The sequence below is a fragment of the Methanocaldococcus villosus KIN24-T80 genome (assembly GCF_000371805.1).
Lineage (GTDB): Archaea > AGJL01 > Methanococci > Methanococcales > Methanocaldococcaceae > Methanocaldococcus > Methanocaldococcus villosus.
In genome coordinates this window covers 172,187-229,857 of the sequence record NZ_AQUK01000001.1, presented here as the reverse complement: position 1 = coordinate 229,857, position 57,671 = coordinate 172,187, and the positions used below count along the sequence as shown (strand labels likewise).

The following is a 57,671-nucleotide window of genomic DNA, read 5'->3' as shown; positions in this document are numbered from 1 at the left end:
GTTTTGGCTTTAAGGGAGGCCTTTGGGTCTGGTGCTATGACAAACTCAATTGAAGATATTGAAGATGCTAACTGTATATTTATAATTGGCTCTAACACTTTTGAACAACATCCTTTAATAGCAAGAAGAATAGTTAAGGCAAAAGAAAAAGGTGCTAAAATAATTGTAGTTGATCCAAGAAAAACAATAACTGCTAAAAATGCTGATTTGTTTTTACAAATAAATCCTGGAACTAATGTAGCCTTAATAAATGCAATGATGCATGTGATTATAAAAGAGGGGTTAATTGATGAGGAATTTATAAAAAATAGAACAAAAGGATTTGAAGGGTTAAAAAAAGTTGTGGAAAAATACCCTCCTGAATATGTTTCAAAAATCTGTGGAGTTCCTCCTGAGTTGATCATAGAGGCAGCAAAAATGTATGGAAGTGCTGATAGGGCATCAATAATTTACTGTATGGGGGTTACCCAATTTACATCAGGTGTAGATGGAGTAAAGGCATTATGTAATTTAGCAATGATAACTGGAAATGTAGGGAAAAGAGGAACTGGAGTTAATCCCCTTAGAGGGCAGAATAATGTTCAAGGAGCCTGTGATATGGGTGCTTTACCTGATGTATTTCCTGGTTATCAAAAAATAAATCTTGCTTACAAAAAATTTGAAGAATTTTGGGGTGTTGAATTAAATAATGAAATTGGGCTAACAATTCCTGAAATGATTGAAAAATCAGGAAAAGAGATAAAATGTCTTTACATAATGGGAGAAAATCCTATGGTATCAGATCCAAATGTCAAACATGTTGAACATGCTTTGAAATCATTAGATTTCTTAATAGTTCAAGACATATTTTTAACTGAAACTGCAGAACTTGCTGATGTGGTTCTTCCAGCAGCATGTTGGGCAGAGAAAGACGGAACATTTACAAACACTGAAAGGAGAGTGCAAAGAATAAGAAAGGCAGTAAATCCACCAGGAGAGGCAATGGAAGATTGGAGAATAATAAAAAAACTTGCAGAGAAGATGGGATATAAATTTAATTATAACTCTCCAAGGGAAATATTTGAAGAGATTAGGAAAGTAACTCCCCAATATGCAGGGATAACATATGACAGACTAGGAATTGATGGAATACAGTGGCCATGCAAAGATGAAAAAGACCCAGGAACTCCAATTTTATATACTGATAAATTTTTAACTTCAGATGGTTTAGGAGTGATACATCCAGTAGAATATAAAGACCCAATGGAGTTACCAGATAGAGAATATCCATTTATTTTAACAACTGGAAGGATAATATTTCATTATCACACAGGAACAATGACAAGAAGGAGTGAGCATATAATAAGAGAAATTAATGAAGGATATATAGAGATGAATTTAGAAGATGCTAAAAGATTGGGAATTAAAAACAATGAGTTAGTAAAGGTATCATCAAGAAGAGGGGAAGTTATTGTAAAAGTGAGGATTTCTAAGGATATTAAAGAAGGGGTTTTATTTATGCCATTTCACTTTGCAGAAACTAAAGCTAATATATTGACAAACAATATCTTAGATCTAAAAAGTAAGATTCCTGAACTTAAGTTATGTGCTGTTAGAGTTGAAAAAATATTATGAAATTTTGGTGAAATTTTGAGTAAATATGTATTAGCTAAAGCTACAAATGAAGAAATTTTGAAAAGGGCAGAATGTGGTGGAGCAGTTACAGCACTGTTTAAATATCTTTTAGATAAAAAGCTTGTTGATGGTGTTTTAACATTAAAAAAAGGGGAAGACATTTACGATGGAATTCCAGTGTTCATAACAAACTCAGAAGAGTTAATTGAAACTGCTGGTTCTTTACACTGCACTTCAACAAATTTTGGAAAGATAATAAAAAATTATTTTTTAGATAAGAAAATTGCAGTTTCAGTAAAACCTTGTGATGCCATGGCTATAAGAGAGTTAGCAAAGTTAAATCAAATAAATTTAGATAATATTTATATGATAGGCTTAAACTGTGGGGGAACTATAAATCCAATTAAAGCAATGAAAATGATAAAGTTGTTTTATAAAGTTGATCCAAAAGATGTTGTGAAAGAAGAGATTGATAAAGGGAAGTTTATCATTAAATTGAAAAATGGAAAATATAAAGCTATTAAAATAGATAAATTGGAGGAAAAAGGTTTTGGAAGAAGAAAAAATTGTCAAAGGTGTGAGTTAAAAATTCCAAGAAATGCTGATTTAGCATGTGGAAATTGGGGGGCAGAGAAGGGCTGGACTTTTATAGAGATTTGTTCAGAGAAAGGTAGAAATCTTGTTGAAAATGCTGAAAAAGATGGTTATATAAAAATTAAAGAACCATCTAAGAAAAACATTGAGATTAGGAAAAAGATAGAGGAGAATATGATTAAATTAGCTAAAATTTTTCAAAAGAGACATTTTGAAGAAAGCTATATAAGTATTGAAGAATGGCAAAAATATTGGAATAGATGTATTAAATGTTATGGATGTAGAGATGCTTGCCCAATATGTATTTGTAATAATTGTAAGTTAGAGTTTATTTCAGAAAATGGTAAAATTCCTCCAGACCCTGCAATATTTCATGGAATTAGATTATCGTGTGTATCAAAAAATTGTATAAACTGTGGACAGTGTGAAGATGTATGCCCAATGGAAATTCCTCTTGCATATATAACCCATAGAGTATATTTAAAGATTAAAAAAGCTCTTTATTTAGGATAAATTTTAGAACTTTTGGTATATTATAGATTAATTCATTAATTTGTGTATTTGGTTTTACATTAGAAATTTCCCCCAATATTCTATTTATTTTACATCCCAAAACACAGGCGTCTTTTGTTTTGTATCCACAATTTATTAAAGAGGAAATAATTCCTGTTAGAGTATCTCCTGTACCTCCAATGCATTCCATTGCCTCTATTTTTGGAGAATCTATTATTTCAGCAATATTTCCATCCTCAACTATATAATCTTTTTCTCCCTTAACAACCATATATTTTGGCATTTTTGATTTTCCATAAGCTCTTCTGATTAGTTCAGGTACTTCTTTATTATCTACTTCAGATATAAAACCTCTCACATAGGCAGGATGGGATGCCTTTTCATCTGCTAAAAATGCTAACTCACCAACATCAGGTAAAAATAAATGAAATTTATCCCCTATGTTTGCTGCTTTTGCTGCATACATTCCTCCAGCATCAGCAATAATCTTTGGAGAAAAATCAATTTCTTTTATATAAGATATTTTTGGTTTTATGTAATGTATTATAAGTAAATCATCATCAACTTCTTTCAATGCATCATAAATCTTTAAACTCCCATCCCCTTTTCCAATATCTCCAGCAGTTATAACATGAATATTATTCTCATCAAAATATTCTAATGTTTTTAAAACTGCTCCTATCAATGCACAAGTTCCCATAGATATTGGAAATTCTTTGTTATTTATAATTATTTTATTTCCTTTTAGTATTGGCTTCCCTTTTATTAACTCTAGTCCTTCTATTGGAATAGTCCCTGCTATAATCATACTATCAACCTTGATATAGTTTTATTATATATAATTTAAATATTTTTATATCTTATAAGTAATTTTGTAATACAAAAATTTTAATTATTCATATTTAATAATATAAAGGGGTATTATGGAAGATGTAAAAGAATGTATTAAAAAATATTGGGATATACGAAGTGAAAGCTATGACAATTCACCAGGACATTCCGGTTTGCCTGAGGTTTGGAGAAGTGTTTTATATGATATATTTGGAGATAAAAAGCTAAGAATCTTGGATGTAGGAACTGGAACTGGATTTTTAGCTATTCTGTTAGCTGAGTTAGGATATGAGGTTGTTGGCATTGATTTATCGGAGAGAATGTTGGAGAAAGCAAAAAACAAAGCTAATAAGAAAGGTTTAGATATTGAATTTATGATTGCTGATGCTGAAAATTTACCTTTTAATGATGAAGAGTTTGATGCAGTAATTAATAGGCATTTATTATGGACACTGCCAAATCCACATAGAGCAATAAATGAATGGAGTAGGGTTGTAAGAAAAGGAGGAAAAGTTGTTGTTATTGATGGTAGATGGAAAGAGGAAACTCTTGAGGAAAAGATTAGAAAAGCTATTGGGCAGGTAGCAATAATAATATATGAGAGAAGAAATCCTTGGAAAAATATGGATATTTATGAAAAGAAAGGAATCAATAAAAAACTCCCATTTTATGGAGGTTCAAACCCAGAAGATGTTATAAACCTATTTAAAAGAGCAAATTTGTCAAATATCTCTGTAAGAGATCTTAAATGGATTAGAGAGAAGCTAAATAAAAATGTCCCTCTTCTATATAGAATAGCTTGGAAAAATAAATCATATTTTCTTGTTGAAGGATATAAAATTTAAATCTTAATTTTAATTTAAATTCTAACCTAATATCTAATCAAAATTTATTTTTTAAATTTATCAATTCTTTTGCCTTTTCAAATGCCTTATTTAAAGTATAGGCACATAATGTATACCCCAAACTTTTTGGAGTCTCATCCTCTTTAATATCCTTAATATTTTTTCCCTTTAATTTTAATGCCAAATATGGCACATCTGGACATCCGCCGCCAGAGATATTTACAATATTCCCTTCTTTATCAATTGTTATCTTCATATTTCCACATCTTACCATAATAAATCCATCAATTTCTTTAATTTTTATTAATTCAAGAGGTTTTAAGGAATAATCATTTAAAGGGATGAATTTTAATGGATTAATATTATTTTTTTCTAATTCTCTCTTAATTCCCAATTCATCTACCAAATCATACTCTAATGCTAAATCACAACCTTCTCTTATCTCATAAGGAGGAGCCACCACTCTAACATTATAATTCTTTAAAATACTTTCTGCTTTCATTGCATCTTTAACACTTTTAAAAATTATCAATCCCCTACCTTCAAATTCTTTTTCTTCATTACCTTTCTTTCTAAGTAATTTTTTTATTTTCTTTAAGATCATAAATTTCCCCAAAAGATTATAACAGTATTGCCTTAACGATAGGAACTACAACGGTGTGGAACAATACTGCTCCAACAGCAAGTCCTAATATGTATGCAATCGCCGTCTTATTCCCCTCTGCTGCCATAACATAGTTTCTCAATGGACAACCCCCTTGGATAACTGAGAAAAATCCAACTCCAAATCCACCAATAATAGCAACTATTAAATGTCCAACTAAACTTCCTGCTTTACCTAATGGGTCTCCTGGGATTGGGGTAAAGCCTTTTACAGCAATCCATGGGAAGAATGGAATTTTACTCATAGCACTAAATATTATATAACCTAATAATGCTCCACCAAAAAACCCAAAGAGACCTTTAATTAACCATGTATCTCTTATTAAATAAAAGTCTCTCATCCCTCCAATAAAACACATTCTTGCTCTTTGAAATAAATAACCTAAAAGGATTCCAAATATGAATGTTCCAATTGCATGCAAGTATTCCATCTATCACCACCTTAAACATTTCTTTTTAAATAGACTTCACTTGCCACAATTACACCAGTAAACATTGCTATTAAACTTATCAATGCAATAACATCTCCATAGGCTGTTCTTATTGTTTCCCTCAATGGACATCCACCCATCAACAACGCAAATATCACAACCAAAACTCCCAAAACAAAACCAACTATTGGATTGTGTGTTTGTTTTATCTTAAACTCCTTATGAACATTAGCTGCGATAAATGCTCCAATAAAAATACCAACAACAGTTAAAACTGGAAAAACCTTTGAAACTGGAGCCATTGGTAAAGTTGTACCAAAAATTGCATTTACAATCCAATTGACCAAATCTCTTGTGTGGCAGGCGATACAAATCCCATACGCTGGTGGTGGAGATACCTTAAAAAACGCCTGCAACAGCGCAGCGGAGAAACCTCCTATAAGACCAGCAACTAATGGAGAAATTCTCATACGCCCTCACCTATTAGAATTTTTAATAGCATTTTTGTCTAAATCATTTTATTTTTCTTCAAAAAATGATATATATAGTTTGTTGTTTAAGAAGTTTAATCAATATAAAGTTATTAAAAAAATTAATAACAATTAGAAAATTAAAAAAGAAAAATAAAAACAAATAATAACATAACAAAAAGAAAAAAGAAAAAAACCTAAAAATTTAAATCATTTCAATAAATGCCTCTAATCTTGTTTTTAATTGCTCTTTATCACTTTCAGAGTAATCTGTCTCAATCCTAATAACTGGAATGCCTTCTTTTTTAAGTTCTTCCTCAACTCTTGTCCCCTCTACATTGAAAGTGTGGCAATACTGCAATGTGTAGTAAACAACCCCGTCAGCATTCAACTCTTTAACCAATCTTTTGATGTTCTCTATCCTCTCATCGTTGTGGAACATGCATGCGCATGGGATTTTTAAGTATCTCTCTGCTATACCCTCAATAGTTGGTTCTTCAACTAAATTCTCAAAGAATCTTGTTCCAGTACAACTTTCCTCACCAACAACAACCCCACCAACTTCCTCAATTAACTCAACAATTTTTGTGTTTCCAGCAACCATTGGGCAACCACTTATTAATATCCTTTTACCTTCATAACCTTCTCCTTTTTTGACTCTCTCTTCTAACTCTTTAACTAACTCCTCCAAAATTTCTATTGTATCATCAATATCCAACAAATAAGCAAATTGGAACAATTTTAAAGCATCAAGACCTTTTATTGGTGTTGGTTTGTTTGCTCTTAACTCATATAATTTGTAGAAAAGTTTTCTCATTTTGTTTACTTTTTCAACACTCTCTTTTAATTTTTCTTCATCAATTTTATTACCTGTTTCCTTTTCAACTAACTCTTTTAATTTTTTAACCTCTTCAACCCATAATTCCTTTGCTTTTTCTGTTTTCATGTATGGAAGGAGCATAACATGCATTTTAACCATTCTTTCCAATAACTCAAACATCTTTTTCTTACCGTCGCATGTTGTTTCCCCAATAATCACATCTGCTGCCTCAAAGTATGGGCATGATTTTGCCTTTTTAAATCCATAAGATGATTTTATCAATGGACAGAGATTTCTTGGTAAATCCTCCTCTGCAATTGGAACTGTGTCATTTTTACCTCCACACAAGCCAACTGGAATAGCATCAGCTGCCAATATTAATTCAATTGGAACAAATGCACAGAACATACCAAACACTTTCTTTCCTTCTTCTTTTTGTTTGTAGAGTTGTTCTTTCCTATTTGCAAATTTTTCCATGAGTTTTTTTATTGCATTTAGCTCCATCATATCACCTTAGTTATTAGATTTTTTAATAACATATCTTCAAAAATCATCAAATTTCTTTAAAATGTAAGTGTATAAAAACATTTTTATTTAAAATTTTAATAATAATTAGGTGATTAGAGTTTTTAATAGTATCGAATACAAAAAAGAAAATTCTACATCAACAATCTTTCTAATTCTTTTAAAAATTTGTTGTATTCATTCATATTTACTGGAAAATCAATTTTCTTCAAATCTATATGCTCATTCTCTAACATTTTTAAAAATTCCTCCATTAAAATACCTCTTCCATCTATTAATCCTTCTTTTGTTACAGTTTTAAAAATCCCACATGTCGGAGACCCTTCTATTCCAATTAAAATAAATTTAAATCCTTCTTTACTATATTCTCTCAAATATTTGATTGTTGATTTTAAAATTTCCCTACAAAGCTCCCTATATTCCTCAGTATCATATTCCTCCTTTGTTTTTCCTACCCTATCTATCCCCAAATATAGCATTTCTGGGCATGGGAGTTGAATTATAGCATAATTTTTCTTTAAAAGCAATTCAACAACATCATTAAACGCCCCTTCTGCCCTCTCTAAGCCGTTAACAACACTATTTTGATTTAATATGCAGTGAGCTACAATTGCAATTTTCTTTCCTTTCATCTTCCCACCAAGATTCTAAAAGATTAAAGATTTTAAAAGCCCTTCAATATAGCACCAACACAGCAAACAATTTGCGGTTCTTTTGGAATTAAGATACTTTTATTTAACTTTTTCTTTAAAATTTCTGCTAAAACCCTATTCTTTGCAACTCCTCCACTGAAAACAATATTACTTATCCCTAATTTATTTACCATTGGGACAATTCTATTGCATATGCTCTCATAAACCCCCATTAAAATATCTTCTTTTGGTGTTTTTTTAGCTAATAAGGAGATAATTTCACTCTCTGCAAAGACAGCACACATGGATGAGATTTTAGCAACATTATTTGATCTATATTTATTTATGTCATCCTCAATCTTCAAAATCTCTATACATTTCTCCAAAAACTTCCCAGTTCCTGCTGCACATTTATCAGATAGGATAAAATCTACAACATTTCCATTTTTATCTATCTTTATAACCTTGCTATCTTGCCCACCAATATCAACAACTCCATCAGCTTCCCTGAAAAAATAATTTGCTCCTCTTCCTAATGCAATAACTTCTGGAACAATTTTGTCTGCAAAAGTTATTTTGTGTCTTCCATAACCAGTAGCAACTACTTTATTGATATTATATTCTTTCTCAAACTCATTAACCATCTTTAAAATATCCTCCTCCTCAACAACAACTCCTATATTTTCTATTTTATAATCAACTATTTTTTTATTATCCATTAGAACCATTTTTGTTGTTGTTGAGCCAACATCTATACCTAGAATCATTATTTCACCAAATAGTATTATTACAACAGATATTATTAAATTTTTCTATTAGGATTTTAGAAATCTTAATATCTCAAATAAATATAAAATTAATTAATAATAAAAATATTTTTCAAAGTTTACAAGGATTGAAATTATGAAAAAAGTAGTTGTAGGAGGAACATTTGATGTTCTACATAAAGGCCATAAAGAACTTTTAAAGTTTGCTTCTAAACTGGGAAAATTGATTATTGGGATAACTTCTGATGATTTTGCTAAAAAATATAAAAAACATGAAATAAATAGTTTAGACATTAGATTAAGAAATTTGAAGAAATTCTTAGATGAGATTAAAGCAGATTATGAAATTAAAATAATTAATGATCCTTTTGGAGATGCTATTTATAATGACTATGATATTATAGTTGTTACTGAAGAAACACTAAATAATGCAAAAAAAATTAATGAAATTAGAGAAAAAAATGGTTTAAAGCCATTGAAAATTATAGTGTTTGATTATGTTTTAGCTGAAAATGGAAAACCTATATCAACAACAAGAATTAGAAAAGGGGAAATTGACACAGAAGGGAGAAGATTATGGAAACAGTATTAATTATTATCTCTTTAGTTTTAATAGGATATATTTTAAAATTTTTTAATATTCTGAAAGAGAGTGATAGAAGGATTTTAAATAATATTGTTATCTACATTGCTATGCCATCAACTATTTTTCTATCCATTTTAAAAAACTTATCTAAGTCAGAAGTTATTATTTTTTTAAAATTACCTATAGCCTTATTTTTTTCTTTTTTAATGTGTGGAATTATTTCATATTTTTTAGGAAAATTTTTAAACTTGGATAATAAAAAGCTTGGTAGTCTAATTCTTATTTCTATGCTAGGAAATACTGGATTTTTAGGATATCCAGTTGTATTAAACTTATTTGGAGATGAAGGGTTAGTAAGAGCTATTTTTTGTGATCTTGGTTCTGTTTTTATAACAATGCTTGTAGGAAGCTATGTAGGGGTAAAATTTGGAAAAGGTGGGAGGAATGTTATAAGAGAAGTTTTAACCTTTCCCCCATTGATAACAGCCATATTTTCTATAATATTGGTTTTATTCAATTTTAAGCTTACTTATTTGCCAAATTTCCTATTAAAGACAATAAATTATCTATCCTCAACAACTGTGCCACTAATTATGTTATCTCTTGGAATATCCCTCTCCCCAAATGCTATGAGATTTGGAATATTTTTTGGTATTTTAGCTTCAATATTTAGATTTCTTATAGCCCCTGCATTCTCATTGTCAATTTCTGAGTTATTAAATATAAAAGGGTTGGAAAGAGATGTTCTATTAGTGGAAAGTTCTATGCCTTCAGCAATGATGAGTTTAGTTTTAGGTAGTTTATATGATTTGGATGTTAAGATAATATCTTCAGCTATTTTTATAACTACAGTTTTATCATTATTCATAATAGCTTTGTGGGAGTTGATATTATGAAATATCTTGTTCTTATCGTTGATATGGATGATGATTTAGGTAGAAAGGCAGGAATAAAGACACCTATTTTAGGTAGAGAGGATAATATAAAGGCTTTAATAAAATTAGGTATTGCTGATCCTGGGGATAGTGATGTTAATGCTATTTTAGGAGGAATAAAGATTTATGATGAATTAAAAGCTGAAAATAAAGATGTAGAGATAGCTACTATATCTGGATATAAAGATGTTGAGTCAGAAAAATGTGCTTTAAAAGTGAAGGAGCAGTTAGATTTTTTGATCTATATGTACAATCCTAATTTTATCTATTTAATTTCTGATGGTAAAGAGGATGAGGTTATAGTTAAATACTTAGAGGGCAAGGATATTTTTATTTGGAAAAAGAGAATTGTTGTAAAGCAGAGTGAAACTTTAGAATCAACATATTATTTAATTCAAGAATTTATAAAAAAGACTATGGAAGAGTATATACCATTAATATTAACTTTTGTAGGATTTTCACTATTATTATATGCTATTTTTGCTGATATTGGTTGGAGATTGGTTATTGGTTTGATAGGGTTGTATATTTTATCAGAAGGTCTTGGAGTTAAAAATATAATATTTAAAAAAATTAAAGAAGGTAAAGAACTATCATTTGGAAGGGTATTTCCCATCTCTATTATTATAGTTATATTTATATTAACTATAGGGGGTGTATATACAGTTAGCAATTTACATGCAACAGCAATAAATGGATATGTAGGAGAATTCTTATTAAACTACTCTAATATATTACTCTTTTCTCTTATAGTCTTATTAGTAGGAAAATTTATTGACACTATTATTCATACAAATGAAGACATACTTGAGATATTAAAAAAATACTTCTTCTACTTAATATGTATATTTATAGTTAGAGAACTTCTACTTTCTGGTGGAGAATTTTTAATGAGAAAATTGGATTTTACAGGATTTGCTATTAGAATAATCATTTACATTTTAGTTATAATGATATTGTCAATAATACTATTTGTGAAGGTTGAAGAATGATATCAATAGTTGGATATAAAGATAAAGTAGTAGAATTAAAATTGGATGATGATTTTAAAGATTATAAAATAGTTTGGATAGATTGTTACAATCCTAAAGATGATGAGTTATACAAATTATCTAAAAAAGTAAATATTCCAATTAATGATTTAAAAGTAGGGTTAGATGAGCAAGAGTTTCCAAGATTGGAAGAAGAGGAAGATTATTATTTAATTATTTATAAAGCTCCACTATATGAGGAAGATATTATAACAACATCTTTAGGGATATTTATTAAAGGTAATATTATATTAACAATGCACACAGATAAGATAAAGGCCATTGGGAGATTATTTAATATTGTTATTACAAAAAAGCCAAAAATTATATTTGAAAAGGGTATAGGTTTTTTATTATACAATATTTTAAATGAAATTACAAGAGGGTATTCAAGAATTATATTAGGGTTAGAAGATGAATTGGAAAAATTAGAAGATTATTTAACAACAGGGTATAATAGGGAAATGATTGAAGAGATCTTAAGTTTAAGAAAAACATTGGTTTATTTCCACAAATCTTTAATGGCTAATAGAGATGTACTTATACAGTTGAAAAGAAGATTACTGCCAATAACTACAAAAGAGGATAGGGAGAATTTTGAGGATCTCTATTATGACACTTTGCAGCTGATAGATACATTATCAACATATAGAGAGGTTTTAACTTCTATGATGGACATATCCCTATCATTAGAAAATATGAAGATGAATCAAATAATGAAAATTTTAACAATGGTAACAACTATATTTGCCATTCCTATGTGGATAACTGGGATATATGGAATGAACTTTGAATATCTCCCTTTATCAGACAATCCCTATGGTTTTTGGTTGGTATTAACACTTATGATAATGCTAATAATGTTATTTACATACATATTTAAAAGAGCAGGGTGGATTTGAATGATAATATGGCCTGCATATATAGATAAAAATAAAACTAGAAAAGAAGGAAGAAGAGTTCCAAAAAATTTAGCTATTGAAAATCCTAACTTAAAAGATATTGAAAAAGCTTTAAAAAAATTAGGTCTTGAGGGAAAGATAATAAGAGATAAAAGATATCCTAGACAACATTGGGAAGTTTGTGGATGTATTGAGTTAGATTATAAAGGAAATAAATTAAAGCTATTAAAAGAAATATGTAAAATAATTAAAAATTATTGAGGCTTTTCCATTAATCTCTTCTTACTTAAAACCCTACCATCTCTTGCATGAGGTTTTCTACTAACAGCATCATTAGCTTTTTCTAGTTCTCTAGCTTCATCTATTAACTTAGCAGCATACCTTAACATCTCATGTGCAGATGCCACTATTGGTATATATTTTTCAGCTTCTTTTACCATAAAACAGCCTTTAACATCTATATCTCCAACTTTTTCAGCAATAACAAAAGCTGCCATTGCTTTAGCTTTAGCATATGGATTTGTGAATTCCATAGCTTCAACAGCCTTCTCTTCATCAATAATTAATTTTGGTAATTCTGGTTCTTTGCCTTCTTTTATTTCAGATATAACCTTATCAATAGCCATTTGAACAGCTCTTAAAGCCCCTGTCCCTGCCAAAACTTTTATTATATCAGAGTTGAAGAATCCTACTTCTGTTGGATCTAAAAATTCTCTCCTTGCTCCAATCATTGAATCACATTTCACTATTATATAACCTAAACCAGCTTCAGCTATTTTATCTTTAATCTTTATTCCTGGGGCATCTCCAATAATTATGGATGGTATTTTACACTCTTTTAACAACTCAATAGCCTTTTTAGGTCCTGGGGCTGAAGGATTTGGGCCAATATATATAATTAAATTTGGATTTTCTTCAATAGCTTTTTTTGTTACTTCTTCAACAGATTCTGGATCCATCTTAGGTCCACTACCAAACACTCTGATGATTATATCTTCTCTATCTGCCCTCTCATCTAATGATAAATCAATCATTGGAGACATCCCTATATTTCCACATTTTATTATAGCTATTTTTATCATTGTACATCACCAAAATAATATTATTAGCTTTTAGTGTATTTAATGTTTATTATTATTTTTTCACATAAGATGGAAAATAAAGTTTAAAAAGTTTTAATAATAATTATTTTAGAAATAATTTTTAAGGGTGAGATGATGAAGTTTTTTTTAGATACTGCAAATATAAATGAGATAAAGAAATATGCAGAGCTTGGATTGATAGATGGTGTTACTACAAATCCTACACTTGTAGCAAAGGAAAAAAGAGAGTTTAAAGAATTAATAAAAGAGATATGTTCTATTGTAGATGGGCCTGTTAGTGCTGAGGTTATATCAACTGATGCTGAAGGTATGATAAAAGAAGCAGAAGAGCTGAGCAAGATAGCTGACAATATTGTTGTAAAGATCCCAATGACAAGAGATGGTTTAAAGGCTGTTAAGGTTTTGTCAGAGGAGGGAATAGATACTAATGTAACATTAGTCTTTTCTCCATTACAAGCTTTATTAGCAGCAAAAGCAGGAGCTACTTATGTATCTCCATTTATTGGTAGATTAGATGATATTGGACATGTAGGAATGGGTTTAGTTGAAGATGTGGTTTTAATATTTAATAACTATGGAATAGAAACAGAAGTTATAGTTTCTTCTATAAGACATCCATGGCATGTATTGGAAGCTGCTAAAATTGGAGCAGATATAGCCACAATACCTCCATCAGTTATGGAAAAGCTATTTAATCATCCACTAACAGACATAGGTTTAGAAAGATTCTTAAAAGACTGGGAGGAATATAAGAGAGTTATTAAAGGTGATTAAATGGAAAAATTAATAATGCTTCCTGGGCCTACCAAGATACCTTCAGAAGTTTTATTAGCTATGGCAAAACCAATTATTGGTCATAGAACAAAAGATTTTGGTGAGTTATTAGAAGACACTATAGAGAAGTTAAAAAAAGTGTTTATTACTGACAATGACACCTTTATAGTAACTGGTTCTGGAACAGCAGCAATGGATATGGCTATATCTAATGTTATTAATAAAGGAGATAAAGTTTTAACAATTATTACTGGTGTTTTTGGGGAAAGATTTGCTAAGATAGTGGAAACATATGGAGGAGAAGTTGTAAAGTTAGAAGTAGAATATGGAGATATGGCAGATGCTAAAGTAGTTAAAGAAATTCTAGATGAGAATGAGGATATAAAAGCTGTTACTGTTGTTCATAATGAAACATCTACTGGAGCAAGAAATGATATTGAAGCTATTGGTAAAGTTGTGAAAGATTATGATGCTATATATATAGTTGATACAATATCATCCTTAGGAGGGGATTATGTTAATGTAGATAAATTTAATATTGATATTTGTGTAACAGGTTCTCAAAAATGTTTAGCTGCCCCTCCGGGATTAGCTGCAATTACAGTTAGTGAAAAAGCATGGGAAGTTATTGAGAAAAATACACCAAAAAACTTTTACTTAAATCTTAAAGAATATAAAAACTATTATTATGAAAAAAAGCAAACACCTTATACCCCAGCAGTTAATTTAGTTTTTGCACTAAATAAAGCATTAGAATTATTGTTAGAAGAGGGTTTAGAGAATAGAGTAAGAAGACATGAGAATTTAGCTAAGATAGTAAGAAAAGGATTAGAGAACTTAAATATTGAACTATTTGCTAAAGAGAGAGCAAGATCAATAACAGTAACATCTGCTAAATATCCTGAGGGTATAGATGATAAGGAGTTTAGGGGTATATTAGATAAGAAATACAATATTGTTATAGCTGGTGGACAAAGACATTTATCAGGGAAGATATTCAGAATTGGACACATGGGTGTTTGTGAAGAGAAAGATGTTTATGCTACTCTCTCATGTATTGAATTGACATTAAAAGAGCTTGGTTATCTCTGATTTTTATTATATTCTTTTACAATTTCAATTAACAACTCTCCCAACTCTTTATTAAACTTTGTTTGGATTTTACTAAAATGTTCTAATGATATTGCTAATCCCTTTAATCCTTTAATATCATGTACAATCTTCTCTTGTTCTTGGGTTATAGAATCTAATTTATTACTTATATTAATGATTTTATCAATATCGTTTCCTAACATTTCAGATCCTGATCTTATCTTGTCTATTACATCAAGAACTTCTTTAAGATTTTCTAAATTTGATAAAACTTGATTATTGAATTTTTTTATCTTTTTAGCAAGTTCCATAGTCTTATTAGACATTCTTCTAACTTCATCAGCTACTACAGCAAAACCTTTTCCATATTCTTTGGCTCTTTCAGCCTCAATTGTAGCATTTAAAGCTAGTAAGTTAGTGAATTTAGCCACTTCTTCAATTGAGTTAGTTATATCAGAAATGTATCTCAAATTTTCAACAAGTTGATTAAATTCTGATGCAAACTTTTCCATCTTTTTAAAAAAAGGTAAAAAATCATCCCTAAAAGTTTCAAGATCTTTAACAATTTCTGACAATTTCTCTATATTTGTCATTATTTCAGCATTGTTTTCTAAGAATTTTCCACTAATTTCTTCTGCTAATTCATTTATTATTTTTGAATTCTCTTTACTACCTGCTTCTAATCTAACAGCATCTGAAAGAATACTTGATGATTTTTTTATTATCTCATCATTCATAAAATCACCAAGATATTATTTCATAACTTCAACACCACATTTTAAGCTATCTAAAAATCTAAAAAACTTTGGAACATCTTTTTTCTGGATTATTCCCCCATGTTGTGGTAAAATAGCCTCAATATCTAAGCCTCTAACTCTATTTAACCAATTCTTTATAGCTAAACTTGTAGGCATTAATCTCTCATGTATGGGTCTCATAGCTTCTATATGCTTTTCAATATCTTCAACAACTAAGATGGGTTTTTCTGGTAGAGCTATCCCTATATCTCCAGTAAATAGAAACTTACTTCTCCTATCATATATTGAAAAATGACCTGGACTGTGTAGAAAATGGGCAGGAATGAATTCTAAGGTTGTTGATCCAAATTTTAAAGTTTCTCCTTCATCAGGTAAGGGATATGCTACAGTATCAACATCTTCAAATCCGAAGTGTGGTAAAAATCTTATCCAAAGCCATGATGTAACAAGCTTTGCATTTGTTATTGATCTCCATAAAGGAACACTTCCTGCAACATCAGGATCTTGATGACACATATAAATATAATCAATATTCTTTGGATTTATATATTTTGATATATTTGACAATACTTTTGGGAAGATATTATATCCTCCAGGATCTACTAAGAATCCTCTACCTTTATTAACAATTAAATAACTTATAACATCCACATCTCCTTTTCCAGAGCCTAAAGTTCCAAGATATATAACCTTATGTTCTTTATCTCTATACAATATATGATCTTTTTTAGGATCTAATCCAGGTTTTATAAAATATTCTCCATCCATAATTTATCCCCCAAAACCTCTAATTCCCCATTGTTTAATACATATATTTTAAAACCTTTTTTTACTTTTCTATTTTCAATATAATCTTTAAGTTTTTTATTTATTAATTCTATTATTTGTAAGGTGTTATATTTCACTTTAATATTCTTTTTATCAGCTTCACTAAAAACAATATTGGGGATATTTATAACATCAGTTCCTTCTTTGATATCTATCTCTACTGGAGCTAAAATCATTCTATATATCTTTATTGTATTATATGCCTTCCTTATATTCTCCTTAGCTCTCTTTTCTATCATACTCACATTAGCCCTACTAGTACCTAGCATTTTAGCTATCTCCTCTTGAGTGTATCCTTTATATCTAAGTTTTAAAACTTTAATTTGAGTCTCTGTTAGAAATGATTCCATTTTATCACCATTATCATAAAAATTTTAATATTATAACTAAATATTTTATAAAGGTGATTCATATGGAGATTGGAGATGTTGTAAGAATAGAGACAGATAAAGGGGTTTTTGAAGGACTTTTATTACCTTCAATAGATGAGAATGTTATAACTCTTAAGTTAAAAAATGGATATAATATAGGAATATTAAAAGAGAATATAAAGAATGTGAGAGTAATTAAAAAAGGAGAAAAACCAAAATATGAGCTTCCACCATTAAATATAGAGAAGAAACATAAAAAAACAGTGTCTATTTTATCTACAGGAGGTACAGTTGCTTCAAAGGTTGATTACTCAACTGGAGCTGTTCATCCCTCTTTTACAGCTGATGATTTAATAAGAGCTGTTCCTGAAATAGCTGATATAGCAAATATAGAAGGGAGAGCTATTTTAAATATATTAAGCGAAAATATGAAGCCAAAATATTGGATTAAAATTGCTGAAGAAATAAAAAAAGAGGCAAAAAGGGCTGATGGAATTGTTATAACTCATGGAACAGATACAATGAATTATACTGCAGCAGCTCTATCATTTATGGTCAATGCTGATTTTCCTATTATCTTAACTGGTGCCCAAAGAAGTAGTGATAGGCCATCATCTGATGCATATTTAAACTTACTATCTTCTGTTATTGCAGCAAAAGAAAATATAAAAGGAGTTTTTGTTGTTATGCATGAAACTTCTGATGATAAATACTGCCTATTACATAGGGGAGTTAAGGTTAGAAAGTGTCACAGTTCAAGAAGAGATGCATTTTTATCAATAAATAGCCTTCCTATTGCTAAGATAGATCCATTTAGTAAGAATATTATATACTTACAAGAGGTTGAAAGATCAGAAGGTAGTAAAAAAGTAGAAATTAATACTAAATTAGAAGAAAAAGTAGCATTAATAAAGGTTTATCCAGGAATGGATGGAGAGATTATAAGATATTATGTAGATAAGGGTTATAAAGGAATTGTTTTAGAAGGTACAGGATTAGGGCATGCTCCTGAATATGTGTTTGATGACATAAAATATGCTATTGATAATGATGTTGTTGTAATCATGACTACTCAAACAATAAATGGTAGAGTGAATATGAATGTTTATTCCAATGGTAGAAAGCTTTTAAACTTAGGTGTTATTGGATGTGAAGATATGTTACCAGAAGTAGCATATGTCAAATTAATGTATTTATTAGCAAATTATAGCTTAGAAGATGTAAAAAAACTAATAAATAAAAATATGGTTGGAGAAATAAATTATAGAAGTGACTTTAAAGCTTATGGTGGGAATTATGGATTATAATGAGATAGGATTAAAAGTAGGGTTAGAGATCCATCAGCAGTTAAACACAGAAAGAAAATTGTTCTGTCACTGTCCTACAGAATTAACAAATGAGGTTAAAGGTGAAGTGGAAAGGATATTGAGAGCAACATTAAGTGAACTTGGAGAGATAGATAGAGCAGCATTATTGGAGATGAGAAAGGGTAAGAAGTTTATTTATCAATATAACAACTCTTCTTGTCTTGTTGAGTTAGATGAAGAACCTCCACACATGCCATCTGAAGAAGCTTTAAAGATAGCCTTACAAATAGCTATGTTATTAAACATGAAAACAGTTGATGTTGCTTATGTTATGAGAAAGATTGTTATAGATGGGTCTAATCCTTCTGGATTTCAAAGAACAATATTCTTAGCCTATGATGGATATGTAGAAACTGAAGATGGGAAAGTTAGAATAGAAAGTTTGTGTTTGGAAGAAGATGCAGCAAGAAAGGTTGAAGAGAGAGGAGATAAAGTAGTTTATAACTTAGACAGGTTAGGAATTCCTTTAGTTGAAATATCAACAGCTCCAGATATAAATTCTCCTAAGATGGCTAGAGAAACTGCTAAAAGAATTGGAGAGATTTTAAGAATGTGTAAGGTTAAAAGAGGTATTGGAACAATAAGGCAGGATATTAATATTTCTATAAAGGATGGAGCAAGAGTAGAGATAAAAGGAGTTTCAGAACTTTATCTAATAGAGAAAGTTGTAGAATATGAAGTTTTAAGACAGTTGAATTTGTTAAAGATAAGGGATGAGTTAAAAGAAAGAAATGCTGAAGTTATAGAAGAGATTTATGATGTAACTGATATATTTAAAAACTGTAATTCTAAGATTATAAAAAGAGCTTTAAAAGATGGAAAAGTTAAAGCTATTGTTTTAAAGAAATTTGGAGGTTTAGTTGGAAAAGAGATACAGCCAGGTAGAAGACTTGGAACAGAATTTGCAGATAGGGCTAAGGTTATAGCAGGAGTTTCTGGAATAATACATACAGATGAATTACCAAAATATGGAATAACTGAAGAAGATGTTAAAAGATTAAGGGAGTTTTTAAAAGTTGATGAAGATGATGCTATTGTATTGGTAGCTGATAAGGAAGAGAAAGCTAATAAAGCCTTACAAGCTGTAATTGAGAGGGCTAAAGAAGCTTTAATAGGAGTTCCAGAAGAGACCAGAAAAGCTAATGAAGATGGAACAACTTCTTATTTAAGACCACTACCTGGAAAGGCTAGAATGTATCCTGAAACTGATATACCACCAATATTTATAAAAGATATTGAAGTTGAACGGCCAGAGTTACCTGAAGAGAAGATAGAGAGATTTAAGAGAGAATATATGTTAAGTGATGAGCTTGCTAAAAAAATGGTGTTTTCTTATTATGTTGATTTATTTGAGGAACTATGTAAAAGATTCAAAAATATTAAACCTACTTTGATAGCAAAAACCTTAGAAGAGAGTTTAAAAGAAATTAAAAGAGAAGGATATAATATTGAAAATATTAAAAAACAACATTTATATTCTCTATTTGATGCTCTTTCTAGTGGTAAGTTAGCTAAAGAGGGTATAATTGAAGTTTTAAAAGGATTTTGTGAAATGCCTGATAAAGATATAGATGAAATCTTAGAGATTAAAGGATTGAAAGGATTGAGTAGAGAAGAGGTGGAAAAGATAGTAGAAGAGATTATTAATGAAAATATCAATATTATTAAAGAGAAAAAAGATAAAGCTCTTGGGTATTTAATGGGAAGATGTATGGCAAAATTAAGAGGAAAAGCTGATGGAAAAATGGTGAATGAGATATTAAAAGAAAAAATAAGGAATATTTTATGAATAATATTTACCATTTACATATGAATCTGAAATAATTATATTAGTATGTTTTCCTTTATTACTTATCTCTAAATGTTCAATATATGAGTTTTTAATAACCAAACTTGACTTACTAATCATATTTTCAATTTCTAAATATTTAATATTTGAACTTTCTATGATCAGAGATGAATTACCATTTATTCTATTAAAGTATGATCTATTTATATTACAATTCTTAATTAAAACTTCACTGTTTCCAACACCAGCTTTACTATTACTATTTAATAAATTTATTTTTATCCCATTTATTTCAAAGTATGCATTACCATTCTCTTCATACACTAACTTCTCAATCTCTTTTATGTTTCCTAACCAAAGTTCTCCATTACCAACTACTGATGATGATGCTGTATAAACATTACCTAATAGGTTTAATTTTATAATATCTTTACCTTTTATCAATCTTGGTATGCTATCTGAATAGCTTGCATTTTTAATAATGTCTTTAGTTAATATAGCTTTACCATTACCTACAATTCTTAACTCAAAATAATCAATATTAATATTAGATGAGATCTCCTCTGTGGTACCTTGGTTCTCATTATTTATATTTCTATTCTCTATTATTGAATTTATTATAATTACTTTACCATAATTATGCTTTATATTTAATTTTTTAATATGGGAGTTTTTGATTATTAAACATCCTCCACTATTTATAATATTTACATTTAATTCATCAATATTAGAGTTTGTAATGTTTAAGATTCCGTTTATAGCGTTATTAACATTTAAATTATTAACATATGATCTTTCAATATTAACCAGTCCTTTACTATTTATATTGTCAATGATAGATTTATATATATGAGAGTTTATAATATTTAGTTTATAATTTATACTGTTGAAATTTGCTGATATTATGGTGATGTCCTTAATTATTGCTAATAAATTATCGCTATTTACGATTAAATCTAAACTTTCTATTTCATTTAGGTTACCTATTTTTAAACTACCTCCTGAATTTATATTTGTTCCATCAGAATGTATTGTACCATTAGCATTATAAATCGATTTATTATCAATAGTTCCAGGCAATTTTCCATTTATCCATGAACCATTTTCCAAAACATCTTTAGTTAGTAATAATTCACTTTCAGCATTAACAATTATTTTTAATCTACTAGCCTTACCAAATGTTTGGTTTTCTTCTTTAGAGCTTTCATTAATTGTTTGATTTTCTTCAGAACTTACATTTTTTGTTGGAATAGTTATAGATATATTAGAACCTGTAGGTACAATAGGAGATTTTAAAGTTTTATTAGGTACAAATAGTGCATAACTAACTTCTTTAACATACTCAGTAGAGTTTGCTAACTGAGAGTTTGGTATTTTAGTGAACTGATAAGTTAATATTGCTCCTGAAAGAATAATTATAGAGGTTAATAGGATTAACTCTAATGATAGTTGTCCTCTCATATTAATCACCAACTTTTTGTAATATATATATTATAATGTTTAAATTATATATAATTTAGTTTAACAAATTGGATGTGAAAAATATGAAAATAATTAGATCAAAAAGAGGATATATTTTTACATTAGAGGCTGTTGTTGTAGCTTTTATATTCTTATCTATATTTTATTTAGTTTATTCAATATATGGGCATAACTTTTTAACAAACTTTGAGAGTAAAAAGGATATAGATTTATTTCATAAATCACTATTACTTAAAGGATATTATATAAAGAAATATTCATTTCCGCAAGAGAAATTTTATACAATTGACATCAGCAAATATTTTGGAAATATAAATCTAAAAACTTTTGATCTTTGTCATAACTATTCTGAAAACAATGTTATTATTTATCCTGAAATAGAAAGTGTAAATTATTCCATGCTAGAAGATTATAAAATAATTGTAACAATTAATGGGAAAAATATATCATTATATTCAAATATAGTTAATACAACTACACTAAACAACTCTCTAAAAATTAGCAGAATTGGTGGTTATGCTATATTTATTTATAAAGATTCAGCTTATATTCCAATAATAATTTTAGATAGTAATACATTAAATAACCCATTAAAATATAAAGCATTTGGAAAATGTGGAGATATAATTTATATTTATTCAAATAAATCATTAAAATTTTCCATGAAAATCTTAACAAATGATAGTAACCCATTTTCACTATATAGTGATTGGAAGTATGCCACTCCAATATTGATAAAAAATAGAGATAATAAATATCTAGAAAATTATCCTGTTAAAATAATATTTAATTCAAAGGAATATATTGATGAAGGTAAGATGGATAAATTTTGTAGAGATGTAAGGTTTTTAGATAGTAATGGAAATAAATTAGATTTTTGGATAGAACCACAGAGTATTAATAAAGAACATACAATAGCATGGGTAAAAATGAATCTACTTCCTAATGAAGTTAGAGAAATATTCATGCTATATGGTAATTCAAATGCCAATTCTGAAAGTGATGGAAAGAGAGTTTTTATACTTTATGATAACTTTTCTAATTTAAATAGAAGTTTATTTAATGTAAGTGGGAATGTTAGTATTTTAAAAAGTAAATATGATAATATAAATTTCACATATTTAGCTCTAAATAACACATCTCATATTATTTCTTTTGAAAAATTTCCTTTGGAATATGCTATGAAAGCTCATGTATATTTCCATAGGAAACACAATGCCTATTTTGGGTTTTATGATGGTTATAATAGGACTATAGTAACTAACTATGAATGGGGAGGAGATATAAGGTTTGAAAATAGCATAATTGATGAAGACCATTATCAATATCTGTATCTACCATATGAATTGTATGATTCATGGGTTACATATGAGATAATTAGGGATAGTAAGAGAAGTGTATTAATTGTTAATGATAGTCAAAACTATTTTTTATCAAACTATATCCCAAATACAGTTTTACCAATAGTATTTTATGTTGATAAAGATGGTTGGTTAGATATAGATTGGGTATTTGTTAGACCTTACAACAATCCAGAGCCTATAGTGTATAATAAAGATTATGATGTAATATTATCCATAAATGGTAAAATCTTTAGAAAAAATGCCAACAGTCTTTGGAAAGAGTATGATGATATTGCTGAAGAATTAAAACCTGGATTAAATGAAATAAAGATTATCTATTCAAAATATCCATTAGAATTTTCATTTGCTTCATCAGAAGAGAATATTGATTTTAAGACTATAACATTTAGTTTAGCTAATATCTCTGTAATGGTGGTAGGGTGATTTTTGATTATGATTTGATAATAGCTACTATTATCTTGATTGTAGGGCTGGGTATGTGGAGTGTTTCTTTAGTAGAGCATAATAATGTTTATTTAGACGCTGTAAAAAATGAGTATAAAATAGATAAAGGTTTATCTACAATGGAAACACTAATAAAAAGTGGAGTTTTACAGGATTTTGTAATATTGTATAGCTTTAATGATACAGAGATAAAAAGAAAAGCTATTATGCTTTTAAATAATTCTATACCTTTGGATAGTTATAGACTGGAAATTAATAATGAAACTATCATAGAAAAAAATTTTAACTCTTCAAACACTTATATAATAGCTACACTAATTTTAAATAGATCTGAAGGTTGGTATATTATATATGGAAATGATACATATATTGACATTTTAGATAAAAGATTTCCTGATTACATGATAGCTAAAGAGTATGCTGAAAAACAATTAAATTATCCCATTTTAATGCCTGTTTATTACTCTAAAAATATCTCTTCAGTTATTGTAAAGCTATATATAAAGTGATTTTTATGTATTATACACAAATTGCTTTAGTATTAGTTTTATTGGTTTTTACTATAACATCTGTTTTTTACAACACAATAGATTTAAAAACATCTGAGATTAAGAATGAGATAGAGGTTAAAATGATCTCATTAGCTGAAAAAAATATTGAGCATACCATAAACCATAATTTAGATAAAATTGTTAATGATGTTTTTATAAATGTTAGCTATACATTGATGAAAGAACATAGATTCTTTAATAATTCATCCTCAGCTGAAGAATGTATTGAGAATAATATTACATACATATTAAATAAAACTTTATATAATGTTTGCAGGGATAATTTTACAATTATTGTGTCCCATATAAGGATAAATCCTACAAGTGAGCCAACAAGAATACTTTTAACTGGAGAAGTTTTATTAAAATATAGAAAGGAGTTAGAAAATAATGTGAGTATTATTATAAATAAGGAAATTGGCATAATTAAAGAAATAACATTAAAGGAGATACCTGATCCTTATGTTTATAATAATAAGTTTTATTACAATTGGAGTTACTGCTCACCAGTAGATGTTAATGTTAGTAATGGGCATCACATATTTAAAATAATATTAAATAACACTAATTTTAACTATACACTAATGAAAAATCCAAATGATCCCTCTGAAATAAGAATTATAGGTAGTTCTAAAATAGCTAATGAGTATATTTTATTACCATATTGGATAGAAAAGTGGAGATACAACAATATATCAGTTATTTGGGTAAATTGTAGTGAAGATAACTTAATTAATGGAAAAATATTCATATTATATAACTCTTCAACAAAAATTAATAGGGAAAATCCTCATAAAACATTCATACTGTTTGATAATTTTAACTATTTAGATAATAACTCATGGGAAATTACTGGAGGTTGTTGGATAAATAATGGGCTATTATATGTAAAAGGTCCTTATTCTAAACTCTCTACTAAAAGAAGCTTCTCATATAATTATGAGCTAATCTTCAGAGCAAATTTCTCTAGTGTTATGAAGTTAGATAGTGAAAATATTTCAGAATTTATAGGATTTTTTAAAAATGATTCTAATGGTATTGGATTTATTTACTATAATACCTCTTGGGGAAAAGAAGGGTTATATGTGAGATATGGCCAAAATCTTTCTAAAATTCCTAATTTTAGTAAATATCTAAACAACTTTTATATCTATTCTGTATCCTGGGGAGAAGATAGAGTTAGCTTTAGAATATATAATGAATATTATAATTTGTTATACAATAAATCAATAAATATAAATATAAATGAAAATTATCCAATATCTATCTGCACTGAAGGGGTATTAAATGCAACTGTTTTAGTAGATTGGTTAGTTTTAAAAGATGTTAGCAATATAATAGCTATTCCACAAAAACCAATGAGAAATATATTAGATTATCATGAAGAAAAACCAAAAACTTATAAAGGTACTATATATTATGGAGATCCTGAACAGTATATAAAGGTTAATGATGGTAGATATTCAATTATTGGCATGTTTACAAATGCTACATATAAATGGGGAAGCTGTGGATATAAACCAAAAATAGAGATAGAGTGAAGTTATGAGAGGACAGATATCTATAGATTTAATTTTAGCATTTATGATGATAATGGTTATTTCCATATTTTTATATAATAATATTATAAATTTTTCTGATAGTCTAATATCAGGGGTTTTAGCTGATAAAGTTTATGAGGTAGCAAATAAGATAGAAAATTATGCTTTATTAGCTTATTCAAATAATAATAGTTTAGCAGTAGTTTTAAAACCTATTGGTGAAGAGAATTATGTAATTTATGTAGCAAATTATACAATAAATGTTACACATCCAATAACAATAATACTAACTCCAACAAAAGATGGAGTAATGATAAAGGGTAATATAAATTATTCTGTAAATAATACTATATATGGATTTAATTTATCAAAAGGAAACATTATCTTGATAGAATACTCAGAAGGTTATATAGCTAAAAATACTTCAATATTATTCAGGTGAAGTTGATGAAAAAATATTTGATAATTTTTTTATTTATTTTTCTTTCATCAATTTTTGCTGATGTTATATTTGTTCATAATGGTTTGATGAACATAACTAATAGTACTGGAGGAGATAAATTTAATATAAATGATACAATAAATTTTGTAGCTTTAAGTATAGGTAATACTACAGAGATTATAATAGAAAATGGAACAGTAATATGGTTTTTTGGTGATGATAAGATAAAATATGGGAGAAATGTTAATCACTCTTACACTTTCCCATTTATATATCCTGTAGCTTGGGGAGGATATTATAAAAATGTTCATTACCCTCCAACAGAAACCTACAATTGGCTTATTGTTGGTGATGTATATAACACCTATTACTGGTTTATCCCTAATAATAGTTTAAATACCTGGGTGGTAGAATATTATAAAAATTACACTATAGCTAATACATCAGTTAATAATTCTAATGTAGTTATAATCAAATACCCTACAGATTTAGATATAAATGATTTAATATTTAAGGGACTAAAAGTTGGTGGAGAAGTAGGGATTATAACAGATGTCAATGAAGATAATATTGTTATTGAAGATAATATAACCTTTATCCCTAATATTAATAAAAATAATATTGAATTTATTATGTGGAATTTTGATAATAAAACATCTTTTAAATTTAAACCATCTATTATTTACACAACCCCTGGATTTCATTTTATACAGGTTTTAATAGTTGATAAATATGGGAAAGTTTGGGTAGGTTACAAAGTTATATATGTCAAACAACATTTTGGAGGTTATGTTTATTGGGTTATGGGACCTTCACATTATGGGGGAGAGGCTTATACGTATGTTTATAATAGTTCTTTAAATCATAATGATAATAGAGGAAATGAATATGTCAATCCTCATAAATTAACATACAAAGTAGGTGATAAAACTAAATTTAATATGAAAGATGCATGGGGACTTTATTGGAAATGGGACTTTGGAGATGGGGTAGAAACTGATTATACTTATAGAGAATATTTTACTCCAACAGAGCATGTATATAAATTCCCATTTATGTGGCCATTTTTCTGGATGAGTTATGGAGGAGCTGGAAGTTGGTGGAAATCAGATACTTTAAACTTTATAATTGTTGGAGATGTTGGAAATATAAAATATAACTTTTATCCAAATTTATCCAATTCTAAAACTTATAAATATGAATATGATAAAAAACATCACACCGTAAATCTTTACTATTATTCAGATATAATATCAAATCCTGTTTATAATTTAACAATAAGACAGGGATTTTATTATGATATACCTGCTGAAGTTGATAAACCAGAAGTTACTACTAATAAACCAGTAAAATTTTCTTTTAGTTATCCAGGAAAAGTAATATTTGTAATGTGGTGTTTTGGTGATGGAGATATTTCATTTGAAAGTTCTCCAACACATAGTTATACTGAAGAGGGTCTCTATTATCCTCATGTTTTAATAGTTGATGAAAATGGAAATATTGGTTTAGGTATTCCCCCACCAATAGGTGTAGGTTATTACAGTGTTCCACAAATTTATGTTAATCCTATGATAACAAGCACTGGAAAACCTGTTAACATTACTATTGTTGAGCCTAAAAGATATACTAATTTACGGCATTATATTTACTATGGGGATGGTAATAGCACAATTATAACTCCTGGAAAGTCTCCATATGCTTGGCAGTACACTTATTATAAAGAAGGGGTTTATGAAGTTTATATGTATATTTCTTATAATCATAGAAGATTTGAAAATAGTAAAAAAGTATATGTTATCAATAACAATCCACCCATAGCTTCCCTTCTTATTCTTCCTAATCCAGCCTCATATAAAGATGTGATAGAATTTAATCCAAAGAATAGTTATGATCCTGATGCTAATAGAAAGATTCCTGTATATGATCATAATGGCGAGATAATAGATAATTATACAATTCCAAAAACTTCTCCAATGGCAATGATTTATGGTTATAATTTGTTAGTCTATAATTCCTCAGGAAATTTAGTTTTTAATTATACTTCAAACTCCTTAGATCCTGTTTATCATAAGTTTCCAATTGGTAATTATACTGCAATCTTAACAGTTTGGGACGGATTTGGAGATAAGAATAAAACAGAAATAAACTTTTCTGTAATTAATAAAAAACCTGTAGCTTATTTCATATATTATCCAGAAAATCCTGATGTGGGACAAAGGATCGTACTAGATGCTTCATACTCTTTTGATCCTGAAGGGAAAATAATAAAATATAAATGGGACTTTGGAGATGGGTCAAGTTTAGAAACATACAACCCAATAGTTTATCATATTTATAATAAACCAGGATTTTATAGAATAAAATTAACAGTGTGGGATGAACTGAACGCTAATAATTCATATGAAAGATATATTACGGTTTCAGGAATTTTAGCTAATTTTACATATAATCCTAAATATCCAAAAGCTAATGAAAATATATTATTTATAGACACATCTAGATCATATCCAACTAATACAAAAATAGTTTATAGAAAATGGGACTTTGGAGATGGGAGTGTAGAAGTTAATAAAAAAGAAGTGAATCATAAATACAATAAGCCAGGAGTTTATATAGTTACACTATATGTTAAAAATAACATCAATAAATATGGTTATACATCAAAACTAATAATAGTTGGAGGAAATGAAAGTTACCCTCCAATAGCTAATTTCAACTATATAATTAATGGACTAAATGTTACCTTTAATGCATCCCCATCATATGATCCTGACGGTAGGATTATAAGATATATATGGAACTTTGGAGATGGGTCAAGTTTAGAAACATACAACCCAATAGTTTATCATATTTATAATAACTCTGGAGTTTATACTGTAGTTCTTACAGTAATAGATAATAGCAATTTATCAGACAACTGTACAAGGTATATCCATTTATATGAAGAAAATATATTCTCCATACCAGTTCCAATTTATATTCATATAATGATTTTAATATTAACATTCTATTTTATAAGGAGATATTATGAAAAATAGAGCTCAAATATCATTAGAATTTGCCTTATTATTAGCAACAGTATTGGCAGTAGCTTCTATTGTAGGATTTTATTATATAAAATCAATAGCTCAAGGTTCGGCTCATTATAAAGAAACTACATTAAAATCAGAAGCCGTTACACAAACAGAAGCTATGAAAAGAGCTGAAAGAGTTAAACAATTAATGGAATAATGAGAAAAGATTATGTTAAAAATATAGCCTTTGTATTTATAATCTCTTATTCTATCTTATCAATCTTAGAAAATTTTTTATCTAATATTCTATCATCAATTATAGGCCATCTAATGCATATTTACACATATAATAATTTATTGTTTTTTAATAATAAGATCTTTATTATTGATAGAGCTTGTACATGCTCTTTAGAGATGACCATATTCTTAAGCTTTGTTTTTGCCACACCTAAAGTAAAAATAACCTATAAAATATTATATTCCATCTTTGGATTGTTAGTTATAAATGTTGTAAATATTTTAAGGATAATTATGATAATAACATATAAAACAGACAACTTCCAATTAGCTCATGATGTTATTAGCTTTATCCTTTTTCCAGTAGCTTTATTCTTGAATGTCTTTTGGATAGTTATACTAAAAAAATTAAATATTCTTAGATGCTAATACCATATTTTTCAACTTATTATATGCCACATCTCTATTTAACAGTCTTAAACCACAGTCTGGATCAATTAGTATATCTTTTTCACTAATAAAATTATTATTTTTTATTATTTCTAATCCTTCTTTTATTAATCCTTTAATTTCTTCAACACTTTCAACTTTATTAACTTTTGTATTAACACAGCCAAAACCTACTTTCTTCTTTATTCTATCAAGAATTTCTAAGTTTTTTCTATTTGATGCAAACTCATGATCTAAAATTGATACATTAAACTCATTAAGCTCATCTATTATATTATAAACCTTTCCACAGACGTGCATGCCAAAGCTTTTATTAATACCTCTAACAATAATATCTATAGCCCTCTTAGCCACTTCAAAATCTGCAATACCTACAGATAGAATGGGTTCATCTATTTGTATATAACTTACATGATTCTTTATAGCTAATACTTCATTCCTTAAAGCTTTAGCAATATCAAATATTAGCTCTTCTTTATTAGAATAGTATTCATCTTTAACAGAGTAAGCTATTGTATTAGGCCCTGTTATTATCCCTTTAACTTCAACATTGCTATTTAGTTTTTTAGCTATTTTTTTAGCATATAAAATATCTTTTAAAGTTATTGGCTCCACAAACTCAACCCTATTAACAACTCTCCTATCTTCAAAACCAAAAAGTTTACTAGTAAAGATTTCAACCATATCTCCCCTAACCTGTCCATCACTTATAATATCAATTCCTGCATTAATTTGATCTTTAACTGCCACTTCAATAGCATATTTATATGGGTCATAAATTCCAAATATTTTTTTTATTTTATCAAAAAAATCTTCATTCTCCTTGAATACAACAGGATAACTTCCCACAACTGTAGTAATCATAATATATCACCAAAATTTAATAAGTAGAAGTTTTTTATAAATAATTTAAGGTGATGATATTGAAAATAGTTTTAGATGCATCAGCTATATTACATGGATATAATCCATTAACTGAAGATGCTAACCATTACATAACTCCAGAAGCTTTAGAAGAGATAAAATCCAATAGAGTTATTGTTGATCAAGCTATTAGGTTTGGAAAGCTAAAAATAAGATCTCCTAAAGAAGAGTTTATAAATAAAGTTAAAGAAACTGCACTAAAGACTGGTGATAGACTGTCAGAACAGGATGTGTCAGTATTAGCTTTGAGTTTAGAGTTAAAAGCAATTTTATACACTGATGATTATGCTATGCAAAATGTAGCTAAAAAGTTGAATATTAATGTTAAGGGGATAAGATATAAAACTAATAGACAAATTGTCTGGAGAAAGGTTTGTATTGGATGTAAAAAAATATATCCTGCTAATTATGATGAAGATGAATGTGAAATATGTGGTAGTCCTCTAAAAAGAAAAGCAGTAAAAATTAAAAAGTGATCCTTTATGTATATAGTTAGCTTTGGAGTAGATATAGCTGATAATGATGTTGAAGCTAATAAAGATATTAATGATTTAGTAGATAAGGAAGTCAGAGAAAGATTAGCAAGATATGGAATTAAAGGGAGAATATCTAATGTGACTGGAGATGATATTGTCATAACCTCACTAACTCCAAAAGATAAGTTAGAACTCAATAATAAGATAATATTTGAAACATTAAAAAAATATGCAAAAAGTTTTGATGACTTGAATGGAGTAGCTGAAAAACCAGAAAAAGCTAAAGAAGGTGTATCATATGCCATAACAGAAGCTCTATCTGATTATGGAGATGCTATTATAGTTAGTTTTGACACATACGGTGGAGAAAAAATGGTAAATGAGATGGCACTAACTGTTAAAGAAATTTGTGAGAAGCTAAACTACAATGTTGATTCTTCAGTTACTGAAGGACCAAAATATATACATGGTGTAGGCTATACTGGTAAAGAAACAGATGATCCTGTTGTTGTTATAGCTGTGAGAGAGTTGGAAGATATTAAGAAATTATCATGTATAATATTTGGAACATTATTAAGTTTTGATAACCTATACTTTGTTAAATCTGGAGAAAAAATAAATATTCTCCCTCCTGGGGTTATTTATACTATGAGTGCTTTTTTAAATGGGAATATTATAGATCTTTATGATGGAATAAAAAAGAGATTGATAATTTAAGTGATAATCATGGAACTTCTTTCTCCTGCAGGAGATATGACCTGTCTAAGGACAGCTATAAAGTATGGAGCTGATGCAGTTTATTGTGGTTTAAAAGAATTTAGTATGAGAAAAACTGCCAAAAATTTTACAAGAGATGAATTAAAAGAGGCAGTTAAGTATGTTCATGACAATGATAAGAAGATATACCTATGCCTAAACACAGTAATTTATGAAGATGAATTAGATAAGGCAATAGATATTATTAACTTTGCTCATTCAATAGATATAGATGCTTTAATATTAAGTGATATATCTTTGATGGAATATGCTAACTCATTAGGCATTGATGTACATGCAAGTGTGCAATGTAATATAACAAACTCTAATTTAGCAAAATTTTATAGTAGATATTGTAAAAGAATTGTTTTGTCAAGAGAATTGACATTAAACCAAATAAAGATAATAAAAGAAAATTTAAAAAGAGATGGAGTTAATTTAGAGTTAGAAGGGTTTGTTCATGGAGCTTTATGTGTTGCTATAAGTGGAAGGTGTTTCTTAAGTGCTTATTTATTTAACAAACATGCAAACTGTGGAGAGTGCTTACAACCATGTAGAAGAAAATGGAAATTAATAAATGAACATCATGATGGAACATATGAGATCTTATGTGAGGGAAAATTCTTACTATCTCCTAAAGATCTTTGTATGATTGAACATATTCCTGAATTAATAGGGGTGTTAGATGCATTTAAAATTGAAGGTAGGGCAAAGAATGCTGATTATGTTATGAGAGTTACAAAAGTTTATAGAGAGGCTATAGATAGTTATTTTGATGGGTCATATTATGATAAATTAGAGTATTTCAAAAAAGAACTTAGTAAGGTTTATAATAGAGGGTATGATACAGGATTTTATTTTAGAGATGTTAGCAATAAAATTGATTTTCAATATGATAGAGAGGGTAATATTTCAGAGTATAAAAAAGTAGAAATTGGAAGAGTTGTGAATTTTTACAAAAAAATAAATGTTGCTGAGATAGAGTTATATCATGATTTAAAGGTTGGTGATGTAATATTAATAATGGGGAAAACCACAGGATGTGTGGAAGAGAAAGTTGACAGTATGGAAATAAACCATAAAAAGGTTAAAATAGCTAAAAAAGGAGAAAGAGTAGGGGTAAAGTTAAATAATTTGGTTAGGGAAGGGGATAAAGTTTATCTATTAAAGAAACTATCCTAAAGTTTTTATAATAGCTAAAGCAAAGTCTTTTGCATATTCTGGTGATTTTCCTGTGACAATCTTGCCATCAATAACTACTCCCTCATCAACATATTCAGCCCCATATTTTTTTAATTCTTCAATTGCTTCTTTTGTAGGAAAAACTGTAGCTTTTTTATCTTTTAACACACCTGCCCTTGCTAAAACAACAGGAGATAAGCAGATTGCTGCAACAGTTTTATTCTCTCTATAAAATTCCCTTACTAACTCTAATAACTTCTCATTATTCCAAAGATATTCTTTTGATCCTATTCCTCCAGGAATAACAATGGCTATATAATCATTTGGATTTATTTCATAGATAGTCTTATCTACCTCTATTTTCCCACCTAACATTCCCACACATGTACCCTTTTGTGTAGAAACTACATCAACTCCATATCCATGCTCCTTAAAAACTTCCATAGGAATAAAAAGCTCTTCATCTCTAAAATCTTTTGGAGCTATAACCATTAATATCTTACCTTTTTCCATACTTTCACCAGATTTATGGTTATCTAAGCACATTGAAAATAATATAAATATTATAATCAGAGCTATTATCCTCAGCATTCTATCACATTATAAAGATTAGCATAAGTTTTATATATTATTTACAATTTTATTTATAGAAGCAATCCCTCCGGATTGCATATTTATAAAAATGAAGGAGGAGATAAAATGGCAATATATGTAAAGTTTAAAGTTCCAGAGGAAATCCAAAAAGAGATATTAGAAGCAATAGCTAAGGCTAAAAAAATAAAAAAAGGAGCTAATGAAGTAACAAAGGCTGTTGAGAGAGGAATTGCTAAACTAGTTATAATAGCTGAAGATGTTAAACCAGAGGAGGTTGTTGCTCACCTACCATACTTATGTGAAGAGAAAAACATTCCTTATGCATATGTAGCTTCAAAACAAGATCTTGGGAAAGCTGCAGGAATAGAAGTAGCTGCTTCATCAGTGGCAATAATTGAAGAAGACAATCCAGATGAATTAAAAGCTTTAATTGAAAAAATAAATGCATTGAAACAGTAAAAATTTTTTAATTATTCTAAATAATTTTTTCTTATTCTTTTGTTTGGTGATAAAATGGTGGAAGATGAGTTTGTATATAAAGAGGCAGTGGCTGCTGAAGTTATAGAAGTTATTGGAAGAACAGGGGTTTATGGGGAAGTTATACAAGTTAGATGTAAGATCTTAGGAGGGAAAGATGCTGGTAGAGTTTTAATTAGAAATGTTAAAGGACCTGTAAAGGTAGGAGATATAATCATGCTAAGAGAGACCGAAAGAGAGGCTAGACCATTAGATAAAAGAAGATAAATTTAAAGGTGAAAACATGCCTGAGTGGAGAAGATGCTCTTTCTGTGGCCATGAGATAGAACCAGGTACTGGAAAAATGGTTGTAGAGAAAGATGGAACAGTTCTTTACTTCTGTTCATCAAAGTGTGAAAAAAGTTATATGATGGGTAGAAATCCAAGAAAGTTAAAATGGACAAAAATTTATCAAGATATGAAAAAAGAGTTAAAAGCTAAGGAATAAATTTATTTTGTAACTTTTCTATAAAGCACTGCCTGTATTCCATGATATTTAACCATACCTGCTACTTCCTTCTGATCAGTTTTCTCATCAAAAGACACTAATTCTTTGCTGTATAATGAATATCTACTCTCTCTACCCACTACTCTTACTGAACCTCCAAATAATTTTAACCAAACTTTTCCTTCAACTCTTTCCTGGGTTTTATCTATAAATGCATCTAAATCTTCTTTTAGAGGATCAAACCACAGTCCTTTATAAATTAGCTCAGAATACAAATTATCAACAATTTCTTTGAATTTTATCTCTTCTCTGGTTAATACTAATTGTTCTAAAGCTTTATGTGCTGTTAATAACATTATAGCTCCTGGGCATTCATAAACCTCTCTTGACTTTAACCCTATAATTCTATCCTCTATTATATCTATCCTACCTACTCCATGTTTTCCTGCAATTTCATTAGCCTTTCTTATCAACTCCACAGGATTTAGCTTTTCTCCATTTATAGCTATTGGCACACCTTCTTTAAATTCTATTTCTACAACCTCTTCTTCTTTATCTTCAACAGGATTTTTTGTCCAGGCATAAACTTCTTCACTAGGGAAATTTTTAGGATCTTCTAAATCACTTCCTTCTATACTCCTACCCCAAAGATTCTCATCTATACTATATTTTTTACTTTCCTTAGGTATAGGGATATTCTTTTTCTTAGCATATTCTATTTCTTCTTCTCTTGTTAAATTTAAATCTCTTATTGGAGCAATTATTTTGATTTCTGGAGCTAATATTCTTATTGTAGTTTCAAATCTAAATTGATCATTACCCTTTCCTGTGCAACCATGGGCTATAGCTTCAGCACCTTCTTTTTTAGCAATTTCAACTACTTTTTTGGCAATTAATGGCCTTGCTAGTGCTGTTGATAGAGGATAACCTTCATACATAGCATTAGCCTTTATTGCTCTAAAGATGTAATCTTTTACAAACTCCTCTTTTGCATCTACAGTGTAATGTTTTAAAACTCCTAAACTTTTAGCTTTTTCTTCAACTTCTTTTAGCTCCTCATAAGGCAAACCTACATCCACACAGACAGATATTACTTCATAACCCATATCTTCTAATAATTTTAAACAGCAACTTGTGTCTAAACCTCCACTGTATGCTAAGACAGCTTTCATTTCCATCACCAAAAAATTTTTAGATATAAAATAATATTCTATATTTTTAAACTTAATGCACTTGGTGGTCGGGAATGTTAATAGAGAAAGTTGAAGAGTATTTAGAGAAAATAGAAAAAAATAAGGATATTAATGCATTTATTGATATTAGAAAAGAAAAAGTTTTAGAGGAAGCTAAAAGATTAGAAAAAGATGAAAAAGCTAAAAAAAAGCCACTTTATGGAAAATTAATAGCTGTTAAGGCAAATATAAATGTTGAAGGATACACTATCTCATGTGCATCAAAAACACTGGAAAATTATATATCTCCATATGATGCCACAGTTATAGAAAAAATAAAAGAGAATGGTGGGTTAATAATAGGAATAACAAACATGGATGAGTTTGCATGTGGAAGTTCTGGAGAAACTTCTTACTACGGTCCTACAAAAAATCCAAAGGCAAAAGATAGAATTCCTGGAGGATCTTCAAGTGGTTCAGCTGCAGCAGTAGCAGCTGATCTCTGTGATTTTGCATTAGGATCAGATACTGGAGGTAGTATTAGAAATCCTGCATCACACTGTGGAGTTGTTGGATTTAAGCCATCTTATGGAGTAGTTAGTAGATATGGATTATGTGATTTAGCTATGAGTTTTGACCAGATTGGACCAATAACAAAAAATGCTAAAGATGCTTTAGAGATAATGAACATTATTAAAGGTAAGGATGAGAAAGATACAACAACTGTTAATATAAAAGATTTTGAAGTAAGAGAATATAAACCAAAAGTTGGTATTGTAAAGGAGTTTATGGATGTTACAGATAAAAAGATAAGAGAAAAAATAGAAAGAGCTATAGAAGTTTTTAAAGATATGAACTGTGAAATAGTTGAGCTGAGTTATAAGTATTTAGATTTAGCATTACCAACATACTATCTAATTAACTATGTTGAATTTTATTCAGCAACAAGAAGATATGATGGGAGAAGATACGGTTATAAGATAGAGGATGTTTGTGGAGAAGAAGTGTTAAGAAGAATTACAATAGGTTCTATTATTAGCCAAAAAGAATATAGTGGAAAATACTATAAAAAGGCTTTAAAAGCTAGAAACTTATTAAAAAGGGAATATATGAAAATGATGAAGAATATTGATATCATTTTATCTCCTACTGTTCCTAAGTTACCTCACAAGCTTGGAGAAAAGATTTCCCCAATAGAGATGTATAACTATGATATATTAACAGTTATAGCAAACCTTGTAGGAGCTCCTGCAGGAGTTGTGCCATGTGGTGAGATAAACAACATACCTGTAGGACTACAGATACAGGGAAAGCCATTTGAAGATGAAAAAGTTTTAAATGCCATGATAATGTTTGAGAAGAATTTCTGCTAAACTTTCTATATACTCCCTCTTCTTTAATCCCTTTATCCATTTCTTGGGAATTGCTTTATAGCCATAATAAGCTCCTGCTATAGCTCCATAGATAGATGCTAATGTATCTGTATCTCCTCCTGCATTTACTGCTTTTAACATGCCTTCTTCAAAACTCTCCGTTAGTAAGAATGTTGCTATAGCTGATGGTACCACTTCTCTTGCAAGAGTACCTGTACCAAAGTAGTTATAAGCTTTCTGAACATTTCTGAAGTCTTTAATTTTTAATAACAAATTTGAAAACTCATTATTTAAAAATGAACAGCATCCATCCAAATCTCTCTTATTATTTAATGCATTTGCTACAAAATAACCCACAGCTAAAGCACCACTTATAGCTTCTTTATTGTTGTGAGTTATCTTAGAGATCTTTATAATCTCTTCCCTTAATTTATTTAAGTTATTATGGTATAATATAGCTAATGGATATACCCTCATCGCAGCTCCACAAGTGGGACTATCTACTCCTGAAAAGTCATTATTCTTCAATTTTTCAATTGCTTTTAATGTGGTTAATCCATAAAATTTTTTATTTCCAAAGTTTATTAAATAATTTGCAAACCTCTTTAAATCTACACTACCATTCTTATTGATAGATTTTATAATAAAAATAGCCTGTTCAGTATCATCAGTATATTCTCCTTTCTTTAGAATACCTTTTAAATAATTTTTTGGCTCAACATAATCAGTAACATATCCATAAACTTTCTGAATCTCATCCCTTGACATTCCCTCTGTTGCTGCTCCTAAAGCATCTCCAACTATAGCTCCAAATACACATCCATATATTTTATCCTTCATAACAATCATCAAGGAGTTATTATGAGTCTAAAGAAAGATAGCATATTTGTATTATTATCAAACATATATTCAAAAGTTATGGCATACTTATTTTATTTTATTACTGCCTTTTTATTAGGTGTTGACGCCTTTGGAATTTTAAGGGGGCTTATGCCAATATTAGACACACTTACAATATTCTTCTCTTCAGGAATTCCTCCATCAATGGCAAAATTCATTTCTGAAGGAAAAAAGTATAATTATATTCAAGTATTTTTTATTATGCTTACTCTATCAATATTTGGTTTTTTTATAGCTATAAATGTAAAATATATTTTAGGAGGGTATTTTTTAACTATAGATAACACTCTTTTTTACATGATTGGTTTTTGTATTATGACATCAACTATAATAGCTTTCAGTAGAGGTATATTACAGGGTTTATTAAAGATTAGATATTTGTCTTTAACATGGATAATTGAAAACACATTAAAAATAATTTTATCTATAGTCTTTATATTGTCATTTGGACTAATAGGGGCTTTTATTTCTATTTCATTATCTTATATATTAACAGGAATTTTAGCAATTTATATTATTTACAGAATTAAGAAAGAGTTTTTAAATATAGAATTCAAAGATTTAAAATTTAGTTTTGAAATATCAAAATATGCAATCCCTATAGCTCTAACTACTTCATCTTATAGACTTTTTGGAGATATAGATAATATTATTATCTTATCCCTCCTAGGAAGTTATTGGAGTGGGGTTTATGGTTATTCAGCATTATTGTCAAGAGGAATTTATATGATCTCATCATCAATCTCCATCCCATTACTACCAAGAATTGCTAGTGGTAAAAATATAGATGTCCTAAAAGAGGGATTATTATTAAATACTATTTTAGCTTCTTCTTTTGTTATTATATTTCTGATTTTTCCAGATAAGATTTTAAAACTGTTATTTAACACAGTTGAACCTCATAGTATTGAATGTTTAAAAATTTTAGCTTTGTCATCATTATTTATGAGCTATTATTCAATAATTTCCTCAGCTATGCAAGGGTTAGGATTTGCTAAAATTTCCCTCTACATTATAATATTTGGAGTTTTAATTAATATCATTCTAAATTACATCTTAATAAACTCATTTGGAATTATTGGAGGTAGCTTAGCTACATTAATCTCATCAGTTTTTATGCTCATACTTGGAATAATAGCTATAAGGAGGATAGATTATGATATCAATAATCTTAGGAACAAGGCCAGAGATTATAAAACTCTCTCCTATAATAAGAGAGCTAAAAAGTGAAGAATTTTTTATAATCCATACTAATCAGCATTATTCAGAGAATATGGATAAGATATTTTTTCAAGAACTAAATCTACCAAAACCAAAATATAATTTAAATATTGGTTCTGGAACACATGGGGAGCAAACTGGAAAGATGTTAATAGAGATAGAAAAAGTCCTTTTAAAAGAAAAACCAAATATTGTTATTGTTCAAGGGGATACAAATACTGTTTTGGCTGGAGCTTTAGCAGCATCAAAATTAAAAATAAAAGTTGCTCATGTTGAAGCAGGATTGAGGAGTTATGATAAAAATATGCCAGAGGAAATAAATAGGGTTTTAACTGATCATATAAGCGATTACCTCTTTGCTCCAACTGAAATAGCTAAAAATAATTTATTAAAAGAGGGCATAAAAGATAATATTTTTGTTGTTGGAAACACTATAGTAGATGCCACTTTACAAAATTTAGAGATTGCAGAAAAAAATGATCATATAAAGGGGTTTTTTAATAGTGTTGTTGATAAGGATTATTTTTTATTGACCCTTCATAGAGCTGAAAATGTAGATAACAGAGAGAGGTTAGAAAGGATAGTTAATAATATAAATGAGCTTTCAGATATTTATGATTATGACATAATCTTTCCTATCCATCCAAGAACCAAAAAAAGATTGATAGAGTTTAATTTATTTGATAAACTAAAAAGCAACAAAAAAATAAAAATCATTGAGCCAGTTGGCTATTTAGAGTTTTTAATACTGGAAAAGAATGCTAAGCTAATTTTAACAGATAGTGGAGGGGTTCAAGAAGAAGCTTGCATTTTAAAAATTCCATGTATAACTTTGAGGGACAATACAGAAAGACCTGAGACATTAGAAGTTGGAAGCAATATTTTAGTTGGGGATAATAAAGAAAAATTAATTAAAGCTGTTGAACTCATGCTGAACAAAAAAAGAGATTGGAAAAACCCATTTGGGGATGGAAAGGCTGGAAAGAGGATTGTAAGGATATTAAGGGGGATAATATGAGCAAGATATTATTTAAAACTCCTTGTACTACATGGACATTTGATAGTTTAATGTCTTGTGTTTTTGGGATAAAAAGTTCTGATGTTAGAGTATATTTTGATATTTTAAAGCATAAAAATTCAAAAATAACTGATATAGCTAATAGATTAAATAGAGATAGAAGTACAATACAGAGGTCTGTTCAAAATTTAATGAGTGCTGGATTGGTTAAGAGAAGACAGATAAATTTGAAAGATGGAGGATACTATTATGTATATTCTGCCATACCATTTGAGGAAGTAAAGAAGAAGATAAAAGAGACATTAGATATATGGTATAATCAAATGAAAGCTTGGGTAGAAGAGATTGAAGCTGATGATGTAATAAATGAGTTAAGGGATTAAATTATGTTAACCTTCTTAGGAACATCAGCAGCTGTTCCTACAAAAAGGAGGAATCATATAGGGATAGCATTAAAGTATGATGGAGATGTTTTTTTATTTGACTGTGGGGAGAATATACAGAGGCAGATGTTATCAACTAAAGTATCCCCAATGAGGATTAAATCAATATTTATTACCCATCTCCATGGAGATCACATACTTGGCTTACCTGGATTATTACAGAGTTTGGCATTTATGGGAAGAAAGAATAAATTAAAGATCTATGGGCCTGAAGGTATAGAAGATATTGTTAGAATGTCTTTAAATTTTGGATACTTTGTTAGAGAGTATGATATAGAAGTGATAACAGTAAAAACAGACAATCCAAAAATTATTGAAAAAACTGAGAAATATGAAATAATAGCATATCCTACTAAACATAGTATAGAATCTTATGGATATATCTTTAAAGAAATAAAAAAACCAAGATTAAATCCAGAAAAAGCTAAAGAGTTTGGTGTTAGAAAAGAAGATTTTAAAAAACTGAAAAATGGGATACCTGTAAAGAGTATATATGGATTAACTGTTTATCCTTATCAAGTTTTATTACCTCCAAAAAAAGGAATGTGTTTAGCTTATTCAGGAGATACATTACCAATAGAAGACTTTGGTAGATATTTGAAAAATTTAGGATGTGATTTTCTCATACATGAAGCTACTTTTGATGATAATTTAAAAGATGAAGCTATAGAAACAATGCACTCAACAATTGGTGATGCTGTAAATATAGCAAAAATAGCAGGAGTTAAAGTCCTTTTTTTAACACATATATCAGCAAGGTATGATAAAGAATACTTTAATATTTATAAGAGTAATGCTGAAAAATATAGTAATGAAAAATTTAAGATCTTTATACCAGAAGATTTAGAGAGCTATAATTTAAAAGATTTTCTCTGATTTTTTATTTTTTTAACTAATAATTCACTATCATTTTCTCTTTTCTCTCTCTTTATTTTATCTTCTTCTTCCCAAACTCTACCAGTATATCTTTTAGCTATAATATAAATTTCAGAACTCTCCTTTCTTGAAGCTCTAGGTTTTGATAGATAAACCCTTTCAAAATATTTTTCTACTAACTTTTTATAATCATTAACCATATCACCATAAAACACTTTAGCTAAAAAATTTCCTCTCTCTTTTAGCATTTCTGTAGCTATTTGTAAGGCTGTTTTACAGAGATCTATTGATCTTGCATGATCAAAATCCCAATAACCACTAATGTTTGGAGAAGCATCACTAATAACTACATCAACTTTCTTATCTTCATTTGGAATAAGCTCTTTTATCTTCTTTAAATTTTCTTCTAATGTAAAATCTCCTTTTATGGCTATAACATTGTTATATTTAAATGGTTTAACCTTTTGTAAATCTATCCCTATAACAAATCCCTCTTCTCCCACAATCTCTCTTGCAACTTGCATCCACCCTCCAGGAGCACAACCTAAATCTAAAACAACATTTCCTGGTTTTATAATATTAAATTTTTCATTTAATTGCATTAATTTAAATGAAGCCCTTGATCTATAATTTAATTTTTTTGCTAATTTATAATATAAATCCCTTTTTCTTTTTTTTATCCATTTTATGTTCTTTTTAACCATATTTCCACCAATAAAAGAAAAAATCATCTTCTAATAAGCTTTACCATCTGATCAAATATAAATTCAGTATCTCTTGGTCCTGGTCTAGCTTCTGGATGGAATTGAACAGAAAGGATATCTTTATCAGCAATACCTTCTACTGTGTTATCATTTAAATTTTTAAATATAATGTCAGCATCAACATCTTTAACAGCAAATCCATGGTTTTGTGAGGTGATATAAACCTTTCCATCCCTTAAATCTTTAACAGGATGATTTCCTCCTCTATGACCAAATTTCATTTTATAAGTGTCTCCTCCTAAAGCTAAGGCTAATAATTGATTTCCCAAACAAATACCTGTTAAAGGTAAGTGACCAAATAAACATTTTATTGTTTTTATAACCTCTTTTAACCTTTTTGGATCTCCAGGACCATTAGAAATAAGAACAAAGTCTGGTTTATATTCTAAAATTTTATCATAGCTTGTGTTATAAGGTACTTGAATTACCTCACAGTTTCTCTTTAATAAATTATTAATTATATTCTTCTTTACCCCACAGTCAATTAAAACACACCTATATTTTACTTTATCAGGTTTATGAATTATAACTTTTTTAGTGGATACTAATGGTACTAAATCAATTTCAGATATATCCTTATAATCTTTAACTTTTTCTTTAATCTCTTCTATTTCATCTTTTCCAATTTTTTCACCAGTTTTTAAACAGGCCTTAACTACCCCTCCACTTCTGATCTTTTTTGTTAAAAATCTTGTGTCTATTCCCTCAATGCCTGGAATGTCATATGATTTTAAGAACTCTTTTATACTATCAGATGTAGCTTCTCTAACAACATACCCCTCAACCTTTATTCCATCAGATTCAAACCATCTCTCAGAAACTCCATAGTTTCCAATTAAAGGGTAAGTCATTACAACAATTTGACCTTTATAAGATGGATCAGTTAATACCTCTACATAACCTGTCATAACAGTTGTAAACACCAGCTCTCCATAAACTTCCTTCTCTGCCCCAAATCCATAACCTTTTAAAACAGTTCCATCTTCTAAAACTAATACAGCTTCCATATCAGCTCACCTATTAACTATTTCTTTTATGGCATTAACAACGTATTCAACTTGCTCCCATTCTAAACCATAAACACTCATTTTAACCTCTTTAGTCACTCCAGGCTTAATTCCAGTAATCCCTCTCTTCTTTAACTCATCATAAAAAAAGTATCCTTTCCTTTTGTCTCTTTTAGCAATTTCATCTAATATTGGTGTCTCAAATTTTATTAAATCATGTTCTTTTGGTTTAATTCCAAGCTGTTTAAATCCTATTTTTTCAAGCTCATCAACAACATATCTTGTTTTTTTAATTTCATCCTCCCAATACTTAACCCTATTAACCACATAAGGAAATGAAGCCATTAATGTTATTAATGGCAAACCCCTACTTGTGCAACCTAAAAATTCTACTTCTTTTATAGGATATCTTTTAGATGTCTTAATCACTTCAGAAAACTCTTCATTAAATGCTAGCACACCTATTGGTCCTGAAGCTGCCATACTTTTGTGTCCTGATGCTACTATAAAATCTGCCTTTAATTTTTTCCCATCTACGGGCATTCTTCCTACTGTATAAGCACAGTTTAAGAGAAATGGATAACCTTTACTTTTAGCTATCTTTCCAACCTTTTTAGCATCATTTAAATTACCAAAATTCCCATCAACATGTGTTAATAAAATTAAACCTATAGATTTATTCTTGTCCTCCAATTCATCAATAACCTCTTTATATCTTTCTAAGTCTATCTTATATATAGGATACTCTTTCTCATATCCTACTTCAGCTATATTTAATTTAGCCCTTTCTGCTGCTAAATAGCTTGTATAGTGAGCATTTTTATCTAATACAATATAATCTCCTTCTTTACATAATGCATGCATAACTATAAATTTTCCTTCTCTTGCTCCATGGGTTAGTCTAACTATATCCATATTCAAAAATTCTGATAAATCATTTAAAAAATCTCTTACTGGAGGATTGTCAATTTCATCTAACCTACCATGGCAAAAGTCACAAATACTATATCCATCCCAAAATTCATATATTGCCTTTTTAGCCTCTGAAGGAATTACTCCTCCTCTTTGTATAGGATTTAAATTAATTGTTTCTCTATTTTGCCTCTTTAAGTTTTTATACCTATCTAAATTCAAACATATCACCCAGAAGCTAAATTATATTATATAATTAATTTATAATTTTTGTTATAAATAAGCTCAAAGGGATAATATGAGATTTGAAATAAAGTATAGAGATGGGATGGGAAGGGTTTGCTTATTAGAGATAAATAATAAGAAGATAGAAACTCCAACAATAATGCCTGTTGTGCACCCAAATCCAAAAAAACAGAGTGTTCCAATAGATTTTATAAAAAAACTTGCTGATATAGTTATAACAAATTCATATATAATATATAAAAACAAATTTTTAAGAGAAATTGCTGAAAAATTGGGAGTGCATAAATTATTAAATTTTGATAAGATTGTTGTTACAGATAGTGGGTCTTATCAACTCAGTGTTTATGGAAAAATAGATGTTGAGCCTAATGAAATTATAGAGTTTCAAGAGAGAATAGGAGTTGATGTAGGAACAATCTTAGATATTCCTACCCCTCCAGATGTTGATAAAGAAAAGGCTGAGAGAGATTTAGAAGAGACATTAAGAAGAGCAAAAGAAGCTATAAAATTAAGGGAAGAGAGAGGTTATAGGTTATTATTAAATGGAACAATTCAAGGTTCTACATATTTAGATTTAAGAAAAAAATCAGCTATAGAGATGAGCAAATTAAACTTTGATATCTACCCAATAGGTGCTGTTGTACCACTAATGGAAAGCTATAGATTTAGAGAAGTTGTTGAAATAATAATAAATTCCAAAATGTATTTACCAAACAATAAACCAATTCACCTATTTGGTTGTGGGCATCCAATGTTTTTCTCTTTAGCAGTTTTATTAGGATGTGATCTTTTTGATTCTGCTGCATATTCTTTATATGCTAAAGATGGAAGATATTTAACAGAGACAGGAACATTACATTTAGAGGAGATGAAAGATCTTAAAGAATTTCCATGTAGTTGTCCTGTATGTTTAGAATATAAACCAAATGAACTCTATAATTTAGATGAAAAAGAGAGAGAAAGGTTATTAGCTGAACACAATTTATATGTAACTTTTGAAGAGATAAATAAGATAAAAGAGGCTATTAAAGAAGGATCATTATGGGAATTTGTTGAAAAAAGAGTTAGAGCTCATCCAAAGCTTTTAGAAGCTTATAGGATTTTAAAAAATTATATGGAGTATATAGAGAAGTTTGATCCAGTTACAAAAAAATCAGCTTTCTTTTATACTGGTATAGAATCACTTTATAGGCCAGAAGTATTAAGACATAAAAAAAGATTAAAGAGAATTAAGTATAATAAAGTTTATATTACTAACATATCCTCTAAAGTGGAAAGACCATATAGTGAGCATATCAATATTGTGAAGACAGATGTAGATATTTTAATAAAACATCCTATTTTTGGATTAATTCCATACTATATAGACACTATATACCCACTCTCACAGCATGAAGCTCCGGAGTTATATGATTTTGAAAAAAATATTAATGATAGATTCATAGAGGAGTTTATTAATTGGTTAAGAAAAAAGATAGGTGAGGAAAATATTTTAGATATAAGGAGTTATAATTATTACACTAGCCTATTTTCTGAGGATTTTGATTCTAATGCTTATAGAATTAGGAAAATGCTTCAATATCAATATGGATATGATATATTAGAAGGTGTAAATGTTAGAGTTATTAGAAGTAAGAACACAGGAAGGTTGAGGAAAGTATTAAATGAAAATGGAGATTTACTCTTTTCCATTAGAAGTCATGATAACTTTTTGATCCCTTCTAAATTAGGGGCTAAACTTTTATGGGAAAAAATCCCCTTTCCAAAATATAGAGTGGTAGTAAATAAAGAAGCTGAACCATTTGTAAAAAAAGGAAGAAATGTATTTGCAAAATTTATTGTTGATGCTGATGAGGAGCTGAGGCCTTATGAGGAGGTTATTGTTGTTAATGAAAATGATGAGTTGCTAGCTTATGGAACAAATATTTTAAATGGAGTGGAAATGAGAGAGTTTAACAATGGCTTAGCTGTTAAAGTTAGAGGGGGAATTTATGAATAAAAAAGAGTTTATAAAAATATGCCATCTCCTATATGAAAGAAAATATGTAGTAGGATCAGGAGGTAATGTTTCTGTTAGAGAGGGGAGTAAGATATATTTAACCCCTACAGGTTCAATATTAGGTTTTTTAAAAGAGAAGGATATAGCTGAAATGGATATTGATGGGAATGTTATTAAAGGAAATCCCACATCAGAAAGATTTATGCATTTATACATATATAAGAATAGAGAAGATGTTAAAGCTATAATACACACCCACTCTTTAATTTCAACTTTCCTTTCAATAATTGATAAAAAAATAGAATTATTAACTCCTGAAGGAAAATTTTTAAATGTGGGGTATGTTGATTACTATGAAGCTGGAAGTTTAGAATTGGCTGAAGCTGTAGCTAAAAGAGATGAAGATGTTATTATATTAAAAAATCATGGAGTTGTGTGTTTAGGAGATAGTTTAAAATCAGCTTATATAAAAGTAGAAGTTTTAGAAGAGATGGCCAAGCTAACACTCCTAAAACTTATTTTTCAACCTTAATATATATTTTTACATTATGCACTTTTTTATTTGGTGTTTTTATCTCCCACTCTTTCATATAATCATAATCTTCTATATCTTCAAATTTCCCTCTAACTTCTCTTTCTATAACATCTTTATTTTCTAACTCAATACCTTCAACTTTTACTTTTATCTTATCATTAATATCCAAATCTAAATCTTTTCTCATAGCTTGTATTCTTCTAATTATCTCTCTTGTAAGCCCTTCTTTTATTAAATCTTCAGTCATTTCTGTATTTACATATATTGTTCCTCTTCCAAAGTCTTCTCCAGCAATATTTTCAGGCAATTCTAATTTTATATCAACATATTCTGGCTTAATCTCATAACCATCTATAATTACAGAACCTTCTTTTAATTTTTCTAACAACCATTTCCCATCTAAGTTATTTAATATATTTACTACTTTTGGTACATCACTCTTGTATCTCTTTCCAAGTTCTCTATAATTTGGTTTAATTATGTATTTTCCACTAACTTCTCCAAACTTTATTTCTTTAACATTTCCTTGGTCTTTTATAATATACTCAAATTTTTCTACAGCCTTTCTAACTTCTTCATTTCCTGTAATAGTAATCTCTTTAATAGGGTATCTCAATGTATATTTTATTCTATCTCTCACTCTATAAATAGCATCTACTATACTCCTAACAATTTCCATTTCCTTTTCAAGATCTTTATCTATAAGTGATTCATCTACATCTATACTATACATAAAAATACTCTCTTCCATATCATCAGTTCTTAAATTCTGATAGATAGCTTCAGCGGTGTGTGGAGCAACAGGAGCAATAATTTTAGCTAATTTTAAAAGAACATAATATAATGTTTGATATGCTGAAAACTTATTATTATCTTCTCCCTCTATCCAAGTTCTATCTCTTATTAATCTAATATACCATCTACTTAAATCATTTAAAATGAAATCTTTAATAGCCCATGTATATGTATGGAAATATGGCTTTTCTAAGTTTTCAATAGCTAATTTTGCCAAACTATTAACTTTACTTATTATCCATCTATCTTCATCTTTTAGATATTTGAAATACTTGTCATCTGGTTTAAAGTTGTCTAATACCATATAATTAACTGCAAATGCATAAGCATTCCATAGTGTGTTGAATAAGCTTAAAACATCATCAACTTCACTCCAAACAAACCTCAAATCCTCCCAAACTTTATTAGCTGATAGTAAATAGAATCTTAAAATATCAGCCCCATATCTTTCAACAACATCATCAGGATCTACAATATTTCCTAAGCTTTTACTCATCTTTTCTCCATACTCATCTAAAGTAAATCCATGCATTAAACATTTTTTATAAGGGACATCATTAAAAACAATTTCTGATAAGGCATGTTGGGAGTAAAACCATTTTGTGACTTGATCATTACCCTCTGTAATAAAATCAGCTTTTTTTAGAGTTTTTGAATTTATTGATGCATATGGGGCTAATCCTGAATCAAACCATACATCTAACACATCCTTAATTCTTCTCATTTCTCCTCCACAATCACATCTTAAGATAATCTTATCTACTGTAGGCTTATGTAGATCATTTATCTCTACATTATTAATCATTCTATTTTTTAACTCCTCTATTGAACCAATAACAATATATTTTCCACACTTTTCACAAACCCATATTGGTAGTGGTATACCCCAATACCTCTGTCTTGATATGTTCCAATCTCCTACATACTTAACTCCATTAATATATCTAGTTTCTACCCAATCTGGGATCCACTCTACTGTTTTAGCATGTTCAATTATTTGATCTTTTATTTTTGATATTTTTAAAAACCATTGTTCAGTAGCTCTAAACAATAAAGGTGTTTTACATCTCCAGCAGTGTGGATAACTGTGCTTAATTTTCCCAGCATATACTAATAATCCTTTTTCTTTTAAAGTTTCAATTATTAGAGGATCAGCATCTTTAACAAACATTCCTTCCCATTTACCTTCAGTATATCTTCCTTGATCATCTATTGGGGAGTAAATAGGTAGGTTATAATTTTTACACACTTCAAAATCCTCTTCTCCATGTCCAGGTGCTGTATGAACCAATCCTGTCCCTGCCTCTAGGCTAACATGGTCTCCTAAAATAACAAAATGTGCCTTTTCAGCAAACTCTTTTTGTCTTTCTACTTCCTCTAATAATGGATGTATATATTTTTTATATTCTAAATCTTTACCTTTAACAATCTTTTCTATTTCATATTTATCTATTTTAGCTTTCTTCATAACATCTTCAACTAACTCTTTAGCAATAATCCATCTCTCTCCATTCTCTAATTTTACATATGCATAATCATATTCAGGATGAACAGAAACTGCAATATTGGCCACTAATGTCCAAGGAGTTGTAGTCCATATTATTAAATATGCATCTTCATCTTTTAATTTAAATTTAACATATACAGATGGATCTACTCTCTCTTTATATTCCCCTCTAACTTCATGCTCTGCCAATGCAGTTTCACAGCGAGGACACCAATACACAACCCTTAATTCTTTTGCCAATAATCCTTTTTCATGGGCTTTCTTTAGACTCCACCATCCAATTTCCATATATTCTTTAGTGATAGGCATATATGCATTTTCCCAATCTAACCAAACTCCTAAATTTTTAAATTGATTTTCCATTATTTCTTTATGTTTCAATGCAAACTCTTTACATTTTTCAATAAATTTTTCAACTCCAATTTTTTCTTCAATCTCCTTTTTACTCTTAATACCAAACTCTTGTTCAACTTTAACTTCTATAGGCAATCCATGCATATCCCATCCTGCTTTATCTAAAACATTATAACCTTGCATTCTTTTAAATCTTAAATAAGTATCTTTTATGATCTTATTCCAAGCAGTTCCTAAATGTATTCTTCCAGAACAATATGGAGGTCCATCTAAAAAATAAAACTCTTTATTATGCTTATTTTTCTCTTTAACTTTATCATATATCTTATTCTCCTCCCAAAATTTCTTTATTTTTTTATCTAACTCTCTAAAATTAACTTTCCCTACCTTTTTCATTGTTTCCCTCATCACATATTTTTGATTTTAAATTATTTATTCTCCTGATAATATTTTTAATATATGTAGGTTCTTCATGATCCTCTTCACATTCCTCCAATGCTTCTATATTTTTTAAAATATTTTTATCATTTAATCCCAGTCTTTTATAAATTTCTAAACATGTTTTTTTTACACAGAGATTATTTTTAACAACTATATCCAATAACTCATCATATTCAATATTTTTTTCTAAAATGTCTAAATATTTTTCAAATAATCCACTTTCTATAATAAATTCAACAATTTCCAAAATTTTTATCATTAAATCTATCTTAGAAATTTCAGAAATCAGCTGATTTTCTTTATCTTCCAATGCTATAATTTCATCAATATCTCCATTATTTTTTCTTAATGTTTCTAATTTTGTTCTAATTTTTAGTAATTCATTAACTTTATTTTCCCCAATTTCAAAAAGTTTGTCTTTTTCTAATTTTATCTCAACTAATGTTGGATATGTCATATAAAAAACCACCCTTAAGATTATTTCTTCTTTTTCTTTGATTTGTAATATCCCTTTAAAACAGGTAATTTTGGAAAGTCATCTAAAAGTTTATAATATATCTCTCCATATCTTTCACTAATAACAACAATATGGGCAGGAGGATGAATCTTTCTTATTCTATCTATAGCCTTAGGGGCTTTTTCAGCTATTTTTGCTAAACATGCAGTTTTACAGGGCTTTTTTACTTCTCCTAAAATAGTGGCTAATATTTCATCAGCAGCCTCAGGAACAATAATTTTTGGTTTTCCAATAATTGTTAGATCAGCATGTCTATCAACATCAGCCAAAGCATTTTTTAATTTTTCAAAACTATCCCCTCTAATTAAAATTAGAGTCATATTTTCACCGTGTTTTTATTTATAGTGCCTTAAATATTCTTCAAGCATAAAAGGAAAGTCTGCAGCATTAACAAACCTTAAACCTAATCTCTGTGCCCATTTTTCAATCCCTCCATCACTGGCTACAACAGCAGCATCAAGTTCTTTAGCTAAAAGCAAAACATCCAAATCAGGAGCACTATCTAAAGTTCCTACTCTTAGAGCACTTCTATATTTATTTCTAAATGTATTTATTGTTTTTGATAAAACCTTATTTATAATCTCTCTCTTACTTAAATTTGGATGTCTTTTTGTTAAATCATACACAGCTTCAGATGATTTAACTATATGTTCTTCTCCAATCCTCATACCTTTATTTATCCTCTCCCTTAAATCTTTTATATATTCATAAAATATTTCAGAGGGAATTTTTATCTCATATCTATTAGGTGTCTTTTTTATTAACCATGTATCTACCTTAACTATAACATTTCTTGGACAATTCTCACTTTCTAAAAATCCTAAAAGTTCTTTATATACAGAAGGATAGGGAATATGGCAGGAGATATTAAGTTTTATTCTTGCTTCAGCTATCAAATCTAATAATCTATCAGTGAGTTCTGTTATAGTTTTAAATCCTAAAGCCTTTCTTACAGAAGGTTCAGTAAATGCACTAGTATCAATACAAAATCTCTGTTTCTGCATCATTATCACAAATTTATTTATTTACTCTTTTCAGCCTATAACCACAGTATGGACAAACTAACCATTCAGGATCAACAGGTCGTTTACATCTTGGACATCTTGTTATAACTTCTTCCTCCTCTCTAAGCTTATATTTGCAATGAGCACAGAATTTCCAAGTTTCAAAAATGTATTTGTTACAATTTGGACATCTCTTTATGTCTTCAAGTTCCATCTTATCTATTTCAGCCCCACAATTTACACAATAATCCCAACCCACATCAATAGGATTCCCACAGTTAGTGCAAGTAGGAATAACTTCAGAGAACTTAAATCCAAGGGCTTTTTTTACAGCTTCCATGGTTATAACAGCTTCTCTTCTTAAAATCTCATCTGGATCATATTCTGCTATATGATTTAAAAGAGTTAAAATCTCATTTAATGTAACCTTATCATAGGCATCTAAATATAATATAGTTTCAGGTTTTCTTGAGGCAAGATCTTGTAATCTTCTTAAAGTAACCAATCTTGTTGCAGGAACTGAACTTCTTAAACCTGAAACTATACTCATCTTCTCTTCATCAGTTAATGGAACTACTTTTCCCATATAGCTTCACCTTTTAACATTTCAATCTTGTATTTATCCAAAGATCTCCAAGATATTTAAGTTTTGAATATGAAAACAAGGCCATTTCATAAAGATTATTTTCATTTGCATCCAATATTCCTGAAAGTTTAGCATTTTTTCTATCTATTTTGAATTTATAATATAATTGCATTTCTCCACTTCCTGCATAGTAGCAAATTATTTGAACAACATCTGCATCCGTATTTTTAAAAACATAATATACTATTGCCCCAATATCTCTTTTACTATCAGCATCTAAATCATATGGGCTGGCTCTTTCCTTTATTTCAGATTTTACCTGATAAACAATTACAGTCTTTTGATTACCTATAGTTAAATTTTCTACCTTAACAACATGATATTCTTGATACAACACATCAGGATATTTCTTAGCAACACAGCCACAGAGAAAGAGTATGGCCAATAATAAAATTATCCTACTTTTCATTATCCCACATTAAATTAGTTAAAATATTTATTATATATAAATAGCTTAGTTGTTTATAACATTAATGATATTTATGGTGAAAATATGGTCAAAACATACAGCTTGGAAAATATTGCAAGAAAATTAAATATTTCAATAAAAGATTTAAATAAGGCTTTTAAAAAGAAAATTATTAGAGAGGATGAATTTAAAAATATCAGATATTTGTTATTTAAGAAGAATTTTAAAAACATAGAAAAGGGGACAGTGGTAATATTAAATGAGCAGTTAGATATTATTAGAGGTTATCCAAAGACTTATAGAGCTTTAACACTTTATCCAACAATAAAAGAGCATTTTATAGACAAAGTTGTTATAGAAGAAAAATTAAATGGATATAACATTAGAGTGGCTAAGATAGATGATGAAATTTTGGCATTAACAAGAAGTGGATATGTATGTCCATTTACAACAAAAAAGGTTAAGAAATATCTAAAATTAGAAATCTTAGATGAATATGAACATTATATGTTATGTGGGGAGATGATAGGAAAAAATAATCCATATGTGCCCTTTTATTATGAAGAAGCTGAAAATGATGTAGAAAATTTGGCATTCTTTATTTTTGATATTAAAGAAAGGGAGAACAATAGATCACTACCAATAAAAGATAGATTGAAGTTATGTGAAAATTATAATCTTCCACATGTTAGACCTATTGATATAGTAGATAAAGATAAAGCTCATGAGGTTATTAAAGACATCATTATTGAATTAAATAATAAAAGAAGGGAAGGGGTTGTTTTAAAAGATCCTGATATGTCTGTTGAACCATTAAAATATACAACACACTTTATCAATTGTCAAGATTTAAAAGAAGCATTTTATTTCCTTTTTGATTTAGGTTTAGATTTTATGTTTAGTAGGGTAATTAGAGAAGGATTTATGAGTTATGAATTTGGAGAGTGTTTAGAGGATAGAGAAATTAGGGCTATAGATATAGGAAAATCTATTCTTTTCCCAATGGTTGAAGCTATAGAAAAAGTAGCAAAAGGAGAAAGAATAACTGAAGACTTTGAGCTCATATTTGATTCAGAGAATGATTTTTCAGAGTTTTTAGATTTTATGAGAAAGATGAAAATGATAATAAAAATTAAAAATATAGAGAGAAAGGAGGATAGGTTAAAAGTTCTTATTGGTAAGGTTTATAATAAAACTTCAGATAAGATAAAGGCTTACTTAGAAGGAGCTTTATGGGAATAACCTTCAAGGTCTAAATATACTTTTTTATAATATTTTTTAAATTTATTAATAATTTTTTCTCTGTTTTTTATAATAGAATTTAAGTCATCTACTTCAATTACAGCAAAATCTTTAAAATCTCTAACTCTAATAACACCAAATAAAAATTTCCTTAAAAATTCCTCTAACTCCTCTATTCTCTTTAAATCTTCTTTCTTAATATCTCTATTTATTGGAAATCTCATTAATAAGCATGAATCCTTTGGAATATCAATATTTAATTTTTTAGCATATTCAATAATATCTTTTTTTCTAACTTTAGCTTCAACAAATGGGGAAATTATATTTAACTCTTCTTTGGCCTTCAAACCTTTCCTATCTTCAAAAATGTCATCATAGTTAGTACCATCAGCAACCATATCATAACCTAACTTTTCCTTCTCATTATTTAAAATTTCAAAGAACATCTTTTTACAGTAATAACATCTATTTTCATCATTTTTAATTATCTTATCAACATAAATTATATTTAACTTTAAATTAAATTTCTCTGCATAATAAATAGCATTATTTAATGAATAGTTAGATATATATGGGGTTTTTATAAAAACACATAAAATGTCAGCCACTTTATTTAGCAGTATTGCTAAGACTAAACTGTCTAAACCTCCAGAATAAGCTACAATAATCTTTTTACCCTTATATTTATCTAGCTTTATCATAACAATCAGGTGAAAGTTTGTTAGAGAAATTGACAGAGATGGAAAAGGTTATAGAGGATATTAAAGAGAGGATTAATGAGCAGAAGTATGTTAGAATTGTAACCCATCATGATCCTGATGGGCTATCCTCAGGGAGTATATTGGCTAAGCTTTTGTTGAGAGAGAACAAGCTTTTTCAGATTACTGTTGTTGAACACTTATCTAAAAATGTTATTGATAAATTGAGTAATAAATATTTCTATATATTTGCTGACATGGGTAGTGGGCAGATAGAAGAGCTCTTAAATAAAGATATAAGAGGAGTTATAATTGATCATCACCCACCAGCTATAAAGGAAACTCATGTTAAAGATATTATCCAGCTAAATCCTCATATATTTGGCATTGATGGGGCTAAGGAAGCCACAGCTAGTGGAATGTGTTATTTGTTAGCAAGGGCTTATAAATATTATGACTTAAGTGGATTAGCTATTGTGGGGATTATTGGAGATATGCAGTATTCTCCACTGTTAGGGATAAATAAGTTTATTGTTAATGAAGCAAGAGAATATAGGCATATTAAAATCTTTGAAGATATAATTTATAATGTGTATAATATAGAACTCTACAAAGCTATTGCATATTGTACAAAACCTTATATCCCAGATTTAGCTTCAGAAGTAAAAGCATACAATTTTTTAAAAAGTTTAAACATTGATCCAGAGAAGAAAGAGCTAACTTGGGATGAAAGTAAAAAGTTAATATCAGCACTTATATTTAAATACCCTAAAGCTGATAGATTAAAAATTAATAGGATTATTATAAATCATAAAGTTAAAGATGCATTTTTACTATCAGAGATGTTAAATTCTGTAGGTAGGCATGGTTTGTTTGGTGTGGGTATTGGAATAGGGTTAGAAGATGATAAATGCATAGAGAGAGGGTATGAAATATTGTGGGAGTATAAAAAGAAGTTAATAAAAGAAATAAAAGAAACAAAACTTAGAAAATTAAAAAATATTTACTATTTTGAAGGAAAAAAGGGTTTTATTGGGATTATAGCAAGTATTTTAGCTGAAGATAAACCTGTTATTGGATACTATATAGAAGGAGATATAGCTAAATTCTCTGCTAGGGGAAATAAAGAGCTTATTGAAAGGGGTTTAGATTTAAATGAGGCTATGGCAGTAGCTAAAGAGTTTGATGGATCTGGAGGAGGGCATAATATTGCTGCAGGAGCAACTATACCAAAAGATAAAATTGAGGAATTTTTAAAAAGAGTTGATGAAATTATTGGAGGGCAGTTGAGTAAAGGATAAGTAAAAATAGCCCAAATATTATTCTATATATTCCAAATGGAATAAAATTATGTGTTCTTACATAATTTAATAACCATCTTACAGAAAAGATTGCAGTTATAAATGACATAAAAAAGCCTATTATTAGCACTGTAATGTCTGAATTTCCAATTTTATCAATATTTTTGTATAAACTAAAAATTGTTGCTGATAACATAACAGGTATTGCTGAAAGGAAGGAAAATTCAGTAGCAGTTTTTCTATCTAATTTTAATAACATTCCACCAATTATTGTAGCTCCTGATCTTGAAGTTCCAGGAATTAGGGCTAGACATTGAAATAATCCAATAATTAATGCTCTTTTATAATCAACTTTCTCCAAACTATTTATTTTACACTCCACTTTATAAAACTTCTCTATTATTATAAATGCTAAACCACCAATAATAAATGCTAAGGCTACAATGTAAATATTAAAAAGTTTATAAATCTGTTTATGGAATAGAAAGCCTAATATAGCTATAGGGATGAATGAAATAACAACCTTTTTCCATATCTCTAAATCATAATAGAGTTTTTTATTATATAAAAAAATAACAGCTAAGATGGCAGCTAATTGTATAGTAATTTCAAAATTAATATTAATACTATTTTGAGGTAAATGTAGAAAGTAAGATACAACTATGAGATGGGCTGTTGAAGATATTGGAAGAAATTCTGTTAGGCCTTCAACAAAACTTAGAACAATAGCTTCTAGAATGCTCATAAACTTTACCTACTGTATAGGTGTATTATTCTATATCTTTCGTTACTCATTTTTAATTTTTCATTAATTATATTTTCTAAATCGTTAATAGCTCCTGTAGGGCATACTGTTTTACATATCTCCTTCTCCAACTTGTAACATCCATTACATTTCATAGCAACTTTTCCCATTCTTATAGCTCCAAATGGACAAGCTAATGCACACAATCCACAGCCTATACATTTATCTTTAATAATTACTACCTTATTATTTATCCTTTCAATTGCATTTTCTGGGCAAACTTCTAAACAAGGAGCTTTTTCACAGTGAAAACATTTTATTGGATAATCCAAAAATATTATCCCATTTATTGGACAACTCATTTCACATCTTCTACATCCCACACATTTCTTAATATCTATCATCTCTTCACCAAATTAGATCTGAATCTTTGCATTAGCTACTATCTTATCTATTATTTCTCCTTTCTTACTACCATTAACTTTTATTTTTACAAACAATTCAGAAGCTTTTTCTTTTCTTAAATTAATAATATCATTAACCTCAACAATCTCTAAACAACCTTTTGAACATGCTTTAACACATGCGGTTTCTTTACATAATACACATTTATATGCCTTATCATCAATAACTATAGCTCCAAATGGACAAGCTAATGCACACAATCCACAGCCTATACATTTATCAAGATCTAACTTGACAACAGAATTTTCATGATAGATGGCATTAACAGGGCAAACTTCTTTACATGGAGCTGATGCACAGTGCTGACAAACTATTGGAACAAATTTTTTATCTTTTTCAATTATATATATTCTTGAAACTTTATTAACTTCCATACAAGCTCTTACACAATCTCCACAGTTATCACATAGAAAATTTGT

General features: G+C 28.8%; 63 protein-coding genes (2 of these 63 running past the window's edge). 34 read left to right on the top strand and 29 right to left on the bottom strand.

What is annotated here, in order from left to right; translation table 11 throughout:
• Positions 1-1,614, top strand: the 3' portion of a protein-coding gene (gene fdhF / locus METVI_RS0101285; RefSeq protein WP_081604661.1) for a formate dehydrogenase subunit alpha. It extends 408 nt beyond the left edge of the window; only the last 1,614 of its 2,022 coding nucleotides appear in the window; its start codon lies beyond the left edge, outside the window; the stop codon is at positions 1,612-1,614.
• 15 nt (positions 1,615-1,629) lie between these two features.
• A complete protein-coding gene (locus METVI_RS0101280) occupies positions 1,630-2,721 on the top strand; it encodes a Coenzyme F420 hydrogenase/dehydrogenase, beta subunit C-terminal domain (RefSeq protein ID WP_004590197.1) in 1,092 nt (363 codons plus the stop codon).
• Here METVI_RS0101280 and METVI_RS0101275 read toward each other — a convergent pair.
• Positions 2,696-3,529 carry an NAD(P)H-hydrate dehydratase gene (locus tag METVI_RS0101275; RefSeq protein WP_004590195.1) on the bottom strand — a complete coding sequence of 278 codons (834 nt, stop codon included), beginning with the start codon at positions 3,527-3,529 and terminating at the stop codon, positions 2,696-2,698. The genes METVI_RS0101280 and METVI_RS0101275 overlap by 26 nt on opposite strands.
• Before the next feature lie 115 nt (positions 3,530-3,644).
• Here METVI_RS0101275 and METVI_RS0101270 point away from each other — a divergent pair, with 115 nt between their 5' ends.
• Complete coding sequence (locus tag METVI_RS0101270) at positions 3,645-4,397, top strand: class I SAM-dependent methyltransferase (RefSeq protein WP_004590193.1); 753 nt, start codon at positions 3,645-3,647, stop codon at positions 4,395-4,397.
• A gap of 37 nt (positions 4,398-4,434) precedes the next feature.
• On the opposite strand, the gene METVI_RS0101265 is transcribed toward METVI_RS0101270, so the two are convergent.
• The 6 genes from METVI_RS0101265 to METVI_RS0101240 form a co-directional block, all read right to left on the bottom strand.
• Positions 4,435-5,001 carry a DUF3343 domain-containing protein gene (locus METVI_RS0101265; protein ID WP_004590191.1) on the bottom strand — a complete coding sequence of 189 codons (567 nt, stop codon included), beginning with the start codon at positions 4,999-5,001 and terminating at the stop codon, positions 4,435-4,437.
• 16 nt (positions 5,002-5,017) lie between these two features.
• The gene (locus METVI_RS0101260) at positions 5,018-5,491 is read right to left on the bottom strand and encodes a YeeE/YedE thiosulfate transporter family protein (RefSeq protein ID WP_004590189.1); all 474 of its coding nucleotides are present in this window, start codon (positions 5,489-5,491) and stop codon (positions 5,018-5,020) included.
• Between the two features lie 11 nt (positions 5,492-5,502).
• Positions 5,503-5,961, bottom strand: a complete 459-nt coding sequence (locus METVI_RS0101255; RefSeq protein WP_004590187.1) for a YeeE/YedE family protein — start codon at positions 5,959-5,961, stop codon at positions 5,503-5,505.
• A gap of 205 nt (positions 5,962-6,166) precedes the next feature.
• Positions 6,167-7,288: a double-cubane-cluster-containing anaerobic reductase gene (locus tag METVI_RS0101250; protein ID WP_026152846.1), complete on the bottom strand. Its 1,122-nt coding sequence runs from the start codon at positions 7,286-7,288 to the stop codon at positions 6,167-6,169.
• Between the two features lie 152 nt (positions 7,289-7,440).
• Positions 7,441-7,938, bottom strand: a complete 498-nt coding sequence (locus METVI_RS0101245; RefSeq protein ID WP_004590183.1) for a CD3072 family TudS-related putative desulfidase — start codon at positions 7,936-7,938, stop codon at positions 7,441-7,443.
• Between the two features lie 32 nt (positions 7,939-7,970).
• Positions 7,971-8,705, bottom strand: coding sequence for an acyl-CoA dehydratase activase (locus tag METVI_RS0101240; protein WP_004590181.1), 735 nt, complete (start codon positions 8,703-8,705; stop codon positions 7,971-7,973).
• A gap of 136 nt (positions 8,706-8,841) precedes the next feature.
• Here METVI_RS0101240 and METVI_RS0101235 point away from each other — a divergent pair, with 136 nt between their 5' ends.
• From METVI_RS0101235 to METVI_RS0101215, 5 genes are read left to right on the top strand one after another with little or no spacing between them, the layout of a single operon-like run.
• Positions 8,842-9,297 (top strand): phosphopantetheine adenylyltransferase, encoded by a 456-nt coding sequence (locus METVI_RS0101235; protein WP_004590179.1) that lies wholly within the window; start codon positions 8,842-8,844, stop codon positions 9,295-9,297.
• Positions 9,282-10,187, top strand: a complete 906-nt coding sequence (locus METVI_RS0101230) for an AEC family transporter (RefSeq protein ID WP_004590177.1) — start codon at positions 9,282-9,284, stop codon at positions 10,185-10,187. The genes METVI_RS0101235 and METVI_RS0101230 overlap by 16 nt, the downstream gene beginning before the upstream one ends.
• Positions 10,184-11,218: a DUF373 family protein gene (locus tag METVI_RS0101225; protein WP_004590175.1), complete on the top strand. Its 1,035-nt coding sequence runs from the start codon at positions 10,184-10,186 to the stop codon at positions 11,216-11,218. The genes METVI_RS0101230 and METVI_RS0101225 overlap by 4 nt, the downstream gene beginning before the upstream one ends.
• Positions 11,215-12,159 (top strand): magnesium/cobalt transporter CorA, encoded by a 945-nt coding sequence (corA, locus tag METVI_RS0101220; RefSeq protein WP_004590168.1) that lies wholly within the window; start codon positions 11,215-11,217, stop codon positions 12,157-12,159. The genes METVI_RS0101225 and corA overlap by 4 nt, the downstream gene beginning before the upstream one ends.
• The gene (locus METVI_RS0101215) at positions 12,160-12,420 is read left to right on the top strand and encodes a signal recognition particle subunit SRP19/SEC65 family protein (RefSeq protein ID WP_004590166.1); all 261 of its coding nucleotides are present in this window, start codon (positions 12,160-12,162) and stop codon (positions 12,418-12,420) included.
• Here METVI_RS0101215 and METVI_RS0101210 read toward each other — a convergent pair.
• Positions 12,414-13,241 (bottom strand): F420-dependent methylenetetrahydromethanopterin dehydrogenase, encoded by an 828-nt coding sequence (locus METVI_RS0101210; protein WP_004590164.1) that lies wholly within the window; start codon positions 13,239-13,241, stop codon positions 12,414-12,416. The two genes, METVI_RS0101215 and METVI_RS0101210, sit on opposite strands and share 7 nt — an antisense overlap.
• 135 nt (positions 13,242-13,376) lie before the next feature.
• Between METVI_RS0101210 and fsa the strand changes: the two genes are divergently transcribed.
• Positions 13,377-14,036 (top strand): fructose-6-phosphate aldolase, encoded by a 660-nt coding sequence (gene fsa / locus METVI_RS0101205; RefSeq protein WP_004590162.1) that lies wholly within the window; start codon positions 13,377-13,379, stop codon positions 14,034-14,036.
• A complete protein-coding gene (locus METVI_RS0101200) occupies positions 14,037-15,128 on the top strand; it encodes a pyridoxal-phosphate-dependent aminotransferase family protein (RefSeq protein ID WP_017980943.1) in 1,092 nt (363 codons plus the stop codon).
• On the opposite strand, the gene METVI_RS0101195 is transcribed toward METVI_RS0101200, so the two are convergent.
• From METVI_RS0101195 to METVI_RS07125, 3 genes are read right to left on the bottom strand one after another with little or no spacing between them, the layout of a single operon-like run.
• Positions 15,119-15,865 (bottom strand): methyl-accepting chemotaxis protein, encoded by a 747-nt coding sequence (locus tag METVI_RS0101195; protein ID WP_017980942.1) that lies wholly within the window; start codon positions 15,863-15,865, stop codon positions 15,119-15,121. The two genes, METVI_RS0101200 and METVI_RS0101195, sit on opposite strands and share 10 nt — an antisense overlap.
• Before the next feature lie 15 nt (positions 15,866-15,880).
• Positions 15,881-16,654 carry an oxygen-binding di-iron domain-containing protein gene (locus tag METVI_RS0101190; protein ID WP_004590156.1) on the bottom strand — a complete coding sequence of 258 codons (774 nt, stop codon included), beginning with the start codon at positions 16,652-16,654 and terminating at the stop codon, positions 15,881-15,883.
• Positions 16,633-17,064 (bottom strand): Tfx family DNA-binding protein, encoded by a 432-nt coding sequence (locus METVI_RS07125; protein ID WP_017980941.1) that lies wholly within the window; start codon positions 17,062-17,064, stop codon positions 16,633-16,635. Before METVI_RS07125 ends, METVI_RS0101190 begins: the two co-directional genes overlap by 22 nt.
• A 62-nt stretch (positions 17,065-17,126) precedes the next feature.
• On the opposite strand from METVI_RS07125, the gene gatD reads away from it, so the two are divergent.
• Both gatD and gatE read left to right on the top strand, forming a co-directional pair.
• On the top strand, positions 17,127-18,392 hold the full coding sequence (gatD, locus tag METVI_RS0101180; RefSeq protein ID WP_004590153.1) for a Glu-tRNA(Gln) amidotransferase subunit GatD: 1,266 nt from the start codon (positions 17,127-17,129) through the stop codon (positions 18,390-18,392).
• Positions 18,382-20,241, top strand: coding sequence for a Glu-tRNA(Gln) amidotransferase subunit GatE (gene gatE, locus METVI_RS0101175; RefSeq protein WP_004590152.1), 1,860 nt, complete (start codon positions 18,382-18,384; stop codon positions 20,239-20,241). Before gatD ends, gatE begins: the two co-directional genes overlap by 11 nt.
• Here the strand turns inward: gatE and METVI_RS0101170 are convergent.
• On the bottom strand, positions 20,236-21,702 hold the full coding sequence (locus METVI_RS0101170; RefSeq protein ID WP_004590149.1) for a hypothetical protein: 1,467 nt from the start codon (positions 21,700-21,702) through the stop codon (positions 20,236-20,238). The two genes, gatE and METVI_RS0101170, sit on opposite strands and share 6 nt — an antisense overlap.
• 83 nt (positions 21,703-21,785) lie before the next feature.
• Here METVI_RS0101170 and METVI_RS0101165 point away from each other — a divergent pair, with 83 nt between their 5' ends.
• The 7 genes from METVI_RS0101165 to artD are packed head-to-tail and all read left to right on the top strand — an operon-like array spanning position 21,786 to position 29,745.
• The gene (locus tag METVI_RS0101165) at positions 21,786-23,510 is read left to right on the top strand and encodes a DUF2341 domain-containing protein (protein ID WP_004590147.1); all 1,725 of its coding nucleotides are present in this window, start codon (positions 21,786-21,788) and stop codon (positions 23,508-23,510) included.
• The gene (locus METVI_RS0101160) at positions 23,507-24,040 is read left to right on the top strand and encodes a hypothetical protein (RefSeq protein ID WP_004590145.1); all 534 of its coding nucleotides are present in this window, start codon (positions 23,507-23,509) and stop codon (positions 24,038-24,040) included. The genes METVI_RS0101165 and METVI_RS0101160 overlap by 4 nt, the downstream gene beginning before the upstream one ends.
• Positions 24,041-24,045: 5 nt before the next feature.
• On the top strand, positions 24,046-25,623 hold the full coding sequence (locus tag METVI_RS0101155; protein ID WP_004590142.1) for a DUF2341 domain-containing protein: 1,578 nt from the start codon (positions 24,046-24,048) through the stop codon (positions 25,621-25,623).
• Between the two features lie 4 nt (positions 25,624-25,627).
• A complete protein-coding gene (locus tag METVI_RS0101150) occupies positions 25,628-26,065 on the top strand; it encodes a hypothetical protein (protein WP_004590141.1) in 438 nt (145 codons plus the stop codon).
• 5 nt (positions 26,066-26,070) lie between these two features.
• Positions 26,071-29,103: a PKD domain-containing protein gene (locus METVI_RS0101145; RefSeq protein WP_004590140.1), complete on the top strand. Its 3,033-nt coding sequence runs from the start codon at positions 26,071-26,073 to the stop codon at positions 29,101-29,103.
• The gene (locus tag METVI_RS0101140) at positions 29,093-29,296 is read left to right on the top strand and encodes a class III signal peptide domain-containing protein, archaeosortase D/PIP-CTERM system-associated (RefSeq protein WP_004590139.1); all 204 of its coding nucleotides are present in this window, start codon (positions 29,093-29,095) and stop codon (positions 29,294-29,296) included. Before METVI_RS0101145 ends, METVI_RS0101140 begins: the two co-directional genes overlap by 11 nt.
• Positions 29,296-29,745: an archaeosortase D gene (gene artD, locus METVI_RS0101135; protein WP_004590138.1), complete on the top strand. Its 450-nt coding sequence runs from the start codon at positions 29,296-29,298 to the stop codon at positions 29,743-29,745. Before METVI_RS0101140 ends, artD begins: the two co-directional genes overlap by 1 nt.
• On the opposite strand, the gene METVI_RS0101130 is transcribed toward artD, so the two are convergent.
• Positions 29,725-30,630, bottom strand: coding sequence for a methionine synthase (locus METVI_RS0101130; protein ID WP_017980940.1), 906 nt, complete (start codon positions 30,628-30,630; stop codon positions 29,725-29,727). The genes artD and METVI_RS0101130 overlap by 21 nt on opposite strands.
• A gap of 59 nt (positions 30,631-30,689) precedes the next feature.
• On the opposite strand from METVI_RS0101130, the gene METVI_RS0101125 reads away from it, so the two are divergent.
• From METVI_RS0101125 to METVI_RS0101115, 3 genes are read left to right on the top strand one after another with little or no spacing between them, the layout of a single operon-like run.
• The gene (locus tag METVI_RS0101125; protein WP_004590136.1) at positions 30,690-31,166 is read left to right on the top strand and encodes a type II toxin-antitoxin system VapC family toxin; all 477 of its coding nucleotides are present in this window, start codon (positions 30,690-30,692) and stop codon (positions 31,164-31,166) included.
• A gap of 6 nt (positions 31,167-31,172) precedes the next feature.
• Positions 31,173-31,883, top strand: coding sequence for a hypothetical protein (locus tag METVI_RS0101120; protein WP_004590135.1), 711 nt, complete (start codon positions 31,173-31,175; stop codon positions 31,881-31,883).
• Positions 31,884-31,892: 9 nt separating this feature from the next.
• On the top strand, positions 31,893-33,104 hold the full coding sequence (locus tag METVI_RS0101115) for a U32 family peptidase (protein ID WP_004590133.1): 1,212 nt from the start codon (positions 31,893-31,895) through the stop codon (positions 33,102-33,104).
• On the opposite strand, the gene METVI_RS0101110 is transcribed toward METVI_RS0101115, so the two are convergent.
• The gene (locus METVI_RS0101110; RefSeq protein ID WP_004590131.1) at positions 33,096-33,695 is read right to left on the bottom strand and encodes a DJ-1/PfpI/YhbO family deglycase/protease; all 600 of its coding nucleotides are present in this window, start codon (positions 33,693-33,695) and stop codon (positions 33,096-33,098) included. The two genes, METVI_RS0101115 and METVI_RS0101110, sit on opposite strands and share 9 nt — an antisense overlap.
• A 108-nt stretch (positions 33,696-33,803) precedes the next feature.
• Between METVI_RS0101110 and rpl7ae the strand changes: the two genes are divergently transcribed.
• From rpl7ae to METVI_RS0101095, 3 genes are read left to right on the top strand one after another with little or no spacing between them, the layout of a single operon-like run.
• A complete protein-coding gene (gene rpl7ae / locus METVI_RS0101105) occupies positions 33,804-34,157 on the top strand; it encodes a 50S ribosomal protein L7Ae (RefSeq protein ID WP_004590129.1) in 354 nt (117 codons plus the stop codon).
• 57 nt (positions 34,158-34,214) lie between these two features.
• Positions 34,215-34,442 (top strand): 30S ribosomal protein S28e, encoded by a 228-nt coding sequence (locus METVI_RS0101100; protein WP_004590127.1) that lies wholly within the window; start codon positions 34,215-34,217, stop codon positions 34,440-34,442.
• Between the two features lie 16 nt (positions 34,443-34,458).
• Entirely contained in the window at positions 34,459-34,662 is a 204-nt protein-coding gene (locus METVI_RS0101095; RefSeq protein ID WP_004590126.1) for a 50S ribosomal protein L24e, read from the top strand.
• A 2-nt stretch (positions 34,663-34,664) separates the two neighbouring features.
• Here METVI_RS0101095 and METVI_RS0101090 read toward each other — a convergent pair whose 3' ends face one another.
• Positions 34,665-35,840, bottom strand: coding sequence for an argininosuccinate synthase (locus METVI_RS0101090; protein WP_040682698.1), 1,176 nt, complete (start codon positions 35,838-35,840; stop codon positions 34,665-34,667).
• 68 nt (positions 35,841-35,908) lie between these two features.
• Here METVI_RS0101090 and gatA point away from each other — a divergent pair, with 68 nt between their 5' ends.
• Positions 35,909-37,207, top strand: a complete 1,299-nt coding sequence (gene gatA, locus METVI_RS0101085; RefSeq protein WP_004590124.1) for an Asp-tRNA(Asn)/Glu-tRNA(Gln) amidotransferase subunit GatA — start codon at positions 35,909-35,911, stop codon at positions 37,205-37,207.
• On the opposite strand, the gene METVI_RS0101080 is transcribed toward gatA, so the two are convergent.
• Positions 37,169-38,047, bottom strand: a complete 879-nt coding sequence (locus METVI_RS0101080) for an ADP-ribosylglycohydrolase family protein (RefSeq protein ID WP_004590122.1) — start codon at positions 38,045-38,047, stop codon at positions 37,169-37,171. The two genes, gatA and METVI_RS0101080, sit on opposite strands and share 39 nt — an antisense overlap.
• A gap of 21 nt (positions 38,048-38,068) precedes the next feature.
• On the opposite strand from METVI_RS0101080, the gene METVI_RS0101075 reads away from it, so the two are divergent.
• From METVI_RS0101075 to rnz, 4 genes are read left to right on the top strand one after another with little or no spacing between them, the layout of a single operon-like run.
• Positions 38,069-39,337, top strand: coding sequence for a flippase (locus METVI_RS0101075; RefSeq protein ID WP_017980938.1), 1,269 nt, complete (start codon positions 38,069-38,071; stop codon positions 39,335-39,337).
• Positions 39,264-40,346 carry a non-hydrolyzing UDP-N-acetylglucosamine 2-epimerase gene (wecB, locus tag METVI_RS0101070; RefSeq protein WP_004590121.1) on the top strand — a complete coding sequence of 361 codons (1,083 nt, stop codon included), beginning with the start codon at positions 39,264-39,266 and terminating at the stop codon, positions 40,344-40,346. Before METVI_RS0101075 ends, wecB begins: the two co-directional genes overlap by 74 nt.
• The gene (locus METVI_RS0101065) at positions 40,343-40,729 is read left to right on the top strand and encodes a helix-turn-helix domain-containing protein (RefSeq protein ID WP_004590120.1); all 387 of its coding nucleotides are present in this window, start codon (positions 40,343-40,345) and stop codon (positions 40,727-40,729) included. Before wecB ends, METVI_RS0101065 begins: the two co-directional genes overlap by 4 nt.
• Positions 40,730-40,732: 3 nt before the next feature.
• Positions 40,733-41,665, top strand: a complete 933-nt coding sequence (rnz, locus tag METVI_RS0101060) for a ribonuclease Z (protein WP_004590119.1) — start codon at positions 40,733-40,735, stop codon at positions 41,663-41,665.
• On the opposite strand, the gene METVI_RS0101055 is transcribed toward rnz, so the two are convergent.
• From METVI_RS0101055 to pscS, 3 genes are read right to left on the bottom strand one after another with little or no spacing between them, the layout of a single operon-like run.
• Complete coding sequence (locus METVI_RS0101055) at positions 41,641-42,369, bottom strand: RlmE family RNA methyltransferase (protein WP_017980937.1); 729 nt, start codon at positions 42,367-42,369, stop codon at positions 41,641-41,643. The genes rnz and METVI_RS0101055 overlap by 25 nt on opposite strands.
• 23 nt (positions 42,370-42,392) lie before the next feature.
• Positions 42,393-43,436: a glutamine-hydrolyzing carbamoyl-phosphate synthase small subunit gene (carA, locus tag METVI_RS0101050; RefSeq protein WP_004590118.1), complete on the bottom strand. Its 1,044-nt coding sequence runs from the start codon at positions 43,434-43,436 to the stop codon at positions 42,393-42,395.
• Between the two features lie 6 nt (positions 43,437-43,442).
• Complete coding sequence (pscS, locus tag METVI_RS0101045) at positions 43,443-44,570, bottom strand: O-phospho-L-seryl-tRNA:Cys-tRNA synthase (RefSeq protein ID WP_004590117.1); 1,128 nt, start codon at positions 44,568-44,570, stop codon at positions 43,443-43,445.
• Between the two features lie 76 nt (positions 44,571-44,646).
• Between pscS and tgtA the strand changes: the two genes are divergently transcribed.
• Together tgtA and fucA are read left to right on the top strand one after the other, a co-directional pair.
• The gene (tgtA, locus tag METVI_RS0101040) at positions 44,647-46,593 is read left to right on the top strand and encodes a tRNA guanosine(15) transglycosylase TgtA (RefSeq protein ID WP_004590116.1); all 1,947 of its coding nucleotides are present in this window, start codon (positions 44,647-44,649) and stop codon (positions 46,591-46,593) included.
• Positions 46,586-47,125: an L-fuculose phosphate aldolase gene (gene fucA / locus METVI_RS0101035; protein WP_004590115.1), complete on the top strand. Its 540-nt coding sequence runs from the start codon at positions 46,586-46,588 to the stop codon at positions 47,123-47,125. Before tgtA ends, fucA begins: the two co-directional genes overlap by 8 nt.
• Here fucA and ileS read toward each other — a convergent pair.
• From ileS to METVI_RS0101005, 6 genes are read right to left on the bottom strand one after another with little or no spacing between them, the layout of a single operon-like run.
• Entirely contained in the window at positions 47,109-50,180 is a 3,072-nt protein-coding gene (gene ileS, locus METVI_RS0101030; protein WP_017980936.1) for an isoleucine--tRNA ligase, read from the bottom strand. The genes fucA and ileS overlap by 17 nt on opposite strands.
• Positions 50,158-50,682, bottom strand: coding sequence for a hypothetical protein (locus METVI_RS0101025; RefSeq protein ID WP_004590114.1), 525 nt, complete (start codon positions 50,680-50,682; stop codon positions 50,158-50,160). The genes ileS and METVI_RS0101025 overlap by 23 nt, the downstream gene beginning before the upstream one ends.
• 20 nt (positions 50,683-50,702) lie before the next feature.
• Complete coding sequence (locus tag METVI_RS0101020) at positions 50,703-51,062, bottom strand: DUF356 domain-containing protein (RefSeq protein WP_004590113.1); 360 nt, start codon at positions 51,060-51,062, stop codon at positions 50,703-50,705.
• Positions 51,063-51,077: 15 nt separating this feature from the next.
• Entirely contained in the window at positions 51,078-51,746 is a 669-nt protein-coding gene (locus METVI_RS0101015; RefSeq protein WP_004590111.1) for an RNA ligase partner protein, read from the bottom strand.
• Positions 51,747-51,759: 13 nt separating this feature from the next.
• A complete protein-coding gene (locus tag METVI_RS0101010; protein WP_004590110.1) occupies positions 51,760-52,332 on the bottom strand; it encodes a zinc ribbon domain-containing protein in 573 nt (190 codons plus the stop codon).
• A gap of 13 nt (positions 52,333-52,345) precedes the next feature.
• Entirely contained in the window at positions 52,346-52,801 is a 456-nt protein-coding gene (locus METVI_RS0101005; protein ID WP_004590109.1) for a hypothetical protein, read from the bottom strand.
• An 84-nt stretch (positions 52,802-52,885) separates the two neighbouring features.
• Here METVI_RS0101005 and METVI_RS0101000 point away from each other — a divergent pair, with 84 nt between their 5' ends.
• Positions 52,886-54,043, top strand: coding sequence for an RNA ligase (locus tag METVI_RS0101000; RefSeq protein WP_004590108.1), 1,158 nt, complete (start codon positions 52,886-52,888; stop codon positions 54,041-54,043).
• On the opposite strand, the gene larE is transcribed toward METVI_RS0101000, so the two are convergent.
• Entirely contained in the window at positions 54,016-54,744 is a 729-nt protein-coding gene (gene larE, locus METVI_RS0100995) for an ATP-dependent sacrificial sulfur transferase LarE (RefSeq protein WP_004590107.1), read from the bottom strand. The two genes, METVI_RS0101000 and larE, sit on opposite strands and share 28 nt — an antisense overlap.
• A gap of 17 nt (positions 54,745-54,761) precedes the next feature.
• Between larE and METVI_RS0100990 the strand changes: the two genes are divergently transcribed.
• Positions 54,762-56,042 carry a single-stranded-DNA-specific exonuclease RecJ gene (locus METVI_RS0100990; protein ID WP_004590106.1) on the top strand — a complete coding sequence of 427 codons (1,281 nt, stop codon included), beginning with the start codon at positions 54,762-54,764 and terminating at the stop codon, positions 56,040-56,042.
• On the opposite strand, the gene METVI_RS0100985 is transcribed toward METVI_RS0100990, so the two are convergent.
• The 3 genes in view from METVI_RS0100985 to METVI_RS0100975 are tightly spaced (at most 12 nt apart) and all read right to left on the bottom strand, a layout consistent with a single transcriptional unit that may run on beyond the window.
• Entirely contained in the window at positions 56,014-56,787 is a 774-nt protein-coding gene (locus tag METVI_RS0100985) for an undecaprenyl-diphosphate phosphatase (RefSeq protein ID WP_004590105.1), read from the bottom strand. The genes METVI_RS0100990 and METVI_RS0100985 overlap by 29 nt on opposite strands.
• Positions 56,788-56,792: 5 nt before the next feature.
• Positions 56,793-57,191, bottom strand: a complete 399-nt coding sequence (locus METVI_RS0100980) for a 4Fe-4S dicluster domain-containing protein (RefSeq protein ID WP_004590104.1) — start codon at positions 57,189-57,191, stop codon at positions 56,793-56,795.
• 12 nt (positions 57,192-57,203) lie between these two features.
• Positions 57,204-57,671 carry the 3' portion of a 4Fe-4S dicluster domain-containing protein gene (locus METVI_RS0100975; RefSeq protein ID WP_004590103.1) on the bottom strand. 18 nt of this gene lie beyond the right edge of the window, so only the last 468 of its 486 coding nucleotides appear in the window; its start codon lies off the right edge, out of view; its stop codon occupies positions 57,204-57,206.

What these genes read in the sequence shown, in the direction of transcription:
- METVI_RS0101275 (WP_004590195.1), bottom strand. Translation starts at nt 3,529, where the DNA reads ATGATTATAGCAGGGACTATTCCAATAGAAGGACTAGAGTTAATAAAA.
- METVI_RS0101270 (WP_004590193.1), top strand. Translation starts at nt 3,645, where the DNA reads ATGGAAGATGTAAAAGAATGTATTAAAAAATATTGGGATATACGAAGT.
- METVI_RS0101265 (WP_004590191.1), bottom strand. Translation starts at nt 5,001, where the DNA reads ATGATCTTAAAGAAAATAAAAAAATTACTTAGAAAGAAAGGTAATGAA.
- METVI_RS0101260 (WP_004590189.1), bottom strand. Translation starts at nt 5,491, where the DNA reads ATGGAATACTTGCATGCAATTGGAACATTCATATTTGGAATCCTTTTA.
- METVI_RS0101255 (WP_004590187.1), bottom strand. Translation starts at nt 5,961, where the DNA reads ATGAGAATTTCTCCATTAGTTGCTGGTCTTATAGGAGGTTTCTCCGCT.
- METVI_RS0101250 (WP_026152846.1), bottom strand. Translation starts at nt 7,288, where the DNA reads ATGATGGAGCTAAATGCAATAAAAAAACTCATGGAAAAATTTGCAAAT.
- METVI_RS0101245 (WP_004590183.1), bottom strand. Translation starts at nt 7,938, where the DNA reads ATGAAAGGAAAGAAAATTGCAATTGTAGCTCACTGCATATTAAATCAA.
- METVI_RS0101240 (WP_004590181.1), bottom strand. Translation starts at nt 8,705, where the DNA reads ATGATTCTAGGTATAGATGTTGGCTCAACAACAACAAAAATGGTTCTA.
- METVI_RS0101235 (WP_004590179.1), top strand. Translation starts at nt 8,842, where the DNA reads ATGAAAAAAGTAGTTGTAGGAGGAACATTTGATGTTCTACATAAAGGC.
- METVI_RS0101230 (WP_004590177.1), top strand. Translation starts at nt 9,282, where the DNA reads ATGGAAACAGTATTAATTATTATCTCTTTAGTTTTAATAGGATATATT.
- METVI_RS0101225 (WP_004590175.1), top strand. Translation starts at nt 10,184, where the DNA reads ATGAAATATCTTGTTCTTATCGTTGATATGGATGATGATTTAGGTAGA.
- corA (WP_004590168.1), top strand. Translation starts at nt 11,215, where the DNA reads ATGATATCAATAGTTGGATATAAAGATAAAGTAGTAGAATTAAAATTG.
- METVI_RS0101215 (WP_004590166.1), top strand. Translation starts at nt 12,160, where the DNA reads ATGATAATATGGCCTGCATATATAGATAAAAATAAAACTAGAAAAGAA.
- METVI_RS0101210 (WP_004590164.1), bottom strand. Translation starts at nt 13,241, where the DNA reads ATGATAAAAATAGCTATAATAAAATGTGGAAATATAGGGATGTCTCCA.
- fsa (WP_004590162.1), top strand. Translation starts at nt 13,377, where the DNA reads ATGAAGTTTTTTTTAGATACTGCAAATATAAATGAGATAAAGAAATAT.
- METVI_RS0101200 (WP_017980943.1), top strand. Translation starts at nt 14,037, where the DNA reads ATGGAAAAATTAATAATGCTTCCTGGGCCTACCAAGATACCTTCAGAA.
- METVI_RS0101195 (WP_017980942.1), bottom strand. Translation starts at nt 15,865, where the DNA reads ATGAATGATGAGATAATAAAAAAATCATCAAGTATTCTTTCAGATGCT.
- METVI_RS0101190 (WP_004590156.1), bottom strand. Translation starts at nt 16,654, where the DNA reads ATGGATGGAGAATATTTTATAAAACCTGGATTAGATCCTAAAAAAGAT.
- METVI_RS07125 (WP_017980941.1), bottom strand. Translation starts at nt 17,064, where the DNA reads ATGGAATCATTTCTAACAGAGACTCAAATTAAAGTTTTAAAACTTAGA.
- gatD (WP_004590153.1), top strand. Translation starts at nt 17,127, where the DNA reads ATGGAGATTGGAGATGTTGTAAGAATAGAGACAGATAAAGGGGTTTTT.
- gatE (WP_004590152.1), top strand. Translation starts at nt 18,382, where the DNA reads ATGGATTATAATGAGATAGGATTAAAAGTAGGGTTAGAGATCCATCAG.
- METVI_RS0101170 (WP_004590149.1), bottom strand. Translation starts at nt 21,702, where the DNA reads ATGAGAGGACAACTATCATTAGAGTTAATCCTATTAACCTCTATAATT.
- METVI_RS0101165 (WP_004590147.1), top strand. Translation starts at nt 21,786, where the DNA reads ATGAAAATAATTAGATCAAAAAGAGGATATATTTTTACATTAGAGGCT.
- METVI_RS0101155 (WP_004590142.1), top strand. Translation starts at nt 24,046, where the DNA reads ATGTATTATACACAAATTGCTTTAGTATTAGTTTTATTGGTTTTTACT.
- METVI_RS0101150 (WP_004590141.1), top strand. Translation starts at nt 25,628, where the DNA reads ATGAGAGGACAGATATCTATAGATTTAATTTTAGCATTTATGATGATA.
- METVI_RS0101145 (WP_004590140.1), top strand. Translation starts at nt 26,071, where the DNA reads ATGAAAAAATATTTGATAATTTTTTTATTTATTTTTCTTTCATCAATT.
- METVI_RS0101140 (WP_004590139.1), top strand. Translation starts at nt 29,093, where the DNA reads ATGAAAAATAGAGCTCAAATATCATTAGAATTTGCCTTATTATTAGCA.
- artD (WP_004590138.1), top strand. Translation starts at nt 29,296, where the DNA reads ATGAGAAAAGATTATGTTAAAAATATAGCCTTTGTATTTATAATCTCT.
- METVI_RS0101130 (WP_017980940.1), bottom strand. Translation starts at nt 30,630, where the DNA reads ATGATTACTACAGTTGTGGGAAGTTATCCTGTTGTATTCAAGGAGAAT.
- METVI_RS0101120 (WP_004590135.1), top strand. Translation starts at nt 31,173, where the DNA reads ATGTATATAGTTAGCTTTGGAGTAGATATAGCTGATAATGATGTTGAA.
- METVI_RS0101115 (WP_004590133.1), top strand. Translation starts at nt 31,893, where the DNA reads ATGGAACTTCTTTCTCCTGCAGGAGATATGACCTGTCTAAGGACAGCT.
- METVI_RS0101110 (WP_004590131.1), bottom strand. Translation starts at nt 33,695, where the DNA reads ATGCTGAGGATAATAGCTCTGATTATAATATTTATATTATTTTCAATG.
- rpl7ae (WP_004590129.1), top strand. Translation starts at nt 33,804, where the DNA reads ATGGCAATATATGTAAAGTTTAAAGTTCCAGAGGAAATCCAAAAAGAG.
- METVI_RS0101095 (WP_004590126.1), top strand. Translation starts at nt 34,459, where the DNA reads ATGCCTGAGTGGAGAAGATGCTCTTTCTGTGGCCATGAGATAGAACCA.
- METVI_RS0101090 (WP_040682698.1), bottom strand. Translation starts at nt 35,840, where the DNA reads ATGGAAATGAAAGCTGTCTTAGCATACAGTGGAGGTTTAGACACAAGT.
- gatA (WP_004590124.1), top strand. Translation starts at nt 35,909, where the DNA reads ATGTTAATAGAGAAAGTTGAAGAGTATTTAGAGAAAATAGAAAAAAAT.
- METVI_RS0101080 (WP_004590122.1), bottom strand. Translation starts at nt 38,047, where the DNA reads ATGAAGGATAAAATATATGGATGTGTATTTGGAGCTATAGTTGGAGAT.
- METVI_RS0101075 (WP_017980938.1), top strand. Translation starts at nt 38,069, where the DNA reads ATGAGTCTAAAGAAAGATAGCATATTTGTATTATTATCAAACATATAT.
- wecB (WP_004590121.1), top strand. Translation starts at nt 39,264, where the DNA reads ATGATATCAATAATCTTAGGAACAAGGCCAGAGATTATAAAACTCTCT.
- METVI_RS0101065 (WP_004590120.1), top strand. Translation starts at nt 40,343, where the DNA reads ATGAGCAAGATATTATTTAAAACTCCTTGTACTACATGGACATTTGAT.
- rnz (WP_004590119.1), top strand. Translation starts at nt 40,733, where the DNA reads ATGTTAACCTTCTTAGGAACATCAGCAGCTGTTCCTACAAAAAGGAGG.
- METVI_RS0101055 (WP_017980937.1), bottom strand. Translation starts at nt 42,369, where the DNA reads ATGGTTAAAAAGAACATAAAATGGATAAAAAAAAGAAAAAGGGATTTA.
- carA (WP_004590118.1), bottom strand. Translation starts at nt 43,436, where the DNA reads ATGGAAGCTGTATTAGTTTTAGAAGATGGAACTGTTTTAAAAGGTTAT.
- tgtA (WP_004590116.1), top strand. Translation starts at nt 44,647, where the DNA reads ATGAGATTTGAAATAAAGTATAGAGATGGGATGGGAAGGGTTTGCTTA.
- fucA (WP_004590115.1), top strand. Translation starts at nt 46,586, where the DNA reads ATGAATAAAAAAGAGTTTATAAAAATATGCCATCTCCTATATGAAAGA.
- ileS (WP_017980936.1), bottom strand. Translation starts at nt 50,180, where the DNA reads ATGAAAAAGGTAGGGAAAGTTAATTTTAGAGAGTTAGATAAAAAAATA.
- METVI_RS0101025 (WP_004590114.1), bottom strand. Translation starts at nt 50,682, where the DNA reads ATGACATATCCAACATTAGTTGAGATAAAATTAGAAAAAGACAAACTT.
- METVI_RS0101020 (WP_004590113.1), bottom strand. Translation starts at nt 51,062, where the DNA reads ATGACTCTAATTTTAATTAGAGGGGATAGTTTTGAAAAATTAAAAAAT.
- METVI_RS0101015 (WP_004590111.1), bottom strand. Translation starts at nt 51,746, where the DNA reads ATGCAGAAACAGAGATTTTGTATTGATACTAGTGCATTTACTGAACCT.
- METVI_RS0101010 (WP_004590110.1), bottom strand. Translation starts at nt 52,332, where the DNA reads ATGGGAAAAGTAGTTCCATTAACTGATGAAGAGAAGATGAGTATAGTT.
- METVI_RS0101005 (WP_004590109.1), bottom strand. Translation starts at nt 52,801, where the DNA reads ATGAAAAGTAGGATAATTTTATTATTGGCCATACTCTTTCTCTGTGGC.
- METVI_RS0101000 (WP_004590108.1), top strand. Translation starts at nt 52,886, where the DNA reads ATGGTCAAAACATACAGCTTGGAAAATATTGCAAGAAAATTAAATATT.
- larE (WP_004590107.1), bottom strand. Translation starts at nt 54,744, where the DNA reads ATGATAAAGCTAGATAAATATAAGGGTAAAAAGATTATTGTAGCTTAT.
- METVI_RS0100985 (WP_004590105.1), bottom strand. Translation starts at nt 56,787, where the DNA reads ATGAGCATTCTAGAAGCTATTGTTCTAAGTTTTGTTGAAGGCCTAACA.
- METVI_RS0100980 (WP_004590104.1), bottom strand. Translation starts at nt 57,191, where the DNA reads ATGATAGATATTAAGAAATGTGTGGGATGTAGAAGATGTGAAATGAGT.